The organism is Cytobacillus firmus, from assembly GCF_023715565.1.
GTDB lineage: Bacteria > Bacillota > Bacilli > Bacillales > Cytobacillaceae > Cytobacillus > Cytobacillus firmus_C.
The window spans coordinates 1-45,492 of the sequence record NZ_JAMBOJ010000038.1 but is presented as its reverse complement, the minus strand read 5'-3'; the positions used below and the strand labels follow the sequence as shown (position 1 = coordinate 45,492).

General features: G+C 43.7%; 46 protein-coding genes, 8 tRNA genes, 2 pseudogenes, 1 riboswitch and 1 other annotated feature. Of the genes and pseudogenes, 48 read left to right on the top strand and 8 right to left on the bottom strand.

The window, feature by feature from the left end; all coding sequences use genetic code 11:
• Positions 1-408 precede the first annotated feature (408 nt).
• The 3 genes from M3205_RS25660 to M3205_RS15875 all read right to left on the bottom strand — a co-directional run bounded on the left by M3205_RS25660 (position 409) and on the right by M3205_RS15875 (position 2,018).
• Positions 409-543 carry a hypothetical protein gene (locus M3205_RS25660; protein ID WP_285886451.1) on the bottom strand — a complete coding sequence of 45 codons (135 nt, stop codon included), beginning with the start codon at positions 541-543 and terminating at the stop codon, positions 409-411.
• Positions 544-551: 8 nt separating this feature from the next.
• Positions 552-1,448: an EamA family transporter gene (locus tag M3205_RS15880; protein WP_251170811.1), complete on the bottom strand. Its 897-nt coding sequence runs from the start codon at positions 1,446-1,448 to the stop codon at positions 552-554.
• 132 nt (positions 1,449-1,580) lie between these two features.
• Entirely contained in the window at positions 1,581-2,018 is a 438-nt protein-coding gene (locus M3205_RS15875) for a Dps family protein (RefSeq protein ID WP_251170814.1), read from the bottom strand.
• A 166-nt stretch (positions 2,019-2,184) separates the two neighbouring features.
• Between M3205_RS15875 and M3205_RS15870 the strand changes: the two genes are divergently transcribed.
• Positions 2,185-3,066, top strand: a complete 882-nt coding sequence (locus tag M3205_RS15870; RefSeq protein WP_251170810.1) for a sulfite exporter TauE/SafE family protein — start codon at positions 2,185-2,187, stop codon at positions 3,064-3,066.
• A gap of 10 nt (positions 3,067-3,076) precedes the next feature.
• Here M3205_RS15870 and argS read toward each other — a convergent pair whose 3' ends face one another.
• Positions 3,077-4,762, bottom strand: a complete 1,686-nt coding sequence (gene argS, locus M3205_RS15865) for an arginine--tRNA ligase (RefSeq protein WP_251170813.1) — start codon at positions 4,760-4,762, stop codon at positions 3,077-3,079.
• 45 nt (positions 4,763-4,807) lie between these two features.
• Positions 4,808-5,062 (bottom strand) — a binding site (T-box leader).
• Positions 5,063-5,092: 30 nt separating this feature from the next.
• Positions 5,093-6,277, bottom strand: a complete 1,185-nt coding sequence (locus M3205_RS15860; RefSeq protein ID WP_251170809.1) for an FtsW/RodA/SpoVE family cell cycle protein — start codon at positions 6,275-6,277, stop codon at positions 5,093-5,095.
• Positions 6,278-6,663: 386 nt separating this feature from the next.
• Here M3205_RS15860 and M3205_RS15855 point away from each other — a divergent pair, with 386 nt between their 5' ends.
• The 17 genes and pseudogenes from M3205_RS15855 to M3205_RS15775 all read left to right on the top strand — a co-directional run bounded on the left by M3205_RS15855 (position 6,664) and on the right by M3205_RS15775 (position 20,971).
• The gene (locus M3205_RS15855; protein WP_251170808.1) at positions 6,664-7,440 is read left to right on the top strand and encodes a hypothetical protein; all 777 of its coding nucleotides are present in this window, start codon (positions 6,664-6,666) and stop codon (positions 7,438-7,440) included.
• 79 nt (positions 7,441-7,519) lie between these two features.
• Positions 7,520-7,724: riboswitch (cobalamin riboswitch) on the top strand.
• A 166-nt stretch (positions 7,725-7,890) separates the two neighbouring features.
• Positions 7,891-8,850 carry an ABC transporter substrate-binding protein gene (locus M3205_RS15850; protein ID WP_251170807.1) on the top strand — a complete coding sequence of 320 codons (960 nt, stop codon included), beginning with the start codon at positions 7,891-7,893 and terminating at the stop codon, positions 8,848-8,850.
• The gene (locus M3205_RS15845) at positions 8,816-9,868 is read left to right on the top strand and encodes a FecCD family ABC transporter permease (protein WP_251170806.1); all 1,053 of its coding nucleotides are present in this window, start codon (positions 8,816-8,818) and stop codon (positions 9,866-9,868) included. Before M3205_RS15850 ends, M3205_RS15845 begins: the two co-directional genes overlap by 35 nt.
• 48 nt (positions 9,869-9,916) lie before the next feature.
• Positions 9,917-11,389: an adenosylcobinamide amidohydrolase gene (locus tag M3205_RS15840; RefSeq protein ID WP_251170805.1), complete on the top strand. Its 1,473-nt coding sequence runs from the start codon at positions 9,917-9,919 to the stop codon at positions 11,387-11,389.
• Positions 11,386-12,351 (top strand): adenosylcobinamide-phosphate synthase CbiB, encoded by a 966-nt coding sequence (gene cbiB / locus M3205_RS15835; RefSeq protein WP_251170804.1) that lies wholly within the window; start codon positions 11,386-11,388, stop codon positions 12,349-12,351. The genes M3205_RS15840 and cbiB overlap by 4 nt, the downstream gene beginning before the upstream one ends.
• Positions 12,326-13,396: a threonine-phosphate decarboxylase CobD gene (cobD, locus tag M3205_RS15830; protein ID WP_251170803.1), complete on the top strand. Its 1,071-nt coding sequence runs from the start codon at positions 12,326-12,328 to the stop codon at positions 13,394-13,396. Before cbiB ends, cobD begins: the two co-directional genes overlap by 26 nt.
• Positions 13,378-13,953 (top strand): bifunctional adenosylcobinamide kinase/adenosylcobinamide-phosphate guanylyltransferase, encoded by a 576-nt coding sequence (locus M3205_RS15825; protein ID WP_251170802.1) that lies wholly within the window; start codon positions 13,378-13,380, stop codon positions 13,951-13,953. The genes cobD and M3205_RS15825 overlap by 19 nt, the downstream gene beginning before the upstream one ends.
• Positions 13,950-14,810 (top strand): cobyric acid synthase, encoded by an 861-nt coding sequence (locus tag M3205_RS15820; protein WP_251170801.1) that lies wholly within the window; start codon positions 13,950-13,952, stop codon positions 14,808-14,810. Before M3205_RS15825 ends, M3205_RS15820 begins: the two co-directional genes overlap by 4 nt.
• On the top strand, positions 14,797-15,588 hold the full coding sequence (gene cobS / locus M3205_RS15815; protein ID WP_251170800.1) for an adenosylcobinamide-GDP ribazoletransferase: 792 nt from the start codon (positions 14,797-14,799) through the stop codon (positions 15,586-15,588). The genes M3205_RS15820 and cobS overlap by 14 nt, the downstream gene beginning before the upstream one ends.
• Complete coding sequence (locus M3205_RS15810) at positions 15,546-16,163, top strand: histidine phosphatase family protein (protein ID WP_251170799.1); 618 nt, start codon at positions 15,546-15,548, stop codon at positions 16,161-16,163. Before cobS ends, M3205_RS15810 begins: the two co-directional genes overlap by 43 nt.
• Positions 16,115-16,540 (top strand): bifunctional adenosylcobinamide kinase/adenosylcobinamide-phosphate guanylyltransferase, encoded by a 426-nt coding sequence (locus tag M3205_RS15805; protein ID WP_251170798.1) that lies wholly within the window; start codon positions 16,115-16,117, stop codon positions 16,538-16,540. Before M3205_RS15810 ends, M3205_RS15805 begins: the two co-directional genes overlap by 49 nt.
• 15 nt (positions 16,541-16,555) lie before the next feature.
• The gene (locus M3205_RS15800) at positions 16,556-17,140 is read left to right on the top strand and encodes a cob(I)yrinic acid a,c-diamide adenosyltransferase (RefSeq protein ID WP_251170797.1); all 585 of its coding nucleotides are present in this window, start codon (positions 16,556-16,558) and stop codon (positions 17,138-17,140) included.
• A complete protein-coding gene (locus tag M3205_RS15795) occupies positions 17,140-17,634 on the top strand; it encodes an ECF transporter S component (RefSeq protein WP_251170796.1) in 495 nt (164 codons plus the stop codon). The genes M3205_RS15800 and M3205_RS15795 overlap by 1 nt, the downstream gene beginning before the upstream one ends.
• Complete coding sequence (locus M3205_RS15790; RefSeq protein ID WP_251170795.1) at positions 17,631-18,350, top strand: ATP-binding protein; 720 nt, start codon at positions 17,631-17,633, stop codon at positions 18,348-18,350. The genes M3205_RS15795 and M3205_RS15790 overlap by 4 nt, the downstream gene beginning before the upstream one ends.
• Positions 18,351-18,634: 284 nt before the next feature.
• Complete coding sequence (locus M3205_RS15785) at positions 18,635-19,018, top strand: VOC family protein (protein WP_251170794.1); 384 nt, start codon at positions 18,635-18,637, stop codon at positions 19,016-19,018.
• A gap of 208 nt (positions 19,019-19,226) precedes the next feature.
• Positions 19,227-20,487: pseudogene (locus M3205_RS15780) on the top strand (SulP family inorganic anion transporter).
• Positions 20,488-20,594: 107 nt separating this feature from the next.
• Positions 20,595-20,971, top strand: a pseudogene (locus tag M3205_RS15775) (universal stress protein).
• A 102-nt stretch (positions 20,972-21,073) separates the two neighbouring features.
• Here the strand turns inward: M3205_RS15775 and M3205_RS15770 are convergent.
• Positions 21,074-22,264, bottom strand: a complete 1,191-nt coding sequence (locus M3205_RS15770; protein ID WP_251170793.1) for a dicarboxylate/amino acid:cation symporter — start codon at positions 22,262-22,264, stop codon at positions 21,074-21,076.
• Positions 22,265-22,690: 426 nt separating this feature from the next.
• Here M3205_RS15770 and M3205_RS15765 point away from each other — a divergent pair, with 426 nt between their 5' ends.
• The 7 genes from M3205_RS15765 (at position 22,691) to M3205_RS15735 (ending at position 31,332) form a co-directional block, all read left to right on the top strand.
• Positions 22,691-23,767, top strand: a complete 1,077-nt coding sequence (locus M3205_RS15765) for a D-alanine--D-alanine ligase (protein WP_251170792.1) — start codon at positions 22,691-22,693, stop codon at positions 23,765-23,767.
• A gap of 117 nt (positions 23,768-23,884) precedes the next feature.
• Positions 23,885-25,258, top strand: coding sequence for a UDP-N-acetylmuramoyl-tripeptide--D-alanyl-D-alanine ligase (locus M3205_RS15760; protein ID WP_251170791.1), 1,374 nt, complete (start codon positions 23,885-23,887; stop codon positions 25,256-25,258).
• A 273-nt stretch (positions 25,259-25,531) separates the two neighbouring features.
• Positions 25,532-26,227 (top strand): alpha/beta hydrolase, encoded by a 696-nt coding sequence (locus M3205_RS15755; RefSeq protein ID WP_251170790.1) that lies wholly within the window; start codon positions 25,532-25,534, stop codon positions 26,225-26,227.
• Between the two features lie 497 nt (positions 26,228-26,724).
• Positions 26,725-28,203: a DEAD/DEAH box helicase gene (locus tag M3205_RS15750; RefSeq protein WP_251170789.1), complete on the top strand. Its 1,479-nt coding sequence runs from the start codon at positions 26,725-26,727 to the stop codon at positions 28,201-28,203.
• 124 nt (positions 28,204-28,327) lie between these two features.
• Positions 28,328-29,290 carry a UV DNA damage repair endonuclease UvsE gene (gene uvsE, locus M3205_RS15745; protein ID WP_251170788.1) on the top strand — a complete coding sequence of 321 codons (963 nt, stop codon included), beginning with the start codon at positions 28,328-28,330 and terminating at the stop codon, positions 29,288-29,290.
• A gap of 118 nt (positions 29,291-29,408) precedes the next feature.
• Positions 29,409-29,888, top strand: a complete 480-nt coding sequence (locus tag M3205_RS15740; RefSeq protein ID WP_251170787.1) for a PH domain-containing protein — start codon at positions 29,409-29,411, stop codon at positions 29,886-29,888.
• Positions 29,878-31,332, top strand: coding sequence for a PH domain-containing protein (locus tag M3205_RS15735; protein ID WP_311315738.1), 1,455 nt, complete (start codon positions 29,878-29,880; stop codon positions 31,330-31,332). The genes M3205_RS15740 and M3205_RS15735 overlap by 11 nt, the downstream gene beginning before the upstream one ends.
• Before the next feature lie 34 nt (positions 31,333-31,366).
• On the opposite strand, the gene M3205_RS15730 is transcribed toward M3205_RS15735, so the two are convergent.
• Positions 31,367-32,086 carry a rhomboid family intramembrane serine protease gene (locus M3205_RS15730; protein WP_251170786.1) on the bottom strand — a complete coding sequence of 240 codons (720 nt, stop codon included), beginning with the start codon at positions 32,084-32,086 and terminating at the stop codon, positions 31,367-31,369.
• 157 nt (positions 32,087-32,243) lie between these two features.
• Between M3205_RS15730 and acpS the strand changes: the two genes are divergently transcribed.
• From acpS to M3205_RS15660, 14 genes are all read left to right on the top strand, one after another.
• Positions 32,244-32,597, top strand: coding sequence for a holo-ACP synthase (gene acpS / locus M3205_RS15725; protein ID WP_251170785.1), 354 nt, complete (start codon positions 32,244-32,246; stop codon positions 32,595-32,597).
• Positions 32,598-32,742: 145 nt separating this feature from the next.
• Positions 32,743-33,756, top strand: coding sequence for a LolA family protein (locus M3205_RS15720; protein ID WP_251170784.1), 1,014 nt, complete (start codon positions 32,743-32,745; stop codon positions 33,754-33,756).
• 259 nt (positions 33,757-34,015) lie between these two features.
• Entirely contained in the window at positions 34,016-35,170 is a 1,155-nt protein-coding gene (alr, locus tag M3205_RS15715) for an alanine racemase (RefSeq protein ID WP_251170783.1), read from the top strand.
• Positions 35,171-35,475: 305 nt separating this feature from the next.
• The gene (locus tag M3205_RS15710) at positions 35,476-35,757 is read left to right on the top strand and encodes a CopG family ribbon-helix-helix protein (protein WP_035331931.1); all 282 of its coding nucleotides are present in this window, start codon (positions 35,476-35,478) and stop codon (positions 35,755-35,757) included.
• Between the two features lie 4 nt (positions 35,758-35,761).
• Positions 35,762-36,112: a type II toxin-antitoxin system endoribonuclease NdoA gene (gene ndoA, locus M3205_RS15705; protein ID WP_251170782.1), complete on the top strand. Its 351-nt coding sequence runs from the start codon at positions 35,762-35,764 to the stop codon at positions 36,110-36,112.
• A 370-nt stretch (positions 36,113-36,482) separates the two neighbouring features.
• The gene (locus M3205_RS15700) at positions 36,483-37,316 is read left to right on the top strand and encodes an RsbT co-antagonist protein RsbRA (RefSeq protein ID WP_251170781.1); all 834 of its coding nucleotides are present in this window, start codon (positions 36,483-36,485) and stop codon (positions 37,314-37,316) included.
• On the top strand, positions 37,313-37,675 hold the full coding sequence (locus tag M3205_RS15695; protein ID WP_009336309.1) for an STAS domain-containing protein: 363 nt from the start codon (positions 37,313-37,315) through the stop codon (positions 37,673-37,675). The genes M3205_RS15700 and M3205_RS15695 overlap by 4 nt, the downstream gene beginning before the upstream one ends.
• Positions 37,676-37,679: 4 nt before the next feature.
• Positions 37,680-38,081 (top strand): anti-sigma regulatory factor, encoded by a 402-nt coding sequence (locus M3205_RS15690; protein ID WP_095245889.1) that lies wholly within the window; start codon positions 37,680-37,682, stop codon positions 38,079-38,081.
• Positions 38,082-38,092: 11 nt separating this feature from the next.
• Entirely contained in the window at positions 38,093-39,103 is a 1,011-nt protein-coding gene (locus M3205_RS15685; protein ID WP_251170780.1) for a PP2C family protein-serine/threonine phosphatase, read from the top strand.
• Positions 39,104-39,163: 60 nt separating this feature from the next.
• Positions 39,164-39,496 carry an anti-sigma factor antagonist gene (locus M3205_RS15680; RefSeq protein ID WP_035331808.1) on the top strand — a complete coding sequence of 111 codons (333 nt, stop codon included), beginning with the start codon at positions 39,164-39,166 and terminating at the stop codon, positions 39,494-39,496.
• Positions 39,493-39,966: an anti-sigma B factor RsbW gene (rsbW, locus tag M3205_RS15675; protein ID WP_009336304.1), complete on the top strand. Its 474-nt coding sequence runs from the start codon at positions 39,493-39,495 to the stop codon at positions 39,964-39,966. Before M3205_RS15680 ends, rsbW begins: the two co-directional genes overlap by 4 nt.
• Complete coding sequence (gene sigB / locus M3205_RS15670; RefSeq protein WP_251170779.1) at positions 39,944-40,738, top strand: RNA polymerase sigma factor SigB; 795 nt, start codon at positions 39,944-39,946, stop codon at positions 40,736-40,738. Before rsbW ends, sigB begins: the two co-directional genes overlap by 23 nt.
• Positions 40,735-41,331, top strand: a complete 597-nt coding sequence (locus M3205_RS15665; protein WP_251170778.1) for a PP2C family serine/threonine-protein phosphatase — start codon at positions 40,735-40,737, stop codon at positions 41,329-41,331. Before sigB ends, M3205_RS15665 begins: the two co-directional genes overlap by 4 nt.
• 68 nt (positions 41,332-41,399) lie before the next feature.
• Entirely contained in the window at positions 41,400-43,577 is a 2,178-nt protein-coding gene (locus M3205_RS15660; protein WP_251170777.1) for a Tex family protein, read from the top strand.
• Positions 43,578-43,661: 84 nt separating this feature from the next.
• Here the strand turns inward: M3205_RS15660 and cmpA are convergent, their stop codons facing one another.
• The gene (gene cmpA, locus M3205_RS15655; protein ID WP_009336300.1) at positions 43,662-43,775 is read right to left on the bottom strand and encodes a cortex morphogenetic protein CmpA; all 114 of its coding nucleotides are present in this window, start codon (positions 43,773-43,775) and stop codon (positions 43,662-43,664) included.
• Between the two features lie 134 nt (positions 43,776-43,909).
• Between cmpA and M3205_RS15650 the strand changes: the two genes are divergently transcribed.
• The 9 genes from M3205_RS15650 to M3205_RS15610 all read left to right on the top strand — a co-directional run bounded on the left by M3205_RS15650 (position 43,910) and on the right by M3205_RS15610 (position 45,443).
• Positions 43,910-44,383: a SprT family protein gene (locus M3205_RS15650; protein WP_251170776.1), complete on the top strand. Its 474-nt coding sequence runs from the start codon at positions 43,910-43,912 to the stop codon at positions 44,381-44,383.
• Positions 44,384-44,536: 153 nt separating this feature from the next.
• Positions 44,537-44,611: transfer RNA gene (locus tag M3205_RS15645), tRNA-Asn, on the top strand.
• A 5-nt stretch (positions 44,612-44,616) separates the two neighbouring features.
• Positions 44,617-44,707, top strand: a tRNA-Ser gene (locus tag M3205_RS15640).
• 15 nt (positions 44,708-44,722) lie between these two features.
• Positions 44,723-44,794 (top strand) — tRNA-Glu (locus M3205_RS15635).
• Between the two features lie 109 nt (positions 44,795-44,903).
• Positions 44,904-44,978 (top strand) — tRNA-Gln (locus M3205_RS15630).
• 8 nt (positions 44,979-44,986) lie between these two features.
• Positions 44,987-45,062 (top strand) — tRNA-Lys (locus M3205_RS15625).
• A gap of 16 nt (positions 45,063-45,078) precedes the next feature.
• Positions 45,079-45,163: transfer RNA gene (locus tag M3205_RS15620), tRNA-Leu, on the top strand.
• Between the two features lie 59 nt (positions 45,164-45,222).
• Positions 45,223-45,308, top strand: a tRNA-Leu gene (locus M3205_RS15615).
• A gap of 58 nt (positions 45,309-45,366) precedes the next feature.
• Positions 45,367-45,443, top strand: a tRNA-Arg gene (locus tag M3205_RS15610).
• Positions 45,444-45,492: the final 49 nt, after the last annotated feature.

The following is a 45,492-nucleotide window of genomic DNA, read 5'->3' as shown; positions in this document are numbered from 1 at the left end:
GATTTAGGTTGAACTGTAATTGAGTCATAATTAATTCCTCCAACTTGTTTTTCGTAGCTGATAACATTGTTGACCAAAGGAATTAATTTGACTCATTTTCTTTTTACACAATTATATGGGCTTGACCCGAGAAAAGGGCAGGCTAGAGTCAGAAGCCGGTCCAACTTCGGACACAAAAAGGGGAAAAGAGCTAGCGAGAGTCAGAACCTGATCCAACTTCGGACACAAACAGGAGAAAAGGGCAGGCTAGAGTCAGAAGCCGGTCCAACTTCGGACACAAAAAGGGGAAAAGAGCTAGCGAGAGTCAGAACCTGGCGCAACTTAGGACACAAAAAGGAGAAAAGAGCTAGCGAGAGTCAGAACCTGATCCAACTTCCGACACAAACAGCCAAAAAGAAGAAGCCAGAGTCAGAACCCAGCTGCACCAGCAAAAAGGCCCCATAAAACAACAGTCTCCAAAGAAAAAAGGCTCTGGAACAAAATTCCAAAGCCTCTTTCATCAAGCTGATCGCAATCCAGACGGCGCTCAGCGAATACCGTCATAAAAAATCCTACGTGCTCACACGATTCTTTGCCGCTTTTTTAAATGAAAACTGCGGTAAGCTGATTCCGATCAGGATCAGCGCAATCCCGAAAGTCTGTGCTTCTGATATCCTTTCCCCTAAAATCAGCATAGCAGCAGCAACAGCGGCCGGAAGTTCGGCAGAGCCTACAATTGTGGCAAGCCCTGAATCTAAGTGGGGTGACCCGATGGCAAAGAAGACAATAGGGAAAATAGCGCCGAACAATGACATCAAGATGCCGAATTTCCATAGGCCCCCAAGCTGAATGCCGCCGCTTATTAGGACGGGGCCTGAAACAGCTCCAACCAGAAGAAGTCCGCCGAATGTGATGAAGATGCTCCTCTGGATAGTTGGAATACCTTTGCCTGCCTTGCCGCTTGCAAAAATGAACACGGCAAAAGTAACCGCAGATAATAAGCCATAAATCAGGCCATCCGCTTGAATAGCATGTGAGCCGGAATTAATCAGGTTGCTTGCAAATACTGTTCCTATAATAAGCAGGATCGCAGAAATGATTTTTGCTTTGCTTGGCATCTTTCTTTCATACAGTGCTTCAAAAAGAATTCCAATCCAGGTGAACTGAAATAAAAGGACAACAGCGATGGAGGCCGGATTTCGGTCAAGGCTCATTCCATACAGAATGCCCGTTAAGCTTAAAGAGGCGCCGGTCAATAACAAAGCTGCTGCTTGTTTAAAGGTGATTTTCGTTCTTTTGATAAATGGGAAAGAAAGCAATAATAAAAGGAGTCCAATTAAATATTGGCTTCCTGTCAGTTCGGGAACAGAGTGGCCGGCCTGGAGTCCGAGCTTAACAATGGATGCCAGAATGCCATAACTGCATGCGCCGAGGAAAATAAAGAATGAATATTTTAAGTTTGCCATCATGGAGACTCCTTTCCGAAAAAATGAAGCAATCAGGTCAATCATATCACCTCAGAGTGTCCAAGGGGCAAAAAATTTTTCTGCACAAAATTAAGAGCCAGTGATCATTCTCACTGACTCTCCTGTCAAAATCGATTATTCTCCTAAGTAGGCTTGCAGCATCCAAATATGCGTATCCAATTTTTCCATTAACCCGATGGCGAAGTCGGCTGTCACTTGATCTTCCTGTTCTTCGGCAAGCTGGGCTAAAGAGATTAATTGTTCCTTAATATGTTTATAATCGGAAGCAAGAGCAGCAACCATGTCTTCTGCTTTCTTTTCCCCATTAGATTCTTCAAGAGTCGTAATGCTTAGGAATTCTGTCAAGCTTGCTGCCGGTGTGCCGCCGATTGCAAGCAGGCGTTCCGCTGCTTCATCCACAACTTCCGCCGCTTCACTATATAATTCCTCGAACTTTTCATGAAGGGTAAAGAAAAGAGGGCCTTTTACAAACCAATGGTAGCGATGCAATTTCGTATAAAGGACACTCCAATCAGCTATTTGTATGTTTAATGCCTCATGTAATTTTTCCATCATAATTCCTCCTAAATAATTTATATATTAATTATAACAAATATTAATTTATAATCAATACTTAATTATAATTATTATAATTAAGGGAGCGTCAGTATACCATTGCCAAATATGGTAAAGTGATATAGTACCGATTAATTGCAGAGACAGTTAGTGAGGAATATAAATGGAATCTGTTTTCTTTATTACTCTCGGGGCACTTATTAGTGTGCTCTCGGGTTTTTTTGGGGTAGGCGGGGGATTTATTCTTACTCCAACGCTTATGCTTTTTGGTTTTTCTCCAGTAGAAGCGATCACCACGAGTTTGCTGTTTTCGATTGGAACGTCCCTTTCAGGCATAGCCGCTCATATCAGCCTGAAGAATATAAAACTAAAGCAGGGGCTGATACTTGGACTAAGCGGAATGGCAGCTACTCAGGCCGCCCATCCATTTGTGCTGTTTCTTGAGAATAAAGGCTGGGACACGTGGGCCGTGCCTGTTTTTTATATCATATTGCTGTCTTATTTTGCTTTGAGCATGCTGAAAAGAAGAGAAAAATCAGCCAATGCTGTTTACTCTTCTGAACATTCGCCTTCCATTGTGAAGATGGTGCTGATTGGATTTTTTGCAGGATTTGTTTCTACTTCATTAGGGGTAGGCGGCGGTTTTATTATGGTGCCTTTATCGGTCGCCTATTTAGGGATGATGCCGAAAAATGCGGTAGGAACTAGCTTGTTTGCTATCATGCTAATCGTATCCACAGGCTTCCTATCCTACGTTTCCACTGTCAGCATTGATTATTGGATTGGCCTTTCACTCGTAGGCGGAGGGCTCATTGGCTCACAGTTTGGTGCAAAACTTACCTCCTATTTTGAGAACGAAGAGATCACCTATATGCTCGGAGCCTTATATATGGCGACAGTCGCTAGTGTGATTCTGAAATTAATACATTTGAATTATACCGGTTTAGTGCTGATGGCCATTTTTGTCGGCGGATTTCTGGTAAGAAGTCTTGTGAAAGTGCAGAAAGCAAAAGCCCGCACAAAAGCAAAAAGGGAGAGGCCATAAGCTTCTCCTTTTACATTTGCCGCGGAACCTTCATGCTGAGTGTCTGCATGCCATCTGTGAGAACAATGGTGACTGCTTTGACGAGGGCAAGTCTTGCCCGGATGCCGGCATCCTTCTCCAGGATTCTTACCTGCCCGTAATATTTATTGAAGGCCTGGGCCACATCAATCAGATATTTAGCGAGAACGGAAGGGGAAAGCTGCCGATAAGATTGTCTGATTTTCTCAGGATATTGATAGAGCAGCTTAATAATTTCCCAGCTGTAAGGATCGGATAGCCCGTTTGCGGCAGACGGGAGATCGTCACTCTTGCGGAGCAGGGAATAGGCCCGTGCATTGGTATATTGCAGATAAGGACCTGTTTCTCCTTCAAATGTCAGCATATCTTCAAGGGAAAATTCAATACTGTTCATGCGGTCATTTTTAAGATCATGGAACAATATAGCTCCTATGCCGACTGCTTCAGCGACTTCATTTTTATTTTCCAAACCGGGATTTTTAGCCTCGATATTACCTTTTGCAAGAAGAACTGCTTCATCCAGGACCTGCTCCAGAAGGATGACTCTGCCTTTTCTGGTAGACATCTTTTTTCCATCTTTTAAGTAGAGGCCGAACGGGACATGTTTCATACTGTCCGCCCACTCATAGCCCATCTTTTTGATCACGCTTTTGACCTGCCTGAAATGGATGCTCTGTTCCTGGCCGACAATATATAGGGAGTGAGCAAATTGATAGTTTTTCTTTCTGTAAAAGGCCGCAGCCAGATCCCGTGTTGCATAAAGAGTCGCTCCGTCGGATTTTTTGATCAGGCATGGAGGCAAGTCTTCATCAGGAAGCTCAACGACCTCTGCACCATCTGATTCAGCCAGCAGACCTTTTGCCATCAGCTCCTCAATGACGGGTGTCATTTTATCGTTATAAAAAGCTTCGCCATTATATGAGTCGAAATGAATGCCAAGCCTGTCATAAACCCGCTGGAATTCTTTCAAAGATTCATCTCTGAACCAGCTCCAGAGTGCCTGTGCTTCTGTATTTCCGCTTTCAAGCTCTTTAAACCAGGAACGTGCTTCATCTTCAAGGGCTGGATGATCCTCTGCTTCTTCATGGAACCGTATATAAAGGCTAAGCAGCTCCTTAATCGCATGCTCCTTCACTTTATCCGGATTGCCCCACTTTTTATAAGCTGTGATCAGCTTGCCGAATTGTGTGCCCCAGTCTCCTAAGTGGTTGATTCTGACCGCTGTATAACCGCATTTTTCGGCCAGGTTTCCGAGGGCATTTCCAATGACAGTTGACCGCAAATGACCCATGGAAAAGGGCTTTGCAATGTTGGGTGAAGAGAAATCAAGCACCGCTGTTTTCCCTGCGCCATCCTTCAGCAGTCCGAATTCTTTTCCTTCCCTCAGGATCTTTTCCATTATGACTGCACCTGCAGATCCTTTTGAAAAAAAAATATTAATGTAGGATCCGGCAGCTTCCGCTTTTTCAATGTATGGTCCTTTTATTAGGGGAGCTGCCTCCTCAGCAATGGAGGCAGGTGATTTCCTGAATGCTTTCGCCAGTGTAAAACAGGGAAAAGCAAGATCGCCATATGCCTGATTCTTTGGTGTTTCAATTAAATCTGAAATGGCTTCCTCACTAATCTCTCCATTCAGCACTGAAGTCAGCTGCTCTGTGAATATAGCTTTGAAGTCGATCATTTAAACACCTCCTAAAAAATAAAAAAGCCCGCCTCTATATAAAATAGAGACGAGCTGAAATTCCCGCGGTACCACTCTGATTGTCCAAAGGACCTCTTGCGAAAGGACGCTTCATTATTTTGAAAGCATTCCTGTAGGGGTTTTATAACGGGACTCCTAACCCGGCACAGCCTACTTTTCTTTCAGCTGTGCATCTCCGAAGTGCGCTTCACAAAAAGGATTTCCGACAGGCTTGCACCACCCCTGTCTCGCTATAAGGAAAGAGCCCATTGCTACTCTCTTCATCATAGACACTAAATATATTACTGTTATTATACGCGCCTGGTATTATTTTGCAACATAATTTGAGTCGGTTGAAAACATATAATTTCTGTGATGGTAGCGAATGCTGAATATCAGTCCCATCGCCATCATGTTTCCCATAAGTGAGCTTCCGCCGTAGCTGATAAAAGGCAGCGGAATGCCGGTGATTGGCAGGACCTGAATGGTCATTCCGATATTTTGAAATACGTGGAAGGTAATCATACTGATGATCCCGACACAAATATAGGTATTAAAAGGGTCAGTCGTTTCAAGGCCGGTTTTCGTTAAGTGATAGATAAGCAGAAAGAAAAGGCTGATTACCACACTTGCGCCAAAGAAGCCGTACTCCTCGCCAATAACGCTAAAAATAAAGTCAGTGTGGGCATCTGGCACATATACCTGTCTATCGGTAAAGCCTTTACCGGAAATTAGTCCTGAGCCGATGGCGAGCATGGAATTATACAGCTGCATTCCGGCCCCCTGCTTATGATTGACCGGGTCAAGCCAGGAATAAATCCTGCTGAACTGGTATGGATCAATCCCGAGATACTTCTCTAATATCTCTGGTGCTATGATTACTAGATATAGAACAGTTCCTGCAAGGGCTGCGAGGATTCCATAAATAGGCACAAGGATTTTCCAGGTGATGCCGGAAACCAGGATGATCCCTGCTAATATCGCGATAATGACAAGAGCGGTACCTAGGTCTTCGATAATAATTAATCCTAATGGAGGCAAAGTGGCCGCCCCCAGTTTGATGAGGAGAAAAAAGTCCGTGCCTGTGGTCTTCGCCTGATACTTCAGATGGTGGTCAGCAATAACTTTGCTGAGGGCAATGATAAGGAATACCTTAACAAACTCTGAAGGCTGGATCGAACCGAGGTAAGGGATGATATACCAAAGTTTGGCCCCTTTGCGTACAGGTGCGATGCTTTCCGGTGCAATGAATAGCCCGACAAGCAATAGGATGCCCAAACCGTACAGCAGCCATGTGAGCTTCCGGATTTGCTCGCTGTCAAAATACATGACAATCCCTACAATCACGGCACCAACAATATAATTTTTAATTTGTGAGATAACAAAATTCCCTTCATATTGATTGGAGGATTGTCCGCTGTATATCGCAATGCAGCTGATGAGAAAAAACAGCAGCAGAAGAAAGCATAAAGTCCAATCGAATCGGTCTGAGAATCTATTATTGTGGTTCATTATATACACCTGGTTTCTTTACCTTTTTACATTTTTATCCTATAAGAGAAAAATTAACCTTTCAATCGAGAAAGTGATTTCATTGGTTAGACGAAAAAATCATTGTGATGGTTTCCTGCATTTTCAAAATAACGGTAAAAAATTTTCACAAGCAAAGATATTTTCAGATATTTTTGCTACAATAAGAGAATAAAATACTGGAAGTTTGGCAGACAGTTTCAATAAGGAAGCTGTCTTTTTATCGCAGTCTAATCGGCAGTATGATCCCTGCTTCAAGATTGAGAAGAATCAAGGAGGATATGCGGGTGCAATTTGCCGTAAAGCCCGATTAGTTCAATTAAGGCTATGAATATACTACTTTGCGCAACGGTTCGGAGGTTTCGTCATTGAAAAGAAGGAATCAAACTATTCGTGATCTCATCTACATCCATCTTAATGAACAGGATCAGTATGTCATGTCATATGGAATTGAATTTGCAGAGTTTGCCCAGACTCTTTCAGATTCAATTAATAATTTACTGCTGTTAAAGCACCGCTATGAACATGGGGACTTTAATAGCCACACGATGTTCGATTATGTTTCAAGGGACAAGCTGGGCAGGCTGGTTGAGGATGATGTATACGGCTACGGCGATTTTTGCTGGATTGACTTCGAGGAAGAAGAAGCGGTGAATGAGCTTCCGGGCCAGACGATTGCGGAGCTTCTTTATCTAGGCCATATTAAAGAGCATCTTAAGCTGCCCTTTTACAATTATTTGAGCAACCGGTATGTATACCTTGCCCATGACGATGGCTGGTTTAACCGCACATATTACCGCGATCTGAACGATTTTTACCGTATGCTTGGGGAAGTAATCTCCGGTAAAATGGGACAGATGAAGGTGGAAAAAACGCTCCTGGGCATTAAAAGGAAAAAGACGTATCCTCCTATTACCAGAGATGTCCTGCTTTCATTAAAGATCCTTATGAAAGAAGGAGTGGTCCTTTCCATTAAGGATATCGAACAGAATCGGGCCAGAATCGAGATTCCGATTTGGGTTATTGGTGATTTTGCCAATATGGATGATATGTACGATGAATATGAAGCCATAGCGAAAGAACCATGTGAAGCGAAGATTGTGTTTGATAAGAAAACAAGGGAATGGAAAATCTACTCGCGCTAGAACTCTGATCTTATTTACAGCTTCAGCAATTTTCTGTTACTTTTCCTTCGGGATGGTGTATAATCGGAAATAGAAAATTTTATATTGCAATAGAACAGGTGTCTTCTCAAAAGGGCTTTAAAGCAAGCTCTTTTGAAGACTTAATAGGGAAGCTGGTGAGATTCCAGCGCGGTCCCGCCACTGTAAATGGTAGCAGTCTGCAAATCCACTGTACACACAAGTATGGGAAGGAGCAGAATGCATTGACCATAAGCCAGGAGACCTGCCTGATTCTTAAGCACCCATAAACCTACGAGGATAGGGAGGTGTTTGGTCCGGCCATCTATTCTGCAATTTTTTGTAAATGACCATACCAACATCTCCTTGCCATTCAAGGGGATGTTTTTTTTATTATTTTTGGTGACAGGCACCACCCGAATTTTGTCGAATGTTCTAGGAGGATTGTTGAGAATGAAAAAGTTTACTGCATTTTTATTAACTATGCTGCTGGCTGCAGGTGTGCTTGCAGGCTGCGGAGATAGTACTGAACAGCCAAAAGAAGAGAAAAAGGTTGAGGAAGGGCAGAGTGCTGCATTTCCTTTAACGATGAATGACGCGCTGGATAATGAAGTGGTCATTGAAGCCAAGCCTGAAAGAATCGTTTCCGTGATTCCAAGCAATACTGAAATAGCATTCGAATTAGGGCTGGGAGAAAAAGTGGTTGGGGTCTCGGATTTTGATAACTACCCGCCGGAAGCTTCAGAAAAGGAGAAAATTGGAGGGTTGGACTTTAATGTAGAGAAAGTAATCTCTTTAAATCCCGACCTTGTACTTGCCCACGCTTCAAGTGCACAAAATTCAGAAGCAGGTCTTCAGCAATTAAGGGATGCCGGTATGACCGTCCTTGTGGTCAATGACGCGAAGAACTTTAATCAGGTATTTGAATCTATTGAAATGATTGGGACCGCATCGGGAGAGAAGGAAAAAGCAGAAACTCTTGTTTCAGACCTGAAGCGCCACCTTGAGGAAATCAAAACAAAAGCTAATGGGATAAAAGAGGAGGACCGTAAATCGGTAATGGTTGAAGTTTCACCTGCTCCGGAAATCTATGCAGCAGGGACTGAGACATTTATGGACGAAATGCTGGGTGTGATCAACGCAGAAAATATCATTACGGAAGATGGATGGCCAAAGATGGATTCGGAAGCAATCATCGAACGGAATCCGGATGTAATCGTCACTACACATGGGTTTTACACTGAAGATGCTGTCGGCAATGTCTTAAGCCGCGAAGGCTGGCAGGATATAACCGCAGTGAAAAATAAGCAGATTGCCAATGTTGATTCCGATATGGTAACCCGCTCTGGCCCTCGTATTATTGAAGGAGTCGAGGAACTTGCAAAAGCAGTATATCCGGACGTATTTAAATAATAAATTACTGGCCTATGTAACAGTAGCCGCTTTCCTGCTTTGTGCCATGCTGATGGGGATCTCAATCGGAACAGTGTCCATTCATCCCACGACGATCATCAGAGTAATAGGCGCTGAGATCTTTCCTTTTGTTTCATTTGACAACACAGATAGCATGCATGCAAATATCATTATGAATATCAGGCTTCCGCGCGTATTGCTCGCAGGCTTGGTTGGGGCGTCTCTTGCTATTGCAGGAGCTGCCTTTCAAGGCTTATTAAGAAATCCTCTGGCAGATCCCTATACAATCGGGGTATCTTCCGGGGCTTCGCTTGGTGCAGTTTTAACCTTGTTCTTTGGCTTATCCATTCCGTTTGCAGGAATGTTTACGCTGCCTTTATTCAGCATCTTATTTGCCTTATTAACTATTTTTGCGGTTTTGCTTTTTGCGAGAAATATTGAAAGATCCATGAAAGTGGAAACGATTATTTTAACAGGCATCATCTTCAGTTCTTTTCTTGGAGCCCTCATCTCTCTGATGATTGCCCTGACTGGAGAGGAGCTAAGACAAATCATCGGCTGGCTTCTTGGGAGTGTGTCCATGAGAGGCTGGGCGTATATTAATATTATTCTTCCGTTCTTTGTGATAGGGGCGGTTCTTCTGTTAGTAAACAGCAAAGAGCTAAATGCTATGAGCTTCGGAGAGGATAAGGCCCGGCATATCGGGGTGGACGTTCAGAAGAGAAAGATGATGGTCCTGATAGCAGGCTCTATCTTAACAGGTGCGGCTGTTGCTGTGTCTGGAACGGTAGGATTTGTCGGACTTGTGATTCCTCATCTGACCAGGATGTTATGGGGGACGGATCATAGGCATTTGCTGCCGCTATCGATTATGGTGGGAGCAGGTTTCCTAATTATTGCCGATCTTGTTTCACGGACGATCATTGCTCCTGCCGAGCTTCCGATCGGTGTGATTACAGCCTTAATCGGTGCACCTGTTTTTGGGGTTATTTTAATGAAAAGAAGGAATAAACTTTAAGCGCATAAAGGGCTTGCGCTTTCTGAATCAAGAAAGAAGTGATTAATCATGCTAAAAGTCCAGCAAATCACTGGCGGGTATGCCGGTGCGCCGGTTGTAAAAAATATCAGCTTTGAAGTGGAAAAAGGAGAACTTTTCGGGATATTGGGACCGAATGGAAGCGGGAAGACGACGATTCTGAAGATGCTGAGCGGCATTCTGCCCCATACATCAGGTGATATTGTGATCAAAGGTAAGAACCTTTCAGAATATACACCGAAAGAGCTGGCAAAAATCATGGCTGTACTGCCCCAGCACTCCTCTCAGGCCTTTGCTTATACCGTAAAGGAAACCGTTTCCCTTGGCCGCTATGCTCATCAAAAGGGCTGGTTCCAGAGCTGGTCCGGCAAGGATGAAGAAGCGGTTAACAGGGTAATGGAGCAGACGGGCATCTCCAGATTTCAGGATGCTGATATTCAGCAATTATCCGGCGGGGAAAGACAGAGGGTGTTTTTAGCACAGGCCCTTGCCCAGGAGCCGGAAATATTATTGCTGGATGAGCCGACGAACCATCTTGACTTGTCTTATCAAAAAGAACTCCTTGATCTCCTTTCGGTATGGTCAAAGGATTGCGGACTAACGGTTATTTCCATCTTTCATGATTTGAATTTGGCCGGCCTGTACTGTGACCGCCTGCTGCTGCTGGAGAATGGCGAAGTCAACATAAACCATGTTCCCAATGAGGTTTTAAAAGAAGGGCGGATACGGGAGGTTTACAGGACGAAGATTGAAAAGCTGCCGCACCCAAGAGTGGCTGCCCCTCAGATGGTGCTGGTGCCTGAACGCTCACAGGCAGAAAGCCTTTTAGAGAAGCGAATCGATCCAGCCAGCATGGAGGTAAAGGAAGACTTGCTGGTCCTTCGATCGCCTTTGCCGCTAAAAACCATGTCTTCAGGTGTAACCGGATCAGGGACTGGCTGGAATCGGATTTTCCTTAACCGGCATGTGAGCAAAAATTATGACTGCAGTGATCATCGGTCTGAGATGGCAGAATTTGTCCGGGAAATCGGCTTTGAACCCGGGGAAACTGTGGGGATGATGACAGCCGTATATATTGAAGATTACAGCAGCCGATTATATGAAGAAGATACATTCTCTGTGTATGTGGTTGTGACAGCCGGTGTCGGCAATGCGGTCGATGCTTCCAAAAGTGATGAGCATTCTTATCATCTGACTCCGGGAACAATCAATACATGGATTTTTGTTAATGGCTATCTGACAGAGGCAGCTTTTATCCAATCTATTATGACTGCAACCGAGGCCAAGACCAGGGCTTTATTTGACCAGAACGTTAATGATGCTGTCACAGGGACGATAGCGACCGGAACATCAACTGACAGTATTTTGATTGCCGCCACACAGCAGGGAGAAAGCCTGGAGTATGCAGGTACCATTACACCGCTTGGCAAAGTAATTGGCAAGGGTGTATACGAATGTACCGTTGAAGCCATTAAAAAATCGCAAAGCAGGATAAAAGGATGATTTTATATCACCTGATCGCGCTAACCTTTGCCTGGATACTGGATAAGCTGATAGGGGACCCGCCAAACTGGCCGCATCCCGTCAGGTGGATGGGTGCCCTGATACATAAACTTGAACAAGCTCTGAATAAAGGTCGCTTTAGAAAATTAAAAGGGGGCTTCATGTTATTAATCGTGCTGCTGGCAACAGGCGGCATCACCTTTTTCATTACCTGGCTCTTCTATGGGATTCATCCGGTCGCAGGCATCCTGGCAGAAGGAATTCTCATCTTCACAGCCATTGCTCAAAAGAGTTTAAAAGAGGCAGCGCTGGAGGTATATGAGCCTCTGGCAAAAGGTGATATGGAAACAGCAAGAGTACAGCTTTCGTACATTGTCGGCAGGGATACAGATCGGCTGGATGAACCAGGCGTTGTCAGAGCTGCCGTGGAGACTGTGGCAGAAAACACAAGTGATGGCATAACTGCTCCATTATTTTGGACCTTGATCGGCGGTGCACCGCTGGCTCTTATTTACCGGGCCATTAATACATGTGATTCAATGGTTGGCCATATGAATGAACGATATCTGGAGTTTGGATGGGCTTCTGCCAGAGCGGATGATATCTTGAATTGGATTCCAAGCCGGCTGACATCGGTTTGCATCATGCTCTCACAAAAGCCGGAGCATGCTCCATATGAAGAGGCATGGGGAATCCTTCTAAGAGATGCACCGAAGCATCCCAGCCCGAATAGCGGCTGGGGGGAAGCTGCTGTTGCAGCACTTCTGGGGGTCCAGCTGGGCGGAATCAATTTTTATAAGGACGTCATCTCTAACCGTGCGACAATGGGGAAGCCAATGGTAATGCTTGAAAAAGAACATATCCTAAAAAGTATCTCAATTATGAACAAAGCAGTGTTCCTATTTTTGCTTTTATTATGGACAGGAGGGATGTTCCTTGATCTTGCCTTCACACGGATCTAATCCGCAATATTTATATGAAGCGATGGATAAGACAATGCCTGAGGAGCGGATTGATTTCAGCGCCAACATCAATCCCCTTGGCCCTCCCCGTGAATTAAAAGATAGGTGGGGAAGCCTATTTTCATACATTAGCGATTATCCGGATCCACATGCAGCTCTTATAAAAAGCAAACTGGCGGCAACAGAGGGAATAAAAGAAACACAGATTCTGGTTGGAAATGGAGGCGCTGAGCTGATTACCCTGATTGGCAGAATGATAGCAGGGAAACATGCACTGATTATTCAGCCTGCTTTTTCGGAATATGAAGAGGCCTGCCGGGTTAATAATTGCAGAGTCTCCTATTTTCAGCTGGAGTCTGAGGATTGGAATTTGGAAATAGAAGCGCTATCCGACTATCTTAGAGCCGCTGATGCCGTGTTCTTCTGCAACCCAAATAATCCGACTGGCGTCTACTACCCCAAAGCTTTGGTGGAGAAGCTGATAGAGAAGTGCCAGATTCACAGTTGCCTTCTTATTATGGATGAAGCTTTTTATGACTTTGCCTCGGACTATGAATCTATTGCTATAGGAAAAGATTCAAATGTTGTGGTGCTGCGTTCCATGACAAAGATGTTTTCGATACCCGGCCTGCGCCTTGGATACATGATGGCAGGTGAGAGATTGATTGAAAGAGCAGCTGCCCTGAAACCACACTGGAGCGTGAATGCCCTTGCTTTAAAAGCAGGAGAGTGGTGTCTGGAGAGCAATGAGCATGTCAGGCTGACAAGAAATTTGATCCGGCAGGAGAAAGAGAGGCTGGTTTCATTTTATCGGAGTTTGAATTTCGCTGTTTCTCCAACTGCCGTAAACTTTTATTTATTAAGGGATCCCCACCTTGATGATCAGCTGCCTTTATTTCAGTTTCTACTGGAAAAGGGAATTATCCCGAGGCACACGATGAATTTTCCCGGCCTAAAGGGAAGATGGCTGCGCTTTGCGATTAAAGGGCCGAAAGACAATGATGTGCTGATGGAGGCGATTGAGGAATGGCGGAAGGTTCGCTGATTTTTATTACAGGGGGCGTGCGGAGCGGAAAAAGCTCATTTGCGGAGAGAACTGCTGCCGCGCTTGCAGAAAAAACAGACGGAAGGCTTCATTACATTGCTGCCGGAAAAGCATACGATTCAGAGATGAAGGCGCGGATTCAGAGGCATCAGAATGACCGGGAAAAGAGCGGCTTGGGCTGGATAACCTGGGAGAAGCCTTCCTCACTTGAAGAGTTATCGGGAAACTTTAACCATCAGGATATAGTACTTTTCGATTGCCTGACCACTCTCCTGAATAATGAGCTTTTTAGGGTGGAGGATAGTTGGCGGACCAAAGAATTGCAGGAAAAACTTTCATCAGATATCCTAAGGGCCATCATAGAAATCTGCCAAAAATGCAGGGCTTTGATCGTAGTCAGCAATGAAGTCCTTAATGAGCCAATTGGCGAAAACGAATTGGTATTTACATATGCGAAACTATTGGGAATGCTCCACAGGGAAATCGTAAAGACGGCTGATGAAGCCTATCTTGTTGAAGCAGGCATTCCCATTCAAATGAAAGGAGAGCCGGCATGAAAGGGATCATGATTCAGGGAACTTCATCTGATGTCGGGAAAAGCCTGATTGCTACCGCTCTTTGCAGGGCATTTGCGAATGAAGGGTATCACGTCGCTCCATTTAAATCTCAGAATATGTGCAACTATACGTATCATACCAAAACAGGAAAGGAAATCGGCAGAGCGCAGGGACTGCAGGCAGAGGCCGCTAAGACTGAAGCGAATGAATGGATGAATCCCATCTTGCTTAAGCCTATGGCCGGCGGGCAATCCGAGGTTATCATGCTTGGGAACCATGCAGAAGTTGTCTCAGGAAGCTCTTATCAGAATGATTATTATAACAAGGGCCTTGAAGCGATTACGCTGTCACTTCAAAAATTGCGTGAAGAGTATGAGATTCTGGTACTGGAAGGAGCAGGGAGTCCGGTCGAGATCAATTTAAAGGAAAAAGAGCTTGCTAATATGAAGGCTGCGGAAATGGCGGATGTTCCCGTGGTTTTGGCAGCGGACATTGAAAGAGGCGGAATTTTCGCAAGTATAATCGGAACGTTGGAGCTTTTAAGTCCTCAGGAGCGAGCCCGGGTAAAAGGCATCATGATTAATAAATTTCATGGGAATCCGGAGCTTTTTGAGGACGGGAAAAACTGGATAGAAGAAAAAACCGGGCTTCCGGTATTGGCTGTTCTCCCTTACATAGGCCAGCATGGCATTCCTGTTGAAGATTCCCTTTCTGATGGACCTGCAGCCGCCGCTAATCCGGAAACAGTAGATGACAGTAAATATGATGAGCTATCTGAAGCGATGTTAAAGCATCTTGATTGGGAAAAATTAAAGGAAATTGTCTTTAGCTGGAGAAAAAAGAATGAAATGGCTTAAAGGATTATTGATCAATCTTCAATTTTTCACAAGCATTCCCATTCCGATATCCCTGCCCATGGATAAGCCCCATCTCGAGAAGGCCATCAGAACCTTCCCTATAGCCGGCCTAATCCAGGGTGGGATATATGCATTTATTCTTTATGCTTTTCTTGAATGGACTCCTTTTTCTCTATTAGCAGCGGCCTTTGCCGTCTGGCTAGCCGGCATTTTGCTGACTGGCGGCATCCATCTCGACGGATGGATGGATGCGAGCGATGCGTTCTTTTCCTATCGCGATCAGGAGAAGCGGCTTGAAATCATGAGTGATCCCAGGGTGGGGGCGTTCGGAGTTCTGTCTGTTATTGTCCTGCTGGGTGCCCGGTTTCTATTTATCTATGAAATTGTGCTTTTATTAAATCCATCTTCCTATTTTTTAATTGCGGTGATTCCATTTTTAAGCAAGATGGTAATGGGGATCTTGCTGATAAACGTTAAGGCAGCCAAAGAAGAAGGGCTGGGCTCCTTATTTCAGCAGGCTGCTGCTAAAACCACCCTATCTATATACCCTGTCTTCCTTTTGGCCGCCACGGCAGCTGCCTGGCTGGCTGGTTACCCGGCTATTGTTGGGTTTCTTATCATGGTTCTTTTTTCAATCTTGTTTCTCGTATTTTTATCAAGAAAAGTCATTGCCTGGTATGGCGGAATGACAGGGGATGTACTTGGAGCCAGTGTGGAAGGGACGGAGGTGCTTTTATGGATGATACTGTGGCTGTTGCATTATTTCGTCATGGGCTGACAGAAGCCAATAAGTCGCATGCTTATCTGGGGTGGACAGATTCTCCTCTGTGTCCGGTACACAGGGATAAGCTTAGCGCAGCGCCGCAAGGCTACAAAAGAATTTTTGCAAGTGATTTAGGCAGATGCATGAAGACGGCAGCCATTCTTTTCCCGGACCAATCTATTCAACCTTGTCACGAATGGAGAGAAATGCATTTTGGCGAGTGGGAAGGAAGGACGTATGAAGAGCTGAAAGATAACCCGGATTATCAAAAATGGCTGGAAAATCCCTTCTCGGGAGTAATGCCTGGAGGGGAATCTTACTCGGAATTTACTGCAAGAGTGGATAAAGGGTGGAGGAAATTAACCGATCATTTGCTTCAGAGCAATATCAGTGATGCTGCTATGATTACACATGGCGGAGTCATAAGGTACCTTCTTGGAAAGTATGCACCGGAGCAAAGAGAATTCTGGGAGTGGCAAGTTCCGTTTGGAAGAGGCTATGAGCTTAGATGGACACGGGAAGCGTTTAGGAGGGGAGAGCGATGCACTTTATTACAGGAGGCAGGTTTAATGGGAAGTCCGAATGGGTGAAGGAATTTTATCAATTGGAAGATACTCCTCATAAATGGATTTCTGCTTATCATGGTGAGCCGGCTGGAGATCTGGATCAAAGCCTGATTATTTATGAGGGAATTGAGGCAATGATTCGGGAGTGGTCATCGGCACTTGAATTTGAAGAAATCCGGGACAAGTGGCAGACACTGCTGGAGAAGTGGCTGCAGTGGGAAAAAGCAGCTGTTAACCGGAAAATGGTTTTAATCGGATCTGATATTTCAAAAGGGATTGTCCCTATGGAGGCGCTTGACCGAAAGTGGCGGGATGCATCAGGATGGGCCTTTCAGGATGCCGCTGCTGCTGCAGATAGAGTTGATTTGATTTGGTATGGTATCAGCCAAAAAATTAAATGAAATGGGGAATTGCAGATGAAGCTTTATACGCGAACTGGTGATGAGGGAAAAACAAGCATTATCGGAGGCAGAGTGGAAAAGGATGATGTACGGGTTGAAGCCTATGGAACAGTGGATGAGGTCAATAGTTTTGTCGGGCAGGCGATGACACAGCTGGATCCAGCCGCTTTTCAGGATGTCTTGGAGGATCTGGAAAAGATTCAGCATGAGCTTTTTGACTGCGGCGGTGACCTTGCAAATGTGTCGAAAAAGCGGGAGCTGAAATTGACGAAGGAATCTGTGGACTATTTAGAGACTAAGATTGATCAATTGATTGAGGAAGCACCAAAGCTTGAAAGATTTATTCTGCCTGGTGGAGCACCAGCATCAGCGTCCATTCATATTGCCAGGACAGTAACCCGGAGAGCGGAGCGCCTTGTGGTCTCACTAAAAAAGGCGGATCCAGAAACCTCTGCAGTGGCGCTGAAATACTTGAATCGCTTATCTGATTACTTCTTTGCTCTGGCAAGGGTGATTAATTTCCGTCTGAATCAGAAGGATGTGGAATATGTGCGCAGTGCGAATGTATTCCGTGAAGGAAAGCGCAAGGAGGATAAGTAATGAAAAGCATGCGCTTAGGAATGGCCGCCATGCTGATTGCACTGACAGCAATCGGTGCAGCGATTAAAGTTCCGGCTATTATCGGCAGCGTGGCCCTTGATGCATTTCCTGCCTTGCTTGCAGCTGTTCTGCTTGGAGGCTATGGCGGTGCAGCTGTTGCGGCTATCGGGCATCTGATTTCGGCTTTATTAGGCGGTATGCCTTTAGGGCCTCTTCATCTCCTGATTGCTGTTGAAATGGCTTTTTTAGCCTTTATTTTCAGTTCGTTGTATCAGAGGGGCCGACGCTGGCTGGCGGGAATACTTTTTGTGTTAGGCAATGCCTTTGCAGCCCCGCTTCCATTTATCTTTTTAATGGGCCAGGCCTTTTACCTGGCGATTGTACCTTCCCTTTTTATTGGTTCTGTGATAAATGCTGTTATTGCTTATATAGTGATTCCAAGGCTTGTTAAGTTCATGGGCCCGATTCTTTCCAAAGCGGGTGCTGAACAGTGAGGGATGTTTTAACCTTTCCTTTTAATTCTGAAGAAACCATTGTGGCAGCATGTGATAACAGCGGGGCAATCGGCGAGAAAGAACCGGACGCTGTCCATGTTCCTTACGAGACCGTTTCGTATTATTCCTTCCGTGTTGCTGTCATGGAATGCATGTCAGCAGGTGCTAACCCATTCGCGGCATCCCTTCAGAATTTCTGCGGTAATGATGCCTGGGACCAGCTTTTACGTGGCATTAAAAAAGGGGCTGATGAATTAGGCATGGCAGAACTGCAAATCACAGGCAGTACAGAAAGCAATTTTAATCTGCTTCAATCTGCGGTAGGCCTAACTGTACTTGGCAAAAGGAAGGGAGAGCTACCTGCTGATACCTTAATCTATACAGAGGATACAAAGATAGCGGTGATCGGTACCCCGTTGGTTGGCCTGGAACTGATTGAGAGGGAGGAGGAGGCAGCGCCCCTAAAACTGTTTAAAGCTATAAATTCAATAGATGAGGTTGTAACTCTTCCAATAGGTTCAAAAGGAATACTGAAGGAACTGAATTGCCTGTTTTCCAATAAGGAATTTAAGGAGTATGATTTTGAAAGCCATTTGGACCTTAAGAAATCTGCCGGTCCTGCTACTTGCTTTATCGCGGTTTTTCCGGAGGAGAAATCTGAAGAAATCAGTAAGGTTGCTGGAGGATATCTTCATATGCTGGAAAGCAGGACATAAAAAGGCTCGATAACAAATGAGCCTTTTTATTATGCCCTATTCCTCCACTCTTCCCTTAGTACACCCATCCGGATATAGCTCGGGCAAATCCTCTTCCTGTATGGGGTGAATCATCACCTTAAGGGCTGTATCTTCCTTCATTGCAAGTACCCCTCCATTAAAACTAAAAATCCTGTATTGTTGTACCTCTTGATAATACTTCCAAGTTTATACATTCTCTTAAAAGGAGAAAATACCTCCTATATTGAAATCCTATGTAAAGAAACTTTGAAGAGGTGAACGTAATGGAATTGAAGCTGGGGTATGTCATTTTATATGCGGAATGTCTGGAAAGAACGAAGCATTTTTATGGTCAATTGCTGGGCCTGAAGCTTCGGAATGAATTTGGAACTTACATCGAGTATGATACAGGCAGCACCATTCTTTCATTCAATACGAGAGAAGGCGGACGGGAAGTCACCGGACTGCCAATACCGGATGGAACGAGGAAGGAGCAGACTTTCGAGCTGGGGTTTGTGACGGAAGAAGTGGAAGCACTTGTTGGAAAGCTCAAGGCAGCAGGGGTGCCTTTTCTGCTCGAGCCGATTGAAAAGCCCTGGGGACAGAAAGTGGCATATGTAGAAGACCCGGATGGGCATTATATTGAGGTTTGTTCACCTCTCGGTTAAAAATGACTCTGCTTCAGGGTCATTTTTTGTTGGCTATATAGCAATCGTGAGATTTGAAAAGAAAAAACAAGATTATAAGTATTAGTTACGCTTACATAAGGACTTGTAAAGACAAGTAAATGTGGTATGATTCTATATGTTTTTGTCGGCACGACTTTGATGAGAGTTCAAAGTCATTACTATAAATCTATTTAAACGAGGTGTTTATTTGAGAATATTATCAAAAAAGGAACAATGGTTTGGCAATGTGAAGGGCGATATCCTTTCTGGAATCGTAGTGGCATTGGCACTGATTCCTGAGGCGATTGCTTTCTCCATTATCGCAGGTGTTGATCCGATGATTGGATTGTATGCTTCGTTCTGTATAGCTGTGACCATTGCTATAGTGGGCGGAAGGCCTGGAATGATTTCTGCTGCAACCGGTGCGATGGCGTTATTAATGGTTACTTTAGTAGCTGATCACGGATTGCAGTATTTATTTGCTGCGACGATTTTGACAGGGATTCTGCAGATTTTATTTGGTGTGCTTAAATTAGCCCGCTTTATGAAATTCATTCCCCGTGCTGTTATGATTGGATTTGTGAACGCACTGGCAATATTGATTTTCATGGCTCAGCTCGAGCAATTCGCAGATGCTACATGCCTTTGAGACTCTTAAGATTATTTTCCCTTACTCTATTGCCCTTTCAATCGTTGGCTTGCTTGAATCTCTTTTGACTTCATCCATTGTGGATGACATGACCGATACGGCCAGTGATAAGAACATGGAAAGCCGCGGACAGGGAATTGCGAATATCGTGTCCGGTTTATTCGGCGGAATGGCAGGCTGTGCGATGATTGGACAATCCGTCATTAATGTGAAATCAGGAGGAAGAGGCAGACTGTCAACCCTAGTGGCTGGCACATTCCTGATGTTTCTGATTTTAGTATTAAGCAATATTGTCGTACAAATACCAATGGCTGCCTTGGGAGTTATGATCATGGTATCAATCGGAACCTTTGATTGGTCATCCATTAAGGACCTTGCAAAAACGCCTGTAACAGATTCGATTGTTATGGTTGTAACTACTGTTATCACGGTTTTCACTCATGATTTATCCAAAGGTGTTTTTGCCGGGATCATTTTAAGCGCGATCTTTTTTGTGGCTAAAATTTCCAAAGTACATGTTGCATCACGAGTGGAAGGGGACAAGAAAATATACGCTGTAACTGGCCAGGTTTTCTTTGCTTCCGTGGATGAACTTATAGCAGCATTTGATTTTAATGAAGAATTAGAAGAAGTTGAAATAGATTTTACAAAGGCGCATGTCTGGGATGACTCGGGTGTCGCCGCCATCGATAAGATTGTATTAAAACTTCGTGACAATGGTGTGTTGGTCCGTCTATCAGGATTAAACGCGCCAAGTTCGAACCTGATAGAGCGTCTGGCCGTTCACCGCAAACCGGGAGCAAAATTATCCGGCCATTAAAATACTGTAATTAATACCACAGTCAGCTTTGACTGTGGTATTTTCTTTATAAGAATTAGTAAGGGGTGAGGCTCTGTGTTTAAAAAACAGATGGATCTGATCATTCCATTCGGGCAGCTGCTATAGCCATTCAACTGGCTGAACAGAATCCTGATTCTGAAGTAACCGTATTGTATGTCGTTGATAGCCAGACCTCAAAGGAAGATATCGTTCACCATTTTGATAAAAGTATAGTGGATCAGGTGAGGAAAAAACGTTTAGAGCCTATAGAAAGCTTATTAAAAGAGAAGCGCATTTCATATGAAATAAAAATCCTGCAGGGAGAGAGCCTGGACCAGCCATTGTGGAATTTGCCAACAAGGGGGATTTTGATGTTGCCATTGTCGGCAGCCGGGGGTTGAATACTCTACAGGCAATGGTACTCGGAAGTGTCAGTCATAAGATTGTCAAACGTGTGAAAGCGCCTGTTTTAATTGTTAAGTAAATGAAAATATGCACCATTTTCACTATCTGGGTGCTTGTTTAAGTATCCGATAAATCGTCTAACTGAAAAAAGATGCCCCAAATTGGGACATCTTTTTTTCAATCATTCAGCTTTTACAGCCGATGGGGTCTGAAGCTTCTTCTCTTTGCCGCTCACCTTATCAGACAGCAGAGTCAGTGCACCGTCACCAGTTACATTGCATGCAGTTCCAAAGCTGTCCTGGGCAAGGTATAGGGCAATCATAAGGGCCAGCATGGTTTCATTGAATCCAAGCATGCTTTCAAGCAGACCCAACGCGGCCATGACAGCCCCCCCGGGAACACCTGGAGCTGCAACCATTGTGATTCCAAGCATTAATATAAAAGGCAGGACTTCTGCAAGTGAGGCTGTTTGCCCCTGCAGCATCATTACGGCGATCGCACAACTCACAATCGTTATTGTGCTGCCGGAAAGATGAATTGTTGCCAATAATGGTACAGAGAAATCCGCGACTTTTTCGCGTGCACCAAGTTTTTTAACCTGTTTAAGCGTAACAGGAATGGTGGAGGCAGATGACTGGGTTCCAAGCGCCGTAAAGTATGCAGGCATCATATTCTTCATAAGTCTCAGCGGATTGGCTTTCATAAGGCTGCCGGCTGCTGAATATTGAAGCAGTAAAATTAAGAGGTGAAGAGCAATAATCATGACAAAAACTTTGGCAAATACCGAAATAATAGCACCAACCTGTCCGCCTTGCGTCATATTGGCGAAGATCCCGAAAATATGGACAGGAAGCAAAGGAATAATGAGCTTTTCAATCAATTTTTCAATAATATCACGGAAATCATTCATCGCATTTTGCAGGGTGTTTCCTTTAATTGCGGCCAATCCAAGGCCTAAAGTGAATGAAATCAGCAGTGCCGTCATCACACCCATTACCGGAGGCATGTCCACCTGGAAAAAAGGTGACAGCAATGCATCCTCAGGATTCTCAAACTTTTTGAAGCTTTGGTTTTTTAATAGAATCGGATATAACACCGTCGCAGAAAGATAAGCAATTAAACCGGCAGTGATTGTGGAAGCATAGGCAAAACCGGTTGTAATCCCAAGCAGTTTCCCTGCACCTTTCCCCATGCTGCCGATGCCTGGTGCGATGAATCCGATAATAATTAATGGAATCGCGAAACCAAGAAAGTTTCCGAAGAGTCCATTAAAAGTAGCAAATAGCTGAATAAGCCATTCGGGAGAAAAAGAACCTATTAAAATACCTAATGCAATAGCTGCAATGATTCTGGGAAGCAAACCGAACTTCATTATTTTGTCCTCCTAAAAAATACAATTGTTTTTATTAGGGGGATTATATCTTGTTTTTCATTAAAAGTTAATAGATAAAACTTTTGTTTTAATAATAAAAAAACTCTGATGATTATGAGTGGATGAGAAGTTTTGCTCTATAAAAGGAAGGTAAACGTTTTCTTGAAATAATTATTTCCGGAAAAGGAAATTATTTATTTATAAGATAAGAAAAGTTTCCTTTTTCAGCACTCTGTCATACATATAGAAATATGGGCGAATGTGCAGAAAAAAATTCCTGAAGAATTGAAGAGGTAATCACTCCCTTTCGTAAATGTGAAAGTGTTACAATATAGAGTAGCTTGAATGAACATATAAATCAGTTTAAGAAAATAAAACGGCATGAAAAGCCGGTTAGTCGATGATTGAATATTGGAGGTTCTTTTTATGAAAACAAAGGTTGGTCTTTTATACGGCGGAAAGTCAGCGGAGCATAAAGTATCTATGCAGACTGCAATGGCCGTCATTAAAGCATTGGATTTAGAGAAATTTGAAATTCATCCTATTTATATATCTGAAGAAGGCCGGTGGGTAAAAGGCCCTCAACTGCAGGCTCCTGTTTCCAGTGTAAAGGAGCTGGAATTCTCCCAGGGGGAGGCACTTCCTCCAACAGCTTTGGCACCTACCCTTTTCCAGGGTACAAAGGAAAAAGGCCCATTTGATGTAATCTTTCCGCTGCTTCACGGTCCGAACGGTGAAGATGGCACAGTTCAGGGGCTGCTTGAACTCTTAAACCTGCCATATGTGGGGAATGGGGTATTGGCTTCATCAGCGGGCATGGATAAGGTTATCATGAAGAATATATTTGCACAGGCAGGCCTGCCTCAGGTGAAGTATGTCTGGTTTATCCGCAGTGAGTGGGAGAATGAAACAGAGGCAGCGTATGAAAAAGTGGAAAAAGAACTCGGCTACCCTTGTTTCGTAAAACCTGCCAACCTGGGTTCCAGTGTGGGCATCAGCAAGTGCATGAACCGCACAGAGCTTGAAGGAGCATTTAAAGAGGCTTTCCAATTTGACCGTAAAATCATTATCGAAGAAGGCGTCACTGCAAGAGAGATTGAAGCTGGCGTGCTGGGCAATGATCATCCGGAATGCTCTGTTGCCGGTGAGATTGTGCCGAAGGTTGAATTTTATGACTATAAAGCGAAATATGAGGATGGAGACACAGCATTAATCATTCCTGCTGAAATCTCAGAGAGTGAGTACAGCGAACTGAGCGATATGGCTATTAAGGCATTTAAAGCCCTTGACTGCTCTGGTCTTGTCCGGGCTGATTTCTTTTTAACAAGAGAGGGTAAACTATACATTAATGAAGTCAACACCATGCCGGGCTTTACACCTTTCAGCATGTTCCCGCTTCTGTGGAAGCATACAGGAGTAGAATATCCTCAGCTGATTGAAAAGCTTGTTAATCTGGCCATCGAACGCCATGCTGAGAAACAGAGCATCAAACACACGATGTAAAAGGGCATAACTGTTGAAGGAAACACGGCATCTTTGCCGTGTTCCTTTTGTTCATACATAATTGGCAAAATCAGGATGTTGGGTGAGCTGCTGATTTTGCCCCATAGGAGGCGCCACATGATTAAGAAAACACTTCAGGAAATTACACAGATGATTAAAGTAGATAATGACGTATCTTCAATTAATGCCACTTCCATTCAAGGCGTCAGCATTGACTCCAGAAAAATCGGGAAGGGCAATTTATTTGTTCCTTTCAAAGGGGAAAATTCAGATGGCCATCGATTTGTAGAAGATGCCATTGAAAAAGGGGCAACCGCGGCTTTTTGGCAAAAGGATGTTCCCAATCCGCCACTGCATCTTCCCATCCTCATTGTTGAAGATACACTGACAGCTCTTCAGGAATTGGCGAGAAGCTATCGTAATGAATTAAACGTAAAGGTCGCAGGCATCACAGGAAGCAACGGCAAAACAACGACCAAGGATATGACTGCAAACCTTCTGTCACTAAACTTTAAGGTTCAAAAAACGGAAGGCAACTATAACAACCATATCGGTCTTCCCCTGACCATTCTGGCACTTGAAGAAGATACGGAAATCGCCGTACTCGAAATGGGAATGAGCGGAAGGGGAGAAATCGATTTTCTTACGAAGCTTGCCCGTCCGGACGCCGTGATCATTACGAATATAGGCGAATCCCATCTGCAGGATTTAGGTTCCAGAGAAGGGATTGCAGAAGCGAAGCTGGAAATTATAAATGGCCTTCAGGAAAATGGCCTGGTTATTTATTACGGTGATGAGCCGCTTCTTGATGAAAAGCTGAAAACCTACAATGGTTCGGCGGCATTAAGAACCTTTGGGAGAACCGGGAAAAGCGATGTGTATCCGGTGAATATCAAGCAGAATGACAAGGGCAGCACATTTAGGATCAATGAATCCGACGAGGAATTTAACCTGCCTGTACTGGGCACCCATAACGTTCTCAATGCCCTGGCAGCAATGATTGCAGCATCCCATTTCGGCGTTCCGTACGAAAAGATGAACGAAGGCTTTGCAAGCTTAAAGTTGACCAATATGAGAATGGAACTGCTCGAGGGCAAAATGGGTGAAAAAATTATTAATGATGCCTATAATGCCAGCCCGACATCCATGAATGCAGCCATTGAGCTGGTCGCCAATCTTCCTGGCTACAAAAAGAAAGTTCTCGTTCTTGGTGATATGCTGGAGCTTGGTCCGCAGGAGGAGGATTTCCATTACTCCACTGGGAAATCTGTGGATGCCAAAAAGGTTGATTACGTGTTTACTTTCGGCAAGCTCGGGGAATTTATCGCCAAGGGGGCGAAGGAAGTCCTGCCTCATGAACGGGTGGCAGCCTTTACTGACAAACAGGACCTTATTCAAGAACTGAAGAAACATGTCGACCAGGAAACTATTGTGCTGGTCAAGGCATCCCGTGGCATGAAGCTTGAAGAAGTTGTATCAGCTCTTCAATAGTTTCTTCAATAGCCTTTTAGCTTTAACAGAAAGGATGAAGGACTGATACAGCATAAAGTTTTTCAGTAAGAGCATTTTGAAAAATAGATAAATTGTATATATCTGTTATTATAGGAATTAAACCCCTGTTTCACGTGAAACAGGGGTTTAAGTTATTTTTAAATAGTTCTTTCGCTATAATTTTTATCTTCCAACAGGTTTGATTAGTATGGCGAAAAGGAAAAAGTGTAAAATAAAATGTACTTAAATTTAAAAAATGGCGGTGACTCGTAAATGATTGGCTGCATGTGCATACATGGTTTTACAGGAGCTCCATTCGAAGTAGAACCTTTGGCAGAGTATTTAAAAGAACATACAGACTGGGAGATTTCCGTGCCGACATTGCCGGGTCATGGCGATGAACTGAAGCTGAAAGGAATCGTCTACAACAAGTGGATTGAGCATGCAGAGGAAGAACTGAAAAGGCTGATTAGCCGCTGTGAAAAAGTATATGTCATTGGCTTTTCAATGGGCGGCCTGATAGCCAGCTATTTAACGGTTCATTATCCTGTAGATAAATTGGTTCTGCTCAGTGCTGCTGCCTATTACGTGAACCCGAAGCGGCTATTCATTGATATGAAAGAGATGGTAAGAGATGCTTTCAGGGGGAACCTGGCTGACAATGAAATGTACGTCAGATATAAGCGGAAAATCAGTGCGACACCGATTACAGCAACACTTCAATTCCGCAGGCTTGTTGCTTCCATCAGGCCTATTTTAAATCAGATCAATGTACCAACGTTAATTGCGCAGGGTGAAAGTGATGGAGTGGTGCCTCCGAGAAGCGCCAGATATTTATATAATAATATTAGTTCATCAGCCAAAAAATTAATTTTTATAAAAGACTCAAAGCATCTTATCTGCCACTGCGGGGAAGGGGACCGCCTCTTTCAGGAAATCCTTGGATTTCTGCAAAAAAAGCCTGAATGATAAGGTTTTCAGACAGCCTTCACGTTTGCAAAGCTTACTTGAAAATGGTAATATAAACACCAAAGTGCCAACAGGAACTTCTTTTGAGAACCCGGACATACTCCAGCAGGAGAATGTCTTTTTTCATTAAATACAGAAGTATTGCTGAAAAAGCATACTTCAGTAAGGCCATAAATAGATGGGTGCTTAAATGCGCTTATCTTAAGAGACCTGATTGTCCGTGAACAATTTGGATAGAATTTACCCTCATCCTTTCCTCAAGCGGGTTTCATAGTGAGTGGGACTCTTCTTAACGAAACATAACCGCACTTTTTATATAATAAGAAGTTACAGCATCTAGATTGCCGGGTAGTGCCGGTAAAAAGGCTCCTTACAGGGTGCCATAACATTTCTTATAATCGTCCGGAAGAGACTCATAGGCCAATTTTTCAGGAGAACTCCTGCCTGCAGGTTTGCAGGGACAAAATTTTTCTATGATTAGAAGGAGAATGAATACATTGACAAAGTTTCAAGACTTGGGCATCAGCCCGGAGACAATGAAATCACTGAAACGAATGGGATTTGAAGAAGCGACTCCTATTCAGACACAAACCATTCCGTTAAGTCTGGAGAATAAAGACCTGATTGGGCAGGCGCAGACAGGAACAGGAAAAACGGCTGCATTCGGAATTCCGATGATTGATAAAATCGACAACACGAAAGAGCATATTCAGGGAATTGTTATTGCTCCAACACGTGAGCTGGCGATTCAAGTATCGGAAGAACTGTATAAAATCGGCTACGGAAAAAGAACGAAAGTCCTTTCCATTTATGGCGGACAGGATATTAACCGTCAAATCCGTGCTTTAAAGAACAAACCGCATATCATCGTTGGAACGCCGGGGCGTATTTTGGACCATATCAACCGCAAAACTTTGCGTTTGGACCATGTTCATACGGCTATCCTTGACGAAGCGGATGAAATGCTTAACATGGGATTCATTGACGATATTGAAGCAATACTTGCGAAAATTCCTGAAGAGCGCCAAACACTGCTCTTCTCTGCTACAATGCCTGCTCCAATCCGCAGAATGGCAGAACGTTTTATGAAGGACCCTCAGGTTGTCCGCGTACAAGCTAAGGAAATGACTGTTTCATCTATTGAACAATTCTATGTTGAAGTGCATGAGAAAAATAAATTTGATGTGCTGACAAGACTTCTGGATATTCAATCACCTGAATTGGCGATCGTATTCGGACGCACTAAGCGCCGTGTTGATGAATTGGCTGAAGCCTTGAATCTTCGCGGATACATGGCTGAAGGAATCCATGGTGACTTAAGCCAGGCCAAACGGATTTCTGTTCTCAGGAAGTTCAAAGAGGGAAGCATTGACGTTCTTGTGGCAACAGATGTGGCAGCACGCGGATTAGACATTTCCGGCGTCACACATGTATACAATTTTGACATCCCTCAGGATCCTGAAAGCTATGTTCACCGCATCGGCCGGACCGGACGTGCTGGAAAAACGGGTGTTGCGATGACATTCATCAATCCACGCGAAAAATCGTACCTGCATGTGGTGGAACGTACAACTAAGAAAAAAATGGAACGCATGGATGCTCCGACACTGGATGAGGCGCTAGAGGGCCAGCAAAAAGCTGTAATGGAAAAAATCATGCAAACCATCGAGGAAAACAATCTTGAAAGCTATAAAGAAGCCGCAGATCAGCTTCTTGCACAAAAGGACGCGTCAACAGTTGTTCAGGCCGTGCTGAAGATGCTGACAAAAGAACCGGATACAACCCCTGTTAAATTAACAGAGGAAAAGCCGCTTCCATCTAAGCGCGACAGAAAGCCAAATGACCGCAGCCGCGGAGGATACAATGGCAGAGGCAGACAAGGCGGCCAAAAAGGATCATACAAATCCCGCCAAGGCCACACTGGAAAACGTCCAAGCCACAATAACAGCCGTTCAAACAGCAACAGCTATAGATAAGAAATTTGGAGAGCAGAAATTCTGCTCTCTTTTATTTTGTCTATATTAAGGGAGCGTCTACACATGCAAATTCTAAGCAGCTGCCGTACATACTAAGGGAAATTACTGTACGGGAGGAAACAACATGACGATTGTACGCCTTGGGTATGTTGCGATGAGTATGAATCTGAAAAACGCATCGCCATCACAAACGATGACGTTCAAACAATTCTCAAGTATTAAAGACCGCGAGGCGGCGATTGCAAGATTGGAGCGAATTGCTGTTTCCAATTTGGAGAATTGCCTGAGGCTGCTAAAGCACAATGCGGCCCATGATATCCATTTTTTCCGCTTCAGTTCACGGCTGATTCCGCTTGCTAATCATGAGGAACTTTCTGATTGGAAGTATATGCGTCCACTCAAAGACATTCTGTCCGGCATCGGCGACTTTCTGGATGAACATCCCATGCGTGTGGATTTTCACCCTGACCATTTTGTGCTCCTTAATACACCGAAAGTGGACACATTGAATATGTCCATCAAGACGCTGGCTATGCATGAAGCCCTGTTGAAAGGCATGCGTCTGAATCCGGCTCACCGTTGTGTCCTGCATGTTGGAGGAGGCTATGATGATAAAGAAAAAGCGCTCGAACAATTTATCCATAATTGGGGCTTTACGCCTTCAGGGATCCAGCAGATGATTATTCTCGAGAATGACGATACCACTTTTACACTTGATGATACGCTCTACCTTTGTGAAAAGCTTGGGATTCCGCTTGTATTTGATTACCATCATCACCTTGCCAATTTCAAGAATGATGACTGGGCAGGGGCATGGGAGAGGTCTGCAGCAACTTGGGACCATTCTGAACTGCCTGTGAAAATGCATATTTCCAGCCCAAAATCAGACAAAGACTTCAGAGCGCATGCGGATTATATTGATGCGGATATGTTCCTGGAGTTTCTGGAGAACATTAAGGGAACTGTGCCTGAGATTCATTGCATGATCGAAGCGAAAATGAAGGACAGTGCCCTGTTTAAGCTTGTTGAGGATTTAAAAAAGAACCCCACTTTGACTTTTATTGATTCATCCAGCTTTGAAATATAAAACACTGCCCCGATTTTTTCATAAAAGGGAGACACTTCTTTTTTCTGTCATGTATACTTATAGAAGTGAAAGAGCGGATTTAAAGCTATTAATTTTATGGAATTGCGGGGGGTACTGCATGATTACAGAGCCGCATAAAAGGATTCCGGCAAGGGGATTGCTTGCTTGGAGAATCTCCGGCACGCTCCATTCTGTTTTTCCTTTTGTGTTCTCAGGTGGCGCTATCGCTGCTGCCATCCTGTTTAATTGGCCTATTTGGGTTATTGGAGCTTCTTTAATGTTCTATTCCGCCTATGCCTACCTCGTCATTATGACTTTCCCATCTTTAAAGTGGAAAAGATGGAGGTATGAGGTCCGGGAAAATGAAATAGAGCTTAAATATGGACTTTTTGTGATAAAAAGGACGCTTGTTCCCATGATTCGGGTGCAGCATGTGGATACAAGGCAAGGGCCGATATTGCGCAAATATCGCCTGGCTACTGTCACTATCTCGACAGCTGCTACCGTTCATGAAATACCGGCATTGGATATGGATGAAGCCGAGGAATTGCGCTTTTTCATTTCTCAGCTGGCAAGGTCTGCAGAAAATGATGTCTAATCCGAAACGGCTGCACCCTATATCAGCGGCAGTCAATTTCCTGAAACACCTGAAGGAAATGCTGGTGCCTTTTCTTGTCTTTGTCGTCTTTGGAAGCCGAGGAGGGAATGGCGAGATCGTTCAGCTTGTCCTGTCTATAGGGATCATAGCCGCAGTTTTTTTAATCGGGATTCTTACCTGGTGGCGATACACCTATAGACTGGAGGAAGGCGAGCTTCGCATCGAGTATGGTGTTCTGGTAAAGAAAAAAAGATATATTCCGCTTGAAAGAATCCAAAGTCTTGACTTATCGGAAGGCTTGCTGCAAAGACCCTTTGGACTTGTGAAAATGAAGGTGGAGACAGCGGGCTCAACCGGTGCGGGTGAGGCAGAAGCGGTATTGACGGCTATTTCCAAAGAAGATGCAGATTTCATTCAGCAGGCATTTTCAGCTGCCAAAAATAATCCTTCTGAACCTGAAGCAGAAATGCAAAACCGGGAAGTGATTTATAAAATTAAGCCCGGCGAATTGTTCCTGCTGGCATCAACTTCAGGCGGAGCAGGCGTAGTTATTTCAGCTGTCTTTGCTTTTGTATTTCAGTTTGAAGAAATCATTCCCTATGAAAAGGTGTTTACCGGGCTCGAAGGATTTATTGCCAATGGAATGATCTTTGTAAGCCTTCTGATATTCATCGTTTTTCTAATGGCATGGCTGATCGCTCTTATTGGGAGCATGCTGAAATATGCCGGTTTTACATTAATAAGAAGTGAGAAGGAATTGATTGTTACCAGAGGCTTGCTCGAAAAGCGGCAAATGACGATCCCGCTGAACCGCATACAGGCTATTCAGATAAGGGAAAATCTGCTTAGGCAGCCAGTTGGCCTGGCGACTGTTTATATTGAAAGTGCAGGAGGTTCCATTGAAGACAATGAAAGCGCCCGCCTAATGATCCTGCCAATCGTGAAAAAAACAAGGATTGCCGGTTTGTTAAAGCCTCACTTGCCACAGTATGAACTGCAGCCGGGTTTCTTTAAAGCTCCGAAAAGAGCGCTCAACCGCTACTTGTGGAGAGGGTTTCTGTGGATCCTGCCTTTTGTGGCTGTGCCGCTCCTCTTATTCAGGCCGTGGGGATACTTTTCTTTGGTGCTGCTGGTTCTTGCGCTGGGATGGTCACATCTGAAATACAGGGATGCAGGCTGGGATATCAGCTCACAGCAGCTTGCCCTCAGATATCGCGGAATAGTGAGGACAACTGTATTTATGAGAAGAAATCGAATCCAGTCCCTATCTGTGAAAGAAAGCTATTTCCAGAAAAAGCGCAATTTGGCTACCATTGAAGCTGCTGCTATGTCCGGGGCAGGCGGGACAGGGGGAACTGTACGGAATCTGGACAGGAAAGAAGTATATGCTATTTATAAATGGTATTCTTATACCGGACTGAAACAACAAAAAAAGCGCCCGTGAGCGCTTTTTTGTTTAACTGTCCATCTGTGGGCCATTATCTGGCTAAAAACCCCAATATGGCTAAAATAACAATAATTCCCCAAACAGCAAGCCTTGATGCAGGCACTCCTTTTAAAGAATGCCTGATGCGGGGAAGTCCGCCTGACTTTCCGGATGAAGATGATGTACGGCCTTTGGCCAGAGAGGCTGCACCAATCAGGAAGCCTGCAATCAGGCCGAATATATGTGCGGTCACATTGATGTTTGGCTGAAGGAAGGTCATAATGACCCCAATGATCGTAATGGTCAGGATGATTTGTGAGTTTTCCCTGGATAAAAGTTCTTTTTGAAAGAAAAGGATGGCTGCAAAGTAGCCGAACAAACCAAAGATTGCACCGCTGGCTCCCACGTGAATATACGTTAATGGCTCAAGGATGAGTGTAGCAATATTCGCGGCTGCACCAGCTGTGATATAAACAAAAATGAACCTGGTTTTCCCGAGCAGCCTTTCTAGGACAGGACCGAATAGAACGAGTGAAAAACTGTTAAATAAAACATGGGAGAAGCCGCTGTGCAGAATGATAGGACTCAGCAGCCGCCAGTATTCCCCCTCCACAATATATAAATTGACGCCTGCCAGCTTCTCAAAAATAAGTGAATTTGGGAATAGGGGAATGACAGTTAATAGATAGATGATAATATGGATACAAATGATAGCCGTAACAACTGGATAATAGCGGATAAATTCCTTTAAGCTTTCCGTTCTCGTAAACATGGCTCTCCTCCGTGCTCTTAAATAGTTATCTACATCATAGCCTGAAAAGCGGGTTTTCAGCATGCCAAAACACTTATTCAGCGGATCATGTGTACATAATCCTGCTTCTACTGTATTCTTTATGCAGCGAATAATATAAATAGAAGGAAGATGAGAGATGATTTCCGGTATTGGGATTGATATTGCAGACCTTGAGCGGATACGGAAAATTATTGCCAGGCAGGGGCGGTTTCCTGATCGGATTTTAACCCCTAAAGAGCTGAATGGCTATCGACAAATGCCGGAAAAAAGGCGCGCAGAGTTTCTTGCAGGAAGGTTTGCGGCGAAGGAAGCCTTTTCAAAAGCATGGGGAACCGGAATTGGCGAAGAACTTTCCTTTCAGGATATTGAAATTGAAAAGGATAAAAAGGGCAAGCCGTTTATTTCAAAGCCATTAAAAGATGGTGTTCACTTGTCGATTTCCCATAGCAGGGAGTATGCTGTGGCCCAAGTTGTAATAGAAAAAGAATGAATTTTTTACTGCAGGAAGAATTTCAAAAGCTTGTCATTCCTCCTAGCATATTCCTTTAGGTTGTCTCATATATTCATAATGCGATAGGAGAGACAGGCCGGAAGTTCGGCCAATCTCACTGAAATGAGACAAAGGGGCTGAAGGAATGAAGAAAAAGTGGTTCATGCTGCTTGCCGGGCTTTTGGTTGTTCTTGCATTGTCTGCCTGTGGTTCTAAAACACAGGAGGATGTTGTGAAGGATCTTGATAAAAAGCTCGAAGACGTTAAGGGATACAAGGCAGAGGCAAAAATGACGCTGCAGATGGGAACGGACCCGCAGACATATGAAATAGAAGTGTGGCATAAAGATCCGGATTTTTACCGGGTAAACCTGAAAAACGCCCAAAAGGATCAAAGTCAGATGATTCTCAGAAACAATGACGGTGTATTTGTCCTCACTCCTGCGCTGAACAAAAGCTTCCGCTTCCAGAGTGATTGGCCGCAAAACAGCAGCCAGGCATATTTATATGAGTCATTAATCAAGGACATTATGGAGGATAAAGAAGCCAAGTTCTCCGCTACAAAAGACCATTATGTATTTGAAACAAAAACGCGCTATCAAAATAACCAAATGCTTCCTGTACAGGAAATCAAGCTGAAGAAGTCTGATTTATCACCGGTCAGTGTGAAGGTTATGGATCCTGATAAAAATGCACTTGTAACAGTAGAATTTTCAAATGTAAAATTTAATGCCAGCTTCGATAAGAAAGACTTTGACATGCAGAAGAACATGACAGGCGCCCAGCTCGAAGTGCCAGTCATGGCCGAGGTGGAGGATCAGGAGTTCACAGTTAAATATCCGCAGATGGATATGGCGGATGTAAAGCTGGTTGATGAACAGGAAATGAAGACAGAAGAGGGCAAGCGCGTGGTATTGACATATGATGGAGAAAAGTCATTCACGCTTGTACAGGAAAAGGCTACTGTCATGCCGACATCATCCGTAGTTACATCTGTTAAAGGCGAGCCGGTTGACCTTGGCTTCACCATTGGTGCAGTTTCTGACAACACCATCTCCTGGACTTACCAGGGCGTGGATTATATGATCGCATCCAACGATTTATCACCTGAGGAAATGTCTGATATTGCCCGTTCGGTACAAGGAGAAATGGTGAAATAAAACACTGCCTAAAGCAGGTCCTATAGGGGGCCTGTTTTTTTGTTGGATGGAAAGTGGACAGGGTCGGGTAGGACACAGCCCGGGGAATTACGCATCACAATGTCCAAACAAAGCCCATGCCCTCAAATCCTGCACCTTGGATATATGCTTTCTCTTTCCAAGGTAACCCTGGTTAAGAAAATATCTATTTGACAAACCATCTGTCGAGTTTGATAATCGACATGTATAAAGCAATGGCTAAAAGGAAGTGAATACATCGATGAATGAACAGACAAAAATGTATCGGGACACTTGGGCAGAGATAAATCTGGATCAAATATCATATAATGTAGAGTCAATGAAAAAACATGTAAAAGAAGGGTCAAAAATCATTGCGGTTGTAAAGGCAAATGGGTATGGGCATGGAGATGAAGCAGTAGCGGTGGCGGCATTGGAAGCCGGTGCATCCTCCCTGGCGGTTGCGACCCTGGATGAGGCAATGGCATTGAGAAAGAAAAAAATTGAAGCGCCGATTTTAGTAATGGGAGCGAGCCCCCCGGAACATGCTGGCGAGGCAGCAGCAAATAATATCTCTCTCACTGTTTTTCAGCAGGAATGGCTGGTAAAAGCAGCTGAATACGTAGAAGATAAAACCCTCAATATTCATATAAAGCTTGATACCGGCATGGGCCGCCTGGGGATTCGCAGCCGGGAAGAGATTGCGGGAATTGAGAGCGTTATCAAAATGGACAAGCGTTTTCTGCTTGAAGGAGTGTTTACACACTTCGCGACAGCGGATTCATTAAACAATGCCTACTTCGAAACGCAGCTGAGCAGGTTTGAAGAAATGACAGGGTGGATGGAGGTATTGCCGAAGTACGTCCACACCAGTAACAGTGCGGCAGGCCTCAGGTTTCCAAAAGCGCATTTGAATGCTGTCCGAATGGGGATCAGCATGTATGGACTGGCTCCATCCATGGAAATAAAGGGTGTACTTCCATTCGAGCTGAAAGAGGCTTTTTCTCTCCATACCACTATTGTTCATGTGAAAAAGCTTCATAAAGGAGAGAAAGTCAGTTATGGCGCGACTTATGAAGCAAAAGAAGATGAATGGATTGCGACATTGCCGATTGGCTATGCGGATGGCTGGATCCGAAAGCTTCAGGGACAGGAAGTACTTGCTGAAGGATTGAGGGTTCCAATTGTTGGAAGGATATGCATGGATCAATGCATGATTAAGATACCTCATGAAATGCCTGTCGGAACAAAGGTAACCATGATCGGCGAGCAGGAGAAAGAAAAAATTTCGGTGGACGAAATCGCGGAAAAGCTTGAAACCATCAACTATGAAGTTACCTGTATGGTATCTTCCCGGGTTCCGCGCATATATAAAAGAGATGATAAAATTATCGGGGGAATTAATTATCTGTTATAATTGAAAAAAATAATGGTTGTTCAGGAGCGCTTCCGCCCGGAGAAAGGGATAGTATAAGTGCTGCGGCTTTCTGAAAAGACAAAAATGATAATTTTTGACGTTTGCCGCAGGACATGGCGTTCTTAGTCTGCGTTCCTTCGTGGGCAAGGCGCTTACGCTTTTCTAAAAACATGCATAAAATACTATTTTTTTGGCCGATAATACAGAAGAATTAAAGAATCCCCTTTGCATTGGGCTTTATTAATGGTAATATTGAAAATGGTAGATATAAAAATGGTGTGTAGTGATGGTGGAGGTGTATGTTTGTGTCTGAGTCCAGCACAACAACAGAGATAATGGTAAAGTTACCGCAGCATCTTTTAACCGAGTTAGACGGATTTGCTAAACAGGAAAACGTTAACCGGAGTGAATTCATTTATCAAGCAACCAAAATGTATTTGCGTGAACGTAAAAAGAGACAGATTCGCGAGTCCATGAGACGTGGTTACATGGAGATGGCGAAAATAAATTTGACGATTGCATCTGAAGCATTTCAAGCGGAATACGAGGCAGAACACACAGTTGAACGTCTAGTTAGCGGAGGATAATCCTTTGATTGTCAAACGTGGTGACGTTTATTTTGCAGACCTATCCCCAGTTGTTGGTTCAGAACAAGGCGGCGTCCGTCCAGTGCTTGTCATCCAAAACGACATCGGGAATCGGTTTAGTCCCACAGTAATTGTTGCAGCAATCACAGCTCAGATTCAAAAAGCAAAGCTGCCTACTCACGTTGAAATTGATGCGAAGCGTTATGGTTTTGAAAGGGATTCGGTCATCTTATTAGAACAGATTCGTACAATTGATAAACAACGCTTAACCGATAAAATAACCCATCTCGATGACGAAATGATGGAAAAAGTGAATGAAGCCGTGCAAATCAGCTTAGGCTTAATCGAATTTTAACAAACGCTCTTTTAAAGGGCGTTTTTTTATTTTTTAAAGCAGAATAGGTTTAGTTCCTTAACAATAGGGTAAAAAAGAAAGTCGTTTACTATATAAAATTGTTTGTTATGTAAATATACCCGCTTTCAGTTGGGAGTAACCTCCTGTTCGATGGGAAATCAGCGCACTGGAAAAAGGGTTTTTATAAGAAATTGTCGAATTAACCTATAGATGGGAATTATTAATTTCAGACCCTATAGGTATCATTTGACTCGCATTCACTGTTATCATTTAATTGGTATATACGAAACAGGAAGATTTTTTTGCTTTCTTACAATAAAGGGGAATTGGAAGGCTAATAATAGATATATGATAAAATAGGGAGGAACAAATGAATTCGACAATATTGAATTTTATACAAAATAATAAAGAATCTATTTTCAATCATTGGCTGGAGGCTACAAAAGAAAACGCAGATGAAAGGGTTACAAAGGTAGTTTCCGATCAGGTGTTTATCGGGACAAGCCGGGAATTCATTGACCTGATTATTTCAAATATTAAAAGCTCAAATGAGGAATTCACTTCAAAATTGAGTGAGTTCTCCGAGAAAATCGTTCGATTGGGCTGGCCGCTCAGTTTCGTGACAAAAGGGCTCCAAACTTTCGGTAAGATTGTATTTGAAGCTATGCAGAATGCAGGGGTTGTCACCCAGGAAAATCAAATGAAAGTCGTTTATGAATTCGATGGCTGGATGACTCCTATGGTTAATGAAGTGGTAAATATGTATTCGGCCACTTGGGAAAGAACTGTGTCCTTGCAAAAAATTGCCCTTCAGGAATTATCTGCGCCGCTGATTCCTGTTTTCGAAGGAATTACGGTCATGCCGCTTGTAGGTACAATTGATACCGAGCGTGCAAAGCAGATTATGGAGAACCTCTTGAATGGAGTGGTTAAACACCGTTCAGAAGTGGTGCTTATAGATATAACGGGTGTGCCGGTTGTTGATACAATGGTAGCCCATCATATTATACAGGCAGCAGATGCTGTAAGACTTGTAGGTGCAAAGTGCATGCTTGTAGGCATACGTCCTGAGATTGCTCAGACGATTGTTAACCTGGGAATTGATTTAAATCAATTCACCACAAAAAACACCTTGAAAAAGGGCGTAGAAGCGGCCCTTGAATTAACCAGCCGGAAAATTGTAAAGGTGGAGGGAGAGGAATGAGAGTGAGAATCCCGATTTTAAAGCTGAACGATTGCCTGTTAGTCTCCATCCAGTGGGAATTAGATGATCAGACTGCACTCCAGTTCCAGGAGGACCTGCTCCATAAAATCCATGAGACGAGCGCAAATGGAGTCGTTATCGATTTAACATCCATTGACTTTATTGATTCATTCATCGCTAAAGTTCTAGGCGACGTAATAAATATGTCCAAACTGATGGGTGCAAAAGTAGTCATAACCGGAATACAGCCTGCCGTAGCAATTACGCTTATTGAGTTAGGCATTGGGTTAGATGATGTCCTTACTGCATTAGATTTAGAAAAAGGTTTGGAGAAATTACAACAGGAATTGGGGGAGTAACTGTATGGAAAACCAATCCTGCGTTAAAATCATAAATGAATGGGACATCGTTGCAGCCCGCCAGCTTGGGCGGAATGTTGCTAAAGAGCTTGGTTTTGGTACAGTTGACCAGGCTAGAATCACTACAGCCATTAGTGAGCTTGCCCGGAATATTTACTTATACGCCGGACAAGGGCAAATCTGTATTGAGAAAATATACGACGGCGGAAAAGCGGGATTGCGTATAGTTGCGGCAGACAGCGGCCCTGGAATCAATGATTTACGCCAAGTAATGGAAGATGGATACTCAACATCAGGAGGATTAGGAGCCGGCCTGCCGGGTGTGAAGCGGTTAATGGATGAGTTCTTAATTGACTCCAATCCTGGTACCGGAACAGATATAAAAGCAACTAAGTGGCTTCGTTAGGGGGAAGCGTTATGGATTTCCGAGAAATGATGGAATCAAAGTATCGGGATATTCTTGAGAATTATATTAAGGAACAATCTGAACAGGCACTATATCAGGGCCAGAAGTTCAGCAGGAAGTCAATCGAGCACAAAATCTCACCTGAAGAGATTATCAGCGTTCATAAAAGTTTGATGGGTGAACTTTATCCGGACTTGCCTGAATATGTTCACCATTCTTTTGATATCCTTTTGGAAGTCATGATAGGCTATGGGTTTGCCTATAGAGAACATCAGAGCTTAAAACATATTCAGCAGGAGCTAAGAACAGAAATGGAAATAGCTGCGAACGTGCAGCAAACCTTGCTGGGGACGCAGGTTCCTTCTGTTGAAGGACTGGATATCGGCGCAATAAGTGTTCCTGCTAAGCATATGAACGGTGATTATTTCCACTTTGTTGAAGATGAGAACAGCACAATCAGCATCGCCATTGCTGATGTGATCGGTAAAGGTCTTCCTGCAGCACTTTGTATGTCCATGATTAAATATGCTATGGACAGTGTGCCTGAAAACCGCAATGACCCTAAAACAGTGCTTGAAAACCTTAATCGGGTAGTGGAGCAGAACGTAGATCTAACCATGTTCATTACAATGTTTTATGGAATATATGATACAAATAGCCACATGTTCTCTTATGGTTCTGCCGGACATGAACCTGGCCTGTTCTATAATGCCGGAAATGAGCAATTTACTGAGCTGACTGCGAAAGGACTGCTTCTTGGTATTGATAAAAAAACTAAATACCGCCAGTACGAAAAAGGAGTAAATCCCGGAGATATGATTATATTAATGTCAGACGGGGTTACTGAATGCCGTACAGAAGAAGGGTTTATAGAAAAGGAAACATTGCTGGAATTAATCAAGAAATACATTCATTTAAGTGCACAGGAAATAGTTAATAGCGTATATAAAGAACTTGAAAAACTTCAGCATTTTCAATTGCGGGATGATTTTACCTTAATAATTTTAAAAAGAAATGTTTAATGGGTTTTGAAAGCGGGTAACTACTAAAAAGCAGTTGACATGTGAAGAGGTGGGTCAGTTATGAATATTACTATAGATGTAAAAGAAAATGATATGCTGATTGAAGCAATGATAAGCGGGGAAATTGATGCGTATACAGCCCCAAAACTCCGTGAAGAGCTTTTCCCTTTAACAGAAAAAGAAGGCGTAGAAATGGTGGTCAACCTATCTGAAGTCTCTTATATGGATAGTACCGGCTTAGGCGTATTTGTTGGTGTATTTAAAAATGTCCGTGCCAATAACGGCAAATTTCAGATTGTTGGCTTGTCGGACCGATTAAAGAGACTTTTCGAAATTACGGGCCTGGCGGATATTATCGATATTAACAGCGGGATTGAAGGTGGAGTACAATGAATGAGCCATTTGATTATATTGAAGTGAAAATTCCAGCAAAGCCGGAGTTTGTCGGCGTAATCCGCCTGACATTATCAGGGATTGCCAGCAGAATGGGTTTTGCATATGAAGAAATTGAAGATCTTAAGATCGCTACAAGTGAAGCTTGCACCAATGCTGTTCAACACGCATACAAACAGAATGAGCAAGGGGAAGTAGTCATCGGATTCGGTTTATATACGGACCGCCTTGAGGTAATGGTCGCAGACAGCGGAAAAAGCTTTGATTTCCAATCAGCCAGACAAGGCATTGGGCCATATGACCAGACTGATTCTGTGGAATTTTTGCGTGAAGGAGGCTTGGGTCTATATCTGATTGAAACATTGATGGATGAAGTAAGAATTCATCACAAAGAGGGTGTTACGGTCTTTATGACCAAATACCTAGAAGGAGAGCAGGTGGAGAGGGATGCAAAAACAATCTCAACCTAACCAAAAATCCAAAGAAGAAACAAATGCTTTAATCAAAGCCTACCAGCTTCACCAGGATGAAGATGCTCAAAATACCCTTGTTCTTCAATATCGGAATTTAGTTGAAGCCATTGCACGCAAGTACTCAAAAGGAAGATCCTATCATGAGGATATTGTCCAGGTAGGCATTATTGGCTTATTGGGTGCTATCCGCCGGTATGATGAGTCTTTCGGAAAAACGTTTGAGGCCTTTGCTGTTCCAACCATTATCGGGGAAATTAAGCGCTTCTTAAGGGATAAAACCTGGAGCGTTCATGTTCCGCGCCGCATAAAGGAATTGGGCCCGAAAATCAAAGCTACCGTTGAAGAACTTACAACAGAGCTTCATAGGTCGCCAAGAGTAGACGAAATTGCTGATATGCTTGAGGTTTCTGAAGAAGAAGTGCTGGAAGCGATGGAAATGGGAAAAAGCTATCAGGCTCTTTCAGTTGATCATTCCATCGAAGCTGATTCTGATGGCGGAACGGTCACTCTTTTGGATATCGTCGGTAATGTGGACGAGGGCTTTGAAAAAGTAAACCAAATGCTGGTTCTTGAAAAAGTCCTGCATGTTCTGTCAGAGAGAGAGAAACTAATTATTCAATACACATATCTTGAGAATATGAGCCAAAAGGAAGCTGGAGATAAATTGGGGATTTCCCAGATGCATGTCTCTAGACTTCAGCGCCGTGCGATCAAAAAGCTTCAGGAAGCAATCCACTCTGAAACAAATAACTTGGAGTGCCTTTCATGACCAAATTGGTTAGAGATAACATCGAAGTAATTGCACACCAGACAGCGAAAGAAGGCAAATCTTTCTGTGGTGATGGTTATTATTTTACCGCAACGGATGAATACTTTGTATGTGTGCTTGCAGATGGCCTTGGGAGCGGAGAATATGCGTATGAGGCTTCTTCTGCTGTTGTTTCTGTTGTAGAGCAGCATCATGAGAAAGATGTGGATTCGCTTATGAAGCTCTGCAACGATGTACTTTTGCAAAAAAGAGGAGCAGCAGTTGCGCTGTTTAAAGTTTATTTTGCTTCCAGGGAGTTTGTGTACAGCTGTGTAGGGAATATACGATTTTTCCTATATTCATCTGCAGGAAAACTCACTTATCCCCTGCCTGTAACAGGATATCTGTCAGGACGGCCGCAGGTGTTTCATACCCAGCGGTTTGCGTATGAAGCGGAGTCTAAATTTTTGATATACTCAGACGGCTTTAATATCCATGGGGTTAAATCTTTGCTGAAAGCATTTCTCCCTATTGATCTTATCTCGGAAGATATAAAGAAACAGTATCCATCTACTGCAGATGATGCTACTTTCATACTTGGAAGCTTACTCTAGACAGGGTAAGCTTTTTGTTTGTTCTTTTGATAAAATGAATATTGAGACTCTTTAATGGAGGAATGGACTTGGAAAAAACATTGGATAGACAAGATCAAATACTGGATTTAATCTCTGGGGAACTATCGATAGCCATCAAACAAGTAAAAAATACAATCAGCTTGCTGGAAGAAGGAAACACAGTTCCATTTATTGCCCGATACAGAAAGGAACAGACAGGCGCACTGGATGAAGTTCAAATCCGCGATATCATGGAACGCTGGCAATACATACAAAACCTTAATCAGCGTAAAGAAGAGGTAGTTCGCTTAATTGAAGAACAAGGAAAATTGACCGCAGAGTTAAAAATCAAGATTGACAAGGCAGTGAAGCTGCAGGAGGTAGAAGACTTATACCGGCCATATAAGCAAAAGCGCCGCACAAAAGCAACTGCCGCAAAGGAAAAAGGGCTTGAGCCCTTTGCTGAGTGGCTTCTCACTTTTTCGCTAAATGAAACCCCTGCTGCAAAAGCTAAAGAATTCTTATCTGATAAAAAGGAAGTAACCACAGCGGAAGAAGCAATCGCCGGCGCAAAAGATATTATTGCAGAGTGGGTATCAGATGAAGCGGAGAGCAGAAAATGGATCCGTATGGAAACAGCTAAAAAGGGGACCGTTGAGTCTTCTGTGAGAAATAAAGAGAATGACGAAAAAGGCGTTTTTGAAATGTATTACGAATATGAGGAACCGGTGAGCAGGATTGTTCCACACCGCACACTTGCATTAAACCGAGGTGAAAAAGAGGAAGTACTAAAGATTAACATAAAGCCCAATACCGAATTTATTTTAAAGTACTTATATAAAAAGTGGATAAAGGATGAACGTTCTCCTGCAGGCACGATTGTAAGGGAAGCTATTGATGATGGCTACAAGCGTCTGATCATGCCATCGATTGAACGTGAAATTCGCAATGAGCTGACTGAAAAAGCTGAAGAACAGGCAATCATGATTTTTTCTGAAAATCTCAGAAAACTGCTTCTTCAGCCTCCGTTAAAAGGAAAAGTCGTGCTTGGGGTAGACCCGGCTTACAGAACAGGCTGCAAGTTGGCTGTTGTAGATGAAACAGGAAAAGTACTCGATATCGGAGTCATATATCCACATCCGCCTGTTTCCAAAACGAATCAGGCACGGGAGAAAGTCATACAAATTCTAAAAACCTACAAAGTAAAAATGGTTGCCATCGGCAATGGGACTGCTTCAAGAGAAACCGAACAGTTCATCGCAGATATATTAAAGGACATGAAAGAGGAGATATTCTATCTGATTGTCAATGAAGCGGGGGCGAGCGTCTACTCTGCCTCAGATCTTGCCAGAGAAGAGTTCCCTGATTTCCAGGTGGAAGAAAGAAGTGCTGTATCAATCGCCCGTCGCCTCCAGGACCCTCTTGCGGAATTGGTTAAAATTGATCCGAAGTCGGTGGGAGTTGGTCAATACCAGCATGATGTCTCCCAGAAAAAGTTGTCTGAATCTCTTTCCTTTGTTGTGGAGACAGCAGTAAACCAGGTAGGCGTCAATGTAAATACCGCTTCATCTTCATTACTGCAGCATGTAGCAGGCCTGTCAAAAACTGTTGCCGCTAATATAATCAAGAAACGGGAAGAGGAAGGGAAATTCGCAGACCGCAAGCAGTTGAAAAAAATCCCCCGCCTCGGTGCCAAAACCTATGAACAGGCAATAGGCTTCCTGCGGATTATCGATGGAAAAGAGCCACTGGACCGGACGGGGATTCACCCGGAAACATATACAGAAGTAAATAAATTGCTGGCTACTCTCGGCTTTCAATCAAATGACCTTGGTTCACCTTCGCTAAGAGAGGCGCTCAAAGGCATAGATCTCAGCCGGACAGCCGGGGAACTTGAAATCGGTGAGCTGACATTGAAGGATATCATTGACGCTTTAATGAGACCTGAAAGAGATCCGCGTGATGAACTGCCGAAGCCTCTTTTGAAAAAAGAAATACTAAAGCTTGAAGACCTGCAGGAAGGAATGGAATTGCAAGGGACAGTGCGGAATGTTGTAGACTTCGGAGCCTTTGTTGATATTGGTGTCAAACAGGATGGACTGGTTCATATATCCAAGCTCAGCCGTCAATTTGTCAAACACCCGCTTGACGTAGTTTCTGTTGGTGATGTGGTAACAGTCTGGGTGGACTCTGTTGATAAACAAAAGGGAAGAGTCGCTCTAACGATGCTTGGCCATTCTAATTAATAGAAGGCAGTAAATTCACAGTTTCGAGTCATAAGCCAAATCACACGGGAAATCATTATTTCTGGCGTGATTTGGCTAATGTTATTATGAGCAATGTTTCTTTCTATAGAAAAACCAGCACTGATTCAGCAGTTTGATCTGATAGCGGTCTTTTTCATAAAAGGCTCGCTGGATTTGATTTTGAAACCATACAGGCATATGATTTACCTCCCGTTAATTGGAATCTGATAATTGGTTTCCTTGGCGAAGGAGAGTTCAGAGCTGTAAAAGGTATATATAATGTATGCTATAATAGGTTGTCATGTTTACGATAAGAAAGGAAAAACATTGCGATGAATGACCAGGAGCTTCAGACACTTGTTGAAAAGATATCAATGGAAAGCTTCGGCAAGCCTTTTTGCCACCAGGCCTATTTTAATTCACGCCTAAAATCTACTGGCGGAAGATATATGCTGAATTCGCATCATGTTGAAATAAACAAAAAGTATTATGAGCAGCTTGGTGCCGAAGAATTAGAGGGAATTATTAAGCACGAGTTATGTCATTATCATTTGCATTTAGAAGGAAAAGGATATAAACACCGTGATCAGGACTTCAGAATGCTAATGAAGAAAGTGGGAGCACCACGATTTTGTTCAGTATTGCCTGATCGTCCGAAGACAAACAGATCTGCTAAGATTCTTTTATATATGTGCAAGGAATGCGGCCAAGCTTATCAGAGAAAAAGAAAAGTGGATACGAAGAAATATGTCTGCGGTAAATGCAAAGGGAAATTAGTGTTCAAAAAGGAATTGACATTAAAATAAGTACGCATTATATTTAATAATTGTCGCAGGTCAATATAGGGCATGCGGCTAAAAAAATCTTCTAAAAAGATGCTTGACTTTTATAGTCCGCGTCCTTATAATATGAAGAGTCGATAAGATGTTAACTGTTTTATTGATCAATTATATTATTATTCCGCAGTAGCTCAGTGGTAGAGCATTCGGCTGTTAACCGAACGGTCGCAGGTTCGAATCCTGCCTGCGGAGCCATATTTGGGGAAGTACTCAAGTGGCTGAAGAGGCGCCCCTGCTAAGGGTGTAGGTCGCGTAAGCGGCGCGAGGGTTCAAATCCCTCCTTCTCCGCCAGAAAATTCTAACAATGGCCCGTTGGTCAAGCGGTTAAGACACCGCCCTTTCACGGCGGTAACACGGGTTCGAATCCCGTACGGGTCACTTTTTTATTTCTGCCGGTTTCCTATGAATGGTGGCGTAGTGGTTAACATGCCCGCCTGTCACACAGGAGATCACCGGTTCGATTACCATCGAGACCGCCATTTGTTATTGGGCTATAGCCAAGCGGTAAGGCACCGGACTTTGACTCCGTCACTCGCAGGTTCGAATCCTGCTAGCCCAGCCATTTTTTATGAGCCATTAGCTCAGTCGGTAGAGCATCTGACTTTTAATCAGAGGGTCGAAGGTTCGAGTCCTTCATGGCTCACCATTTTTAATTTTATATTGCGGGTGTGGCGGAATTGGCAGACGCACCAGACTTAGGATCTGGCGCCGCAAGGCGTGGGGGTTCGACTCCCTTCACCCGCACCATTAATTACCATTGAATTAAGAATTACGTTTCGGTATGATGTTACTTGTCGCTTTATTAAGCGGTCGTGGCGGAATGGCAGACGCGCTAGGTTGAGGGCCTAGTGGGGGCAACCCCGTGGAGGTTCAAGTCCTCTCGGCCGCACCAAAAAAGTTGTTGACATATGAAATTAAGATCGTTATAATATAAGAGTTGCTTTAAAGATGCGCCCGTAGCTCAATTGGATAGAGCGTTTGACTACGGATCAAAAGGTTAGGGGTTCGACTCCTCTCGGGCGCGCCATAATACGGGGAGTAGCTCAGCTTGGTAGAGCACTTGGTTTGGGACCAAG

Bases quoted from the DNA above. Each gene is read 5' to 3' on its own strand.
- M3205_RS15755 (WP_251170790.1), top strand. From the start codon at position 25,532: ATGATTGGCTGCATGTGCATACATGGTTTTACAGGAGCTCCATTCGAA.
- acpS (WP_251170785.1), top strand. From the start codon at position 32,244: ATGATTTCCGGTATTGGGATTGATATTGCAGACCTTGAGCGGATACGG.
- M3205_RS15785 (WP_251170794.1), top strand. From the start codon at position 18,635: ATGGAATTGAAGCTGGGGTATGTCATTTTATATGCGGAATGTCTGGAA.
- M3205_RS15650 (WP_251170776.1), top strand. From the start codon at position 43,910: ATGAATGACCAGGAGCTTCAGACACTTGTTGAAAAGATATCAATGGAA.
- M3205_RS15765 (WP_251170792.1), top strand. From the start codon at position 22,691: ATGAAAACAAAGGTTGGTCTTTTATACGGCGGAAAGTCAGCGGAGCAT.
- M3205_RS15880 (WP_251170811.1), bottom strand. From the start codon at position 1,448: ATGATGGCAAACTTAAAATATTCATTCTTTATTTTCCTCGGCGCATGC.
- M3205_RS15820 (WP_251170801.1), top strand. From the start codon at position 13,950: ATGAAAGGGATCATGATTCAGGGAACTTCATCTGATGTCGGGAAAAGC.
- cbiB (WP_251170804.1), top strand. From the start codon at position 11,386: ATGATTTTATATCACCTGATCGCGCTAACCTTTGCCTGGATACTGGAT.
- cobS (WP_251170800.1), top strand. From the start codon at position 14,797: ATGAAATGGCTTAAAGGATTATTGATCAATCTTCAATTTTTCACAAGC.
- M3205_RS15805 (WP_251170798.1), top strand. From the start codon at position 16,115: ATGCACTTTATTACAGGAGGCAGGTTTAATGGGAAGTCCGAATGGGTG.
- M3205_RS15735 (WP_311315738.1), top strand. From the start codon at position 29,878: ATGATGTCTAATCCGAAACGGCTGCACCCTATATCAGCGGCAGTCAAT.
- M3205_RS15810 (WP_251170799.1), top strand. From the start codon at position 15,546: ATGGATGATACTGTGGCTGTTGCATTATTTCGTCATGGGCTGACAGAA.
- M3205_RS15860 (WP_251170809.1), bottom strand. From the start codon at position 6,277: ATGAACCACAATAATAGATTCTCAGACCGATTCGATTGGACTTTATGC.
- rsbW (WP_009336304.1), top strand. From the start codon at position 39,493: ATGAATGAGCCATTTGATTATATTGAAGTGAAAATTCCAGCAAAGCCG.
- cmpA (WP_009336300.1), bottom strand. From the start codon at position 43,775: ATGCCTGTATGGTTTCAAAATCAAATCCAGCGAGCCTTTTATGAAAAA.
- M3205_RS15840 (WP_251170805.1), top strand. From the start codon at position 9,917: ATGCTAAAAGTCCAGCAAATCACTGGCGGGTATGCCGGTGCGCCGGTT.
- M3205_RS15760 (WP_251170791.1), top strand. From the start codon at position 23,885: ATGATTAAGAAAACACTTCAGGAAATTACACAGATGATTAAAGTAGAT.
- M3205_RS15875 (WP_251170814.1), bottom strand. From the start codon at position 2,018: ATGGAAAAATTACATGAGGCATTAAACATACAAATAGCTGATTGGAGT.
- sigB (WP_251170779.1), top strand. From the start codon at position 39,944: ATGCAAAAACAATCTCAACCTAACCAAAAATCCAAAGAAGAAACAAAT.
- M3205_RS15700 (WP_251170781.1), top strand. From the start codon at position 36,483: ATGAATTCGACAATATTGAATTTTATACAAAATAATAAAGAATCTATT.
- M3205_RS15690 (WP_095245889.1), top strand. From the start codon at position 37,680: ATGGAAAACCAATCCTGCGTTAAAATCATAAATGAATGGGACATCGTT.
- M3205_RS15685 (WP_251170780.1), top strand. From the start codon at position 38,093: ATGGATTTCCGAGAAATGATGGAATCAAAGTATCGGGATATTCTTGAG.
- M3205_RS15730 (WP_251170786.1), bottom strand. From the start codon at position 32,086: ATGTTTACGAGAACGGAAAGCTTAAAGGAATTTATCCGCTATTATCCA.
- M3205_RS15800 (WP_251170797.1), top strand. From the start codon at position 16,556: ATGAAGCTTTATACGCGAACTGGTGATGAGGGAAAAACAAGCATTATC.
- M3205_RS15850 (WP_251170807.1), top strand. From the start codon at position 7,891: ATGAAAAAGTTTACTGCATTTTTATTAACTATGCTGCTGGCTGCAGGT.
- M3205_RS15795 (WP_251170796.1), top strand. From the start codon at position 17,140: ATGAAAAGCATGCGCTTAGGAATGGCCGCCATGCTGATTGCACTGACA.
- M3205_RS15770 (WP_251170793.1), bottom strand. From the start codon at position 22,264: ATGAAGTTCGGTTTGCTTCCCAGAATCATTGCAGCTATTGCATTAGGT.
- M3205_RS15740 (WP_251170787.1), top strand. From the start codon at position 29,409: ATGATTACAGAGCCGCATAAAAGGATTCCGGCAAGGGGATTGCTTGCT.
- alr (WP_251170783.1), top strand. From the start codon at position 34,016: ATGAATGAACAGACAAAAATGTATCGGGACACTTGGGCAGAGATAAAT.
- M3205_RS15695 (WP_009336309.1), top strand. From the start codon at position 37,313: ATGAGAGTGAGAATCCCGATTTTAAAGCTGAACGATTGCCTGTTAGTC.
- uvsE (WP_251170788.1), top strand. From the start codon at position 28,328: ATGACGATTGTACGCCTTGGGTATGTTGCGATGAGTATGAATCTGAAA.
- M3205_RS15870 (WP_251170810.1), top strand. From the start codon at position 2,185: ATGGAATCTGTTTTCTTTATTACTCTCGGGGCACTTATTAGTGTGCTC.
- M3205_RS25660 (WP_285886451.1), bottom strand. From the start codon at position 543: ATGACGGTATTCGCTGAGCGCCGTCTGGATTGCGATCAGCTTGATGAA.
- M3205_RS15665 (WP_251170778.1), top strand. From the start codon at position 40,735: ATGACCAAATTGGTTAGAGATAACATCGAAGTAATTGCACACCAGACA.
- M3205_RS15680 (WP_035331808.1), top strand. From the start codon at position 39,164: ATGAATATTACTATAGATGTAAAAGAAAATGATATGCTGATTGAAGCA.
- M3205_RS15825 (WP_251170802.1), top strand. From the start codon at position 13,378: ATGGCGGAAGGTTCGCTGATTTTTATTACAGGGGGCGTGCGGAGCGGA.
- M3205_RS15720 (WP_251170784.1), top strand. From the start codon at position 32,743: ATGAAGAAAAAGTGGTTCATGCTGCTTGCCGGGCTTTTGGTTGTTCTT.